Annotated in this window: 51 protein-coding genes and 2 tRNA genes (1 of these 53 only partly in view); 31 read left to right on the forward strand and 22 right to left on the reverse strand. The window is 58.9% G+C overall.

Features of this window, described 5'->3' with window-relative positions:
• Positions 1–35 precede the first annotated feature (35 nt).
• Positions 36–1,240, reverse strand: a protein-coding gene (locus ACQUTG_RS05605; RefSeq protein WP_428918472.1) for an IS3 family transposase whose coding sequence is annotated in 2 segments (ribosomal slippage) — positions 36–913 and positions 913–1,240 — 1,206 coding nt in all. Because the reading frame shifts where the segments join, the coding sequence is not laid out codon by codon here.
• 52 nt (positions 1,241–1,292) lie between these two features.
• Here ACQUTG_RS05605 and ACQUTG_RS05610 point away from each other — a divergent pair.
• The 4 genes from ACQUTG_RS05610 to ACQUTG_RS05625 all read left to right on the forward strand — a co-directional run bounded on the left by ACQUTG_RS05610 (position 1,293) and on the right by ACQUTG_RS05625 (position 3,134).
• Positions 1,293–1,580, forward strand: coding sequence for a type II toxin-antitoxin system RelE/ParE family toxin (locus ACQUTG_RS05610; protein ID WP_428918473.1), 288 nt, complete (start codon positions 1,293–1,295; stop codon positions 1,578–1,580).
• Positions 1,573–1,860 carry a helix-turn-helix domain-containing protein gene (locus tag ACQUTG_RS05615; RefSeq protein WP_012137897.1) on the forward strand — a complete coding sequence of 96 codons (288 nt, stop codon included), beginning with the start codon at positions 1,573–1,575 and terminating at the stop codon, positions 1,858–1,860. The genes ACQUTG_RS05610 and ACQUTG_RS05615 overlap by 8 nt, the downstream gene beginning before the upstream one ends.
• Before the next feature lie 384 nt (positions 1,861–2,244).
• Complete coding sequence (locus ACQUTG_RS05620) at positions 2,245–2,586, forward strand: YciI family protein (protein WP_428918474.1); 342 nt, start codon at positions 2,245–2,247, stop codon at positions 2,584–2,586.
• Between the two features lie 158 nt (positions 2,587–2,744).
• Positions 2,745–3,134: a VOC family protein gene (locus tag ACQUTG_RS05625; RefSeq protein ID WP_428918475.1), complete on the forward strand. Its 390-nt coding sequence runs from the start codon at positions 2,745–2,747 to the stop codon at positions 3,132–3,134.
• Positions 3,135–3,205: 71 nt separating this feature from the next.
• Here ACQUTG_RS05625 and ACQUTG_RS05630 read toward each other — a convergent pair whose 3' ends face one another.
• A complete protein-coding gene (locus ACQUTG_RS05630; RefSeq protein ID WP_428918476.1) occupies positions 3,206–3,523 on the reverse strand; it encodes a CcdB family protein in 318 nt (105 codons plus the stop codon).
• Entirely contained in the window at positions 3,523–3,768 is a 246-nt protein-coding gene (locus ACQUTG_RS05635; protein ID WP_428918477.1) for a type II toxin-antitoxin system CcdA family antitoxin, read from the reverse strand. The genes ACQUTG_RS05630 and ACQUTG_RS05635 overlap by 1 nt, the downstream gene beginning before the upstream one ends.
• Positions 3,769–3,959: 191 nt before the next feature.
• Here ACQUTG_RS05635 and ACQUTG_RS05640 point away from each other — a divergent pair, with 191 nt between their 5' ends.
• Positions 3,960–4,808, forward strand: a complete 849-nt coding sequence (locus ACQUTG_RS05640; RefSeq protein ID WP_428918478.1) for a sulfurtransferase — start codon at positions 3,960–3,962, stop codon at positions 4,806–4,808.
• Between the two features lie 22 nt (positions 4,809–4,830).
• Here ACQUTG_RS05640 and ACQUTG_RS05645 read toward each other — a convergent pair whose 3' ends face one another.
• Positions 4,831–5,505: a hypothetical protein gene (locus ACQUTG_RS05645; RefSeq protein ID WP_428918479.1), complete on the reverse strand. Its 675-nt coding sequence runs from the start codon at positions 5,503–5,505 to the stop codon at positions 4,831–4,833.
• Positions 5,506–5,575: 70 nt separating this feature from the next.
• Positions 5,576–6,532, reverse strand: a complete 957-nt coding sequence (locus ACQUTG_RS05650; RefSeq protein WP_428918480.1) for a 1-phosphofructokinase family hexose kinase — start codon at positions 6,530–6,532, stop codon at positions 5,576–5,578.
• Between the two features lie 245 nt (positions 6,533–6,777).
• On the opposite strand from ACQUTG_RS05650, the gene ACQUTG_RS05655 reads away from it, so the two are divergent.
• Complete coding sequence (locus tag ACQUTG_RS05655) at positions 6,778–7,893, forward strand: Glu/Leu/Phe/Val family dehydrogenase (protein ID WP_428918481.1); 1,116 nt, start codon at positions 6,778–6,780, stop codon at positions 7,891–7,893.
• A gap of 91 nt (positions 7,894–7,984) precedes the next feature.
• Complete coding sequence (gene yghU / locus ACQUTG_RS05660) at positions 7,985–8,860, forward strand: glutathione-dependent disulfide-bond oxidoreductase (protein WP_428918482.1); 876 nt, start codon at positions 7,985–7,987, stop codon at positions 8,858–8,860.
• Positions 8,861–8,934: 74 nt separating this feature from the next.
• Here yghU and ACQUTG_RS05665 read toward each other — a convergent pair whose 3' ends face one another.
• Positions 8,935–9,621 carry a DUF2202 domain-containing protein gene (locus tag ACQUTG_RS05665; protein ID WP_428918483.1) on the reverse strand — a complete coding sequence of 229 codons (687 nt, stop codon included), beginning with the start codon at positions 9,619–9,621 and terminating at the stop codon, positions 8,935–8,937.
• A gap of 300 nt (positions 9,622–9,921) precedes the next feature.
• Here ACQUTG_RS05665 and ACQUTG_RS05670 point away from each other — a divergent pair, with 300 nt between their 5' ends.
• From ACQUTG_RS05670 to ACQUTG_RS05680, 3 genes are read left to right on the forward strand one after another with little or no spacing between them, the layout of a single operon-like run.
• Positions 9,922–12,327, forward strand: coding sequence for an AAA family ATPase (locus ACQUTG_RS05670; RefSeq protein WP_428918484.1), 2,406 nt, complete (start codon positions 9,922–9,924; stop codon positions 12,325–12,327).
• Positions 12,320–13,183, forward strand: a complete 864-nt coding sequence (locus ACQUTG_RS05675) for a universal stress protein (RefSeq protein ID WP_428918485.1) — start codon at positions 12,320–12,322, stop codon at positions 13,181–13,183. The genes ACQUTG_RS05670 and ACQUTG_RS05675 overlap by 8 nt, the downstream gene beginning before the upstream one ends.
• Positions 13,184–13,215: 32 nt before the next feature.
• A complete protein-coding gene (locus ACQUTG_RS05680; protein ID WP_428918486.1) occupies positions 13,216–13,941 on the forward strand; it encodes a ZIP family metal transporter in 726 nt (241 codons plus the stop codon).
• A gap of 10 nt (positions 13,942–13,951) precedes the next feature.
• Here the strand turns inward: ACQUTG_RS05680 and ftsH are convergent, their stop codons facing one another.
• Genes ftsH through ggt form a run of 3 tightly spaced genes read right to left on the reverse strand, consistent with a single transcriptional unit; the run spans position 13,952 to position 17,854 of the window.
• Positions 13,952–15,862 carry an ATP-dependent zinc metalloprotease FtsH gene (ftsH, locus tag ACQUTG_RS05685; RefSeq protein ID WP_428918487.1) on the reverse strand — a complete coding sequence of 637 codons (1,911 nt, stop codon included), beginning with the start codon at positions 15,860–15,862 and terminating at the stop codon, positions 13,952–13,954.
• Positions 15,859–16,107, reverse strand: a complete 249-nt coding sequence (locus ACQUTG_RS05690; RefSeq protein WP_092002801.1) for a YkoF family thiamine/hydroxymethylpyrimidine-binding protein — start codon at positions 16,105–16,107, stop codon at positions 15,859–15,861. The genes ftsH and ACQUTG_RS05690 overlap by 4 nt, the downstream gene beginning before the upstream one ends.
• Positions 16,108–16,150: 43 nt before the next feature.
• A complete protein-coding gene (ggt, locus tag ACQUTG_RS05695) occupies positions 16,151–17,854 on the reverse strand; it encodes a gamma-glutamyltransferase (protein WP_428918488.1) in 1,704 nt (567 codons plus the stop codon).
• Positions 17,855–17,998: 144 nt separating this feature from the next.
• On the opposite strand from ggt, the gene purU reads away from it, so the two are divergent.
• The 12 genes from purU (at position 17,999) to pyrF (ending at position 32,293) form a co-directional block, all read left to right on the forward strand.
• Entirely contained in the window at positions 17,999–18,853 is an 855-nt protein-coding gene (purU, locus tag ACQUTG_RS05700; RefSeq protein WP_092002795.1) for a formyltetrahydrofolate deformylase, read from the forward strand.
• A gap of 126 nt (positions 18,854–18,979) precedes the next feature.
• Positions 18,980–21,547: a DNA gyrase subunit A gene (gene gyrA, locus ACQUTG_RS05705; RefSeq protein ID WP_428918489.1), complete on the forward strand. Its 2,568-nt coding sequence runs from the start codon at positions 18,980–18,982 to the stop codon at positions 21,545–21,547.
• Positions 21,544–22,626 (forward strand): 3-phosphoserine/phosphohydroxythreonine transaminase, encoded by a 1,083-nt coding sequence (gene serC / locus ACQUTG_RS05710; RefSeq protein ID WP_428918490.1) that lies wholly within the window; start codon positions 21,544–21,546, stop codon positions 22,624–22,626. The genes gyrA and serC overlap by 4 nt, the downstream gene beginning before the upstream one ends.
• A gap of 2 nt (positions 22,627–22,628) precedes the next feature.
• Positions 22,629–23,726 carry a prephenate dehydratase gene (gene pheA / locus ACQUTG_RS05715; protein WP_428918491.1) on the forward strand — a complete coding sequence of 366 codons (1,098 nt, stop codon included), beginning with the start codon at positions 22,629–22,631 and terminating at the stop codon, positions 23,724–23,726.
• A gap of 12 nt (positions 23,727–23,738) precedes the next feature.
• The gene (gene hisC, locus ACQUTG_RS05720) at positions 23,739–24,863 is read left to right on the forward strand and encodes a histidinol-phosphate transaminase (protein WP_428918492.1); all 1,125 of its coding nucleotides are present in this window, start codon (positions 23,739–23,741) and stop codon (positions 24,861–24,863) included.
• 1 nt (position 24,864) lies between these two features.
• Positions 24,865–27,093 carry a bifunctional prephenate dehydrogenase/3-phosphoshikimate 1-carboxyvinyltransferase gene (locus ACQUTG_RS05725; RefSeq protein ID WP_428918493.1) on the forward strand — a complete coding sequence of 743 codons (2,229 nt, stop codon included), beginning with the start codon at positions 24,865–24,867 and terminating at the stop codon, positions 27,091–27,093.
• Entirely contained in the window at positions 27,093–27,773 is a 681-nt protein-coding gene (cmk, locus tag ACQUTG_RS05730) for a (d)CMP kinase (RefSeq protein ID WP_428918494.1), read from the forward strand. Before ACQUTG_RS05725 ends, cmk begins: the two co-directional genes overlap by 1 nt.
• 130 nt (positions 27,774–27,903) lie before the next feature.
• A complete protein-coding gene (gene rpsA / locus ACQUTG_RS05735) occupies positions 27,904–29,595 on the forward strand; it encodes a 30S ribosomal protein S1 (protein WP_008938049.1) in 1,692 nt (563 codons plus the stop codon).
• A 130-nt stretch (positions 29,596–29,725) separates the two neighbouring features.
• Positions 29,726–30,022, forward strand: a complete 297-nt coding sequence (locus ACQUTG_RS05740; protein WP_008938050.1) for an integration host factor subunit beta — start codon at positions 29,726–29,728, stop codon at positions 30,020–30,022.
• A 57-nt stretch (positions 30,023–30,079) separates the two neighbouring features.
• A complete protein-coding gene (locus tag ACQUTG_RS05745) occupies positions 30,080–30,382 on the forward strand; it encodes a LapA family protein (protein WP_372986779.1) in 303 nt (100 codons plus the stop codon).
• Positions 30,382–31,551, forward strand: a complete 1,170-nt coding sequence (lapB, locus tag ACQUTG_RS05750) for a lipopolysaccharide assembly protein LapB (RefSeq protein WP_428918495.1) — start codon at positions 30,382–30,384, stop codon at positions 31,549–31,551. The genes ACQUTG_RS05745 and lapB overlap by 1 nt, the downstream gene beginning before the upstream one ends.
• A gap of 31 nt (positions 31,552–31,582) precedes the next feature.
• Positions 31,583–32,293, forward strand: a complete 711-nt coding sequence (pyrF, locus tag ACQUTG_RS05755) for an orotidine-5'-phosphate decarboxylase (protein ID WP_428918496.1) — start codon at positions 31,583–31,585, stop codon at positions 32,291–32,293.
• A gap of 146 nt (positions 32,294–32,439) precedes the next feature.
• Here pyrF and ACQUTG_RS05760 read toward each other — a convergent pair.
• Positions 32,440–32,515 (reverse strand) — tRNA-Asn (locus ACQUTG_RS05760).
• Positions 32,516–32,585: 70 nt separating this feature from the next.
• Positions 32,586–33,770 carry a pyridoxal phosphate-dependent aminotransferase gene (locus tag ACQUTG_RS05765; protein ID WP_428918497.1) on the reverse strand — a complete coding sequence of 395 codons (1,185 nt, stop codon included), beginning with the start codon at positions 33,768–33,770 and terminating at the stop codon, positions 32,586–32,588.
• Between the two features lie 187 nt (positions 33,771–33,957).
• Between ACQUTG_RS05765 and uvrB the strand changes: the two genes are divergently transcribed.
• Positions 33,958–36,018: an excinuclease ABC subunit UvrB gene (gene uvrB, locus ACQUTG_RS05770; RefSeq protein WP_428918498.1), complete on the forward strand. Its 2,061-nt coding sequence runs from the start codon at positions 33,958–33,960 to the stop codon at positions 36,016–36,018.
• Here uvrB and rimI read toward each other — a convergent pair whose 3' ends face one another.
• Positions 36,019–37,137, reverse strand: coding sequence for a ribosomal protein S18-alanine N-acetyltransferase (rimI, locus tag ACQUTG_RS05775; protein WP_428918499.1), 1,119 nt, complete (start codon positions 37,135–37,137; stop codon positions 36,019–36,021).
• Between the two features lie 198 nt (positions 37,138–37,335).
• Between rimI and ACQUTG_RS05780 the strand changes: the two genes are divergently transcribed.
• On the forward strand, positions 37,336–38,835 hold the full coding sequence (locus ACQUTG_RS05780; protein WP_428918500.1) for a RimK family protein: 1,500 nt from the start codon (positions 37,336–37,338) through the stop codon (positions 38,833–38,835).
• A gap of 16 nt (positions 38,836–38,851) precedes the next feature.
• Here ACQUTG_RS05780 and ACQUTG_RS05785 read toward each other — a convergent pair whose 3' ends face one another.
• On the reverse strand, positions 38,852–40,012 hold the full coding sequence (locus ACQUTG_RS05785) for a cation diffusion facilitator family transporter (RefSeq protein WP_428918501.1): 1,161 nt from the start codon (positions 40,010–40,012) through the stop codon (positions 38,852–38,854).
• Positions 40,013–40,420: 408 nt separating this feature from the next.
• On the opposite strand from ACQUTG_RS05785, the gene ACQUTG_RS05790 reads away from it, so the two are divergent.
• Positions 40,421–41,449 (forward strand): quinone-dependent dihydroorotate dehydrogenase, encoded by a 1,029-nt coding sequence (locus ACQUTG_RS05790; RefSeq protein ID WP_428918502.1) that lies wholly within the window; start codon positions 40,421–40,423, stop codon positions 41,447–41,449.
• A 161-nt stretch (positions 41,450–41,610) separates the two neighbouring features.
• Here ACQUTG_RS05790 and rmf read toward each other — a convergent pair whose 3' ends face one another.
• A complete protein-coding gene (gene rmf, locus ACQUTG_RS05795) occupies positions 41,611–41,823 on the reverse strand; it encodes a ribosome modulation factor (protein ID WP_092002744.1) in 213 nt (70 codons plus the stop codon).
• Between the two features lie 320 nt (positions 41,824–42,143).
• Between rmf and rlmKL the strand changes: the two genes are divergently transcribed.
• Positions 42,144–44,318, forward strand: coding sequence for a bifunctional 23S rRNA (guanine(2069)-N(7))-methyltransferase RlmK/23S rRNA (guanine(2445)-N(2))-methyltransferase RlmL (gene rlmKL / locus ACQUTG_RS05800; RefSeq protein ID WP_428918503.1), 2,175 nt, complete (start codon positions 42,144–42,146; stop codon positions 44,316–44,318).
• A 15-nt stretch (positions 44,319–44,333) separates the two neighbouring features.
• On the opposite strand, the gene ACQUTG_RS05805 is transcribed toward rlmKL, so the two are convergent.
• Positions 44,334–44,951 (reverse strand): outer membrane beta-barrel protein, encoded by a 618-nt coding sequence (locus ACQUTG_RS05805; RefSeq protein WP_428918504.1) that lies wholly within the window; start codon positions 44,949–44,951, stop codon positions 44,334–44,336.
• A gap of 217 nt (positions 44,952–45,168) precedes the next feature.
• Positions 45,169–45,654 (reverse strand): hypothetical protein, encoded by a 486-nt coding sequence (locus tag ACQUTG_RS05810; protein ID WP_428918505.1) that lies wholly within the window; start codon positions 45,652–45,654, stop codon positions 45,169–45,171.
• Positions 45,655–45,770: 116 nt separating this feature from the next.
• Between ACQUTG_RS05810 and ACQUTG_RS05815 the strand changes: the two genes are divergently transcribed.
• Positions 45,771–47,060 carry a M18 family aminopeptidase gene (locus tag ACQUTG_RS05815; protein ID WP_428918506.1) on the forward strand — a complete coding sequence of 430 codons (1,290 nt, stop codon included), beginning with the start codon at positions 45,771–45,773 and terminating at the stop codon, positions 47,058–47,060.
• A gap of 53 nt (positions 47,061–47,113) precedes the next feature.
• On the opposite strand, the gene ACQUTG_RS05820 is transcribed toward ACQUTG_RS05815, so the two are convergent.
• Positions 47,114–47,189: transfer RNA gene (locus ACQUTG_RS05820), tRNA-Asn, on the reverse strand.
• A 130-nt stretch (positions 47,190–47,319) separates the two neighbouring features.
• On the opposite strand from ACQUTG_RS05820, the gene ACQUTG_RS05825 reads away from it, so the two are divergent.
• Positions 47,320–48,228 (forward strand): YheT family hydrolase, encoded by a 909-nt coding sequence (locus tag ACQUTG_RS05825; protein ID WP_428918507.1) that lies wholly within the window; start codon positions 47,320–47,322, stop codon positions 48,226–48,228.
• On the opposite strand, the gene ACQUTG_RS05830 is transcribed toward ACQUTG_RS05825, so the two are convergent.
• Positions 48,223–48,879: an arylesterase gene (locus tag ACQUTG_RS05830; protein ID WP_428918508.1), complete on the reverse strand. Its 657-nt coding sequence runs from the start codon at positions 48,877–48,879 to the stop codon at positions 48,223–48,225. The two genes, ACQUTG_RS05825 and ACQUTG_RS05830, sit on opposite strands and share 6 nt — an antisense overlap.
• Before the next feature lie 63 nt (positions 48,880–48,942).
• Between ACQUTG_RS05830 and ACQUTG_RS05835 the strand changes: the two genes are divergently transcribed.
• Both ACQUTG_RS05835 and ACQUTG_RS05840 read left to right on the forward strand, forming a co-directional pair.
• Positions 48,943–49,668, forward strand: a complete 726-nt coding sequence (locus tag ACQUTG_RS05835; RefSeq protein WP_428919245.1) for an ABC transporter ATP-binding protein — start codon at positions 48,943–48,945, stop codon at positions 49,666–49,668.
• A complete protein-coding gene (locus tag ACQUTG_RS05840) occupies positions 49,668–52,154 on the forward strand; it encodes an ABC transporter permease (protein ID WP_428918509.1) in 2,487 nt (828 codons plus the stop codon). Before ACQUTG_RS05835 ends, ACQUTG_RS05840 begins: the two co-directional genes overlap by 1 nt.
• 6 nt (positions 52,155–52,160) lie before the next feature.
• Here ACQUTG_RS05840 and ACQUTG_RS05845 read toward each other — a convergent pair whose 3' ends face one another.
• The 4 genes from ACQUTG_RS05845 to ACQUTG_RS05860 all read right to left on the reverse strand — a co-directional run bounded on the left by ACQUTG_RS05845 (position 52,161) and on the right by ACQUTG_RS05860 (position 56,265).
• Positions 52,161–52,931 carry a substrate-binding periplasmic protein gene (locus ACQUTG_RS05845; RefSeq protein ID WP_428918510.1) on the reverse strand — a complete coding sequence of 257 codons (771 nt, stop codon included), beginning with the start codon at positions 52,929–52,931 and terminating at the stop codon, positions 52,161–52,163.
• A gap of 153 nt (positions 52,932–53,084) precedes the next feature.
• A complete protein-coding gene (locus ACQUTG_RS05850) occupies positions 53,085–54,272 on the reverse strand; it encodes an iron-containing alcohol dehydrogenase (protein ID WP_428918511.1) in 1,188 nt (395 codons plus the stop codon).
• A complete protein-coding gene (locus ACQUTG_RS05855; RefSeq protein WP_428918512.1) occupies positions 54,273–54,818 on the reverse strand; it encodes a hypothetical protein in 546 nt (181 codons plus the stop codon).
• 172 nt (positions 54,819–54,990) lie between these two features.
• Positions 54,991–56,265 (reverse strand): M48 family metalloprotease, encoded by a 1,275-nt coding sequence (locus tag ACQUTG_RS05860; RefSeq protein WP_428918513.1) that lies wholly within the window; start codon positions 56,263–56,265, stop codon positions 54,991–54,993.
• A gap of 165 nt (positions 56,266–56,430) precedes the next feature.
• Between ACQUTG_RS05860 and ACQUTG_RS05865 the strand changes: the two genes are divergently transcribed.
• On the forward strand, positions 56,431–56,937 hold the 5' portion of the coding sequence (locus tag ACQUTG_RS05865) for a DUF599 domain-containing protein (RefSeq protein WP_428918514.1). It continues 222 nt past the right edge of the window; 507 of the gene's 729 nt are visible here — the first part of the coding sequence; its start codon is at positions 56,431–56,433; the stop codon falls past the right edge of the window.

Here is a 56,937-nt window from a genome sequence, read left to right on the forward strand (position 1 = left end):
CTGTAGTTGCCCCCGCTAAACCGGACACCACCTCATCAATTTGATGCCAGTTCTGCCCGGTACTCCCAGGGCGATTTCATTTTCAGCCCCTTGTGCGGGTGGCTGCGGTTATAGTCCTCGATCCATTCCGGCAACCTGGCCATCACCGTGGCGGCATCAGGAAGATCGTTCAGGTACACATAGTCCCGCTTGAACGTCTTCACGAAGGCCTCAGCCATGCCATTACTCTGAGGGCTTCTGACTGGTGTGGTACACACCACAAAGCCCAGAGAGGACGCGAAGGCCCGCGTTTCTTTGGCAATGTAGCAGCTGCCATTATCCGTCAGCCATTCGAGTGGGTGCGGAACACGTTCTGACTGGCCGAAGCGGTATTCCAGGCTTTCCAGCAGTAAATCCTGGACCATCTCAGCGGTGATGCCGCCGGTGGTCGCCACGTAGCGCATCAGTTCGCGGTCACAGCAGTCCAGGCTGAACGCAACACGCACAACTTCCTTGTTCCAGCAACGGATCTCGAAGCCGTCTGAGCACCAGCGAAGGTCTGGCTTCAAGGTGATGACCTGGCCGTTATGGCAGCGCTCCTGGGGCCGTCCCGTATAACGGGGTAACAACAGTCCATCCTGCTTCATCAGTCGATACACGCGCTTGTGGTTCACTCGCTCGTCGTTTGCTGCCAGCAACCGATTCAGCCGAGCAGTGATCCTTCGATAGCCATTGGCAGCACGGGCATCGCACAGCTCTCGGATAAACGGCAAATGCCGCTCATCGTCCTGCTTGTTATATCTTGGGCTTCTGCCTTTCTGGCGACCATGAAGGCGATCCAGAAGGTTGGAGCGCGATACCTTCATTACCTCCGCAACCCGTTTCAGAGGGTATCGTCCGGTGGCAGCAACGGCATGCGCGAGATCAACTTTTTTGACTGAGCCACCTCCAGGGCTTCCCGGAGTATTTCAGCTTCCATCGTCTTGCGGCCCAACATCCGCTCCAGCTCCCGGACCTTCTTGTTCAGGGCTTTCATCTCGGATGCACTGACAACCTCATCACCAGATTCAATCGCGGACATGCCACCGTCTTTCATCAGCTTCTTCCAACGGAACAACAGACTTGCTGATATACCATGACGTCGTGCGACAAGCGATACCGACATGCCAGGCCGCTCACACTCCGCGACCATGAATGCCTTCTCCTGCGCGGAATACCGGCGACGACGCTGCACTCCAGTTATGACTTCGATTCTCTCCACCTTGGACACTCCTTTGCACTAGGTCTATGCCTAGGCCTTTGCTTCTACCAAGGTGTCCGGTTTAAATGGGGGCTACTACAAGGACGAGGAATACCGTGGGCTTCAAAGCTACCTTTTGCAGAAGCCGGATGCCGGGGATCTAATCAAAGGCTCGGGTGGCGTTCGTAAAGTTCGATGGGCACCAGCGGGTTCGGGAAAGAGCGGTGGTATCAGAGCCATTTACTACTGGAAGAAGTCTGACCACGAGATATGGATGCTCACGCTGTACAGTAAATCAGAGCGCGCCAGCATTCCTGGCCATACGCTCAAGCAGATAGCGGAGGCAATCAAAAATGGGTGACAGGAATCTTGGGGCAGAAATTCTTGATGGCATCAATGAAATCAAGCAGTTCAAGAAGGGCAAATTGGCTCTACGAACCCACGAGCTATCAGAGCCCTCACCGCCTAAAGTGATCAGGCTGAAGTTGAACATGTCGCAGTCAGCATTTGCCGGTCTTATGGGCGTGAGTGTGCGAACCCTTCAGGATTGGGAACAGGGTCGGCGAGAGCCGCAGGGGCCTGCGGTTGCGCTTCTGCGCATTGCTGAGCAACACCCGGAAGTTTTCAATCAGCTTCACTGACCAGAGTGAGGTGTAACCAGGCCATGCACTGGATGCCACAACCTCCGCTTCGCTGCGGTTTTGCCACCGGTGATGGCGGGCGTTGATATGACTCCCCACGTCCAGAGGCATGCACCAGTCCAGCCCCGTTTTTTCAGAGCTACTTTCCCGCTGTGTAAGGGCGGGTCAGGACAGACGCTGAGGCCAGTAATCGTCGACGGTTATCATGCTGATATCCGTGGGTTCTCACCACCTTACTCTTCCGTCGTGAAGAGGGGAGTCATAATGTCTAGGCCATCTGTAAACCTTTGCAAATATCTTTCAAACGGGATGTCGATTAACCGTCGCCATGATCGACTATATGCACACGACATCGAAGCGTGAAATTCTTTGTGGAAGATAATCATGGCAAAGTATCTAATTTCATTCCCCAGTGCCGCAATGAATGTACCTGACAGTGAGTTGGAGGCGGTGGATCGAGACGCTCACGATGTGATACGCAAGGCGAAGGAAGCGGGCGTCTACGTTTTCGGCGGTGGTATTGATGAAACAGTACCTCCCGTCCTAGTTTCGGAGAATGGCTCAGTTGCTGAAGGGGGCTACCCGTGGGCTCCTCCGCTCAATGGTGGATTCACTGTACTTGAGCTACCTTCAAGTAAGGAGGCCATCGCATGGGCGGCACGTTTCGCGAAAGCGTGTCGTTGTGATCAGGAGCTTCGGGTATTCGGATTTGATCCGGAATCGTGAGGTCGGAGTGTTGCTGTACACATCCTGCCAGCTAACATCCAAAAAGCCTAACAATGCCAGCGAGAGAGAAAGGGACTTAACCCGCAATTTCCCTCTGGGTTTGCCTCCCTGCTGGCGGCGTTGGGAGTCAGGAGCCGATCAAACCAAGCAGGTGAACTATGACTGAAGGCATCGCCATTACGAGGCTGCTTCCAAACATCTGCACTGACAAGATGGAAGAGACCCGCGACTTCTATAAGGAGTTGCTGGGTCTGGTCGTTGGATTCGAGCACGAGGGCTGGTATATCCAGATGGCATCGCCTGAAAAGCCGGAACTGCAAATCGGTATCATGCGCCTCGACCATGAGTTCACACCCCGGCCTTTCCAGCACCCTGCGCAGGGCGTCATCATATCGGTACAGGTCGAAGATATTGAGGCGACATACGCTGCAGTGAAGGCCCGCGGTTTCGAGTTGGCACAAGACATATGCGATGAGGAGTTCGGGATGAGGCGATTTATGGTAGCGGACCCGAACAGGTTACTTGTCAATATGTTTTCGTTTCCATGAGCGCGCCCAACAAGGCGCTGCACCCGAGCACTAATCCGCTCGCGCTCCATAGCGGCAGGTGAGCTTCGGCGTTAAATGCCGGTGACGGCCATGTCCAGGGCTCCAACAATCCGGTCTCTGAAATGGGATAGAGAGCCAACCGGGTTTTTGAGATGCTTTTCAGAAACAGAGGAAATTTGCGGGGTTAACAGTAGAAGTTCTTGGTCCGCAAAGCTGATTTCAGGCGTGACTCCCTGCAAGGCTTCGCCACCAAATGCGGAGCGTTTCCCCAAAGGGATGACGATGCGAGTTGCCAATTCGCTCAGCAGGCTGCTCTGAATATCGACAAGGTAAGGGTAGTGCGCTTTGCTGGTCTTGCTTGGGTTGGGGTAAACATCGAACTGTGCCATCAAAATTCCCTGAATTCGTCGCCAAAGCATCCATGTTGTTCGACAAAATCGTTGTAACTTTTTATCGCAGCACGGTTTTCTTCAACCCATTTTTCTGCTTCGCGTTTGGAGAGCTCTTCTCTCAGCGCTCGCTCCAGGGTAGCAGACAGGTTAATGTTCAGTTCACGGGTCTTACGCAGAAGATCGCTATTGATTGAGAGGTTCGCGGCTTTTTTCGGTGCGGCTGCGTTGTAGAGTTCGGCCATCGGAGCCTCCAAGTGGCTGTTCAATGCATCACCTTAGTTTATGCGCACGGACATGCGCATTCAAGCATTTAACCAATGGCTGTTGTCGGACGCACCTACGCTGGCACTCCGGTGCACCGCAACGCCAAAGCTACATGGACTCTGTGAGGGTTTGCGCTGGCTTATCTGTTTGTTTCAGACCGGAGAACACCATGTCTTTTCCTCTCGTGACTACCGACTGGCTTCAGGACAACCTGGATAACGAACATCTGGTACTGATCGACTCGAGTATGGCCACTGTCGTTGGCAAGGAGCCGATCGTTTATGACCGCCCGGTGTTTATCCCGGGTAGCTATAAGATCGACCTGGAAGGAACGCTCTGCGATACCGGATCTTCCCAAATCCACGCCTTCCCGACGGAAGAGCAGTTCACAGAGGAAGCGCGCCGGCTGGGCATTACGCCCGAAAGCCTGGTGGTGCTGTACGACAACCAGGGCATCTACTCGGCACCCCGGGCCTGGTGGATTTTTCGGGCTATGGGTCTCAAAAATGTGTTTGTTCTGGATGGTGGACTGCCGCAGTGGTTGGCCGAAGGGCGGGACATCGTATCTGCGCCGGTCGCAGAGGCGGCCATGCCTGGCAGCGTGGTGGGCAAGCTTGACCAGAGCCTGGTTCGGGATTCCGCCTACGTTTTCCAGCATCTGGACGACGAGCGCGTAACGGTCATCGATGCGCGATCACAGGCGCGTTTTCTGGCACAGGCGCCGGAACCCCGGCCTGGTGTGCGTGGTGGTCACATCCCCAATTCTTTTAACCTGCCGTTTACGGAGGTGCTGGAGGGTTATCGGTTCAAGCCTGCCAATCAGCTGGCGGCAATGTATGCCCGCCTCGCTCCCTCGCTTCAGGGCGGCAACGGGCACCAATTGGTGTTTTCCTGTGGTTCCGGTATCACCGCCTGCATCATCTTGCTGGCGGCCGAGCTGGCAGGGTATGGCCAGCTGTCGCTGTACGACGGTTCCTGGGCCGACTGGGGCAGCAATGAGTCACTGCCGGTGGCGTAGAGCACCCTCGGCCTCGCTGATTTCAGCCGCTGTCTGTACGAAACTGCCAGTCAAAATTGCTCCGCTTCCACATCAACGCGGTTAAACCGAAGTAAAGGGACATGTATAACGCAAAGTGCCATTCGATAACGTTTTCGGCTTGATCGGCCCAGCTAACGCCCGAGGCTTTGATAACAACGTTGGCGATGCCCAGGCACCAATAGAGCACCATTAAGATGAACTGCAGGTTCAGGTATCGCCGGATCTGTGTATCCAATTCACCGGCTTTTTGTTGAAGGCTTCGAATGCTGATCATTTGAGCCAGAACGGTGAGGGCAAAATAGAGTGTCGTACCGTAGCGGCGAAGGAATCGGTAGAAGTCGCCTTCGGTGCCGAGAAAGTCCACATAGAGGATCAGGAAGACAGCGCCGATAGCCCCGAGGATAAAGGTCGCAGGATGCGGCTTCTGCGTGATTTCTTTTAACCAGACGCTTTGTAAGTACCAGAATAAAAACAACAAAGCCGCCACAGGCATCATCAAGCCGCGAAACAGAAAGATTGCATTCCCCTCACGAGCCGCACGGCTGATTGACGTACACCCCTCAAAATAAGGCATGCATTCGTTTGCCACACCTTCCCACAACCCGAATAAGAACGACCCGTGAGCTGCAATGACAGGTATTAAGCAAACACTCCAGGCAATGTGGCGGGGGTGCATCGGAGGCTCCTGAACCTATCCGTTTTCAGTTATCCGAAATTTTATAATAAACACGAGGTGACAACGCCAGTCACAGGGATAGCGGCGTCACCCGAACCTCTCCACGCAGCCGATCGACCGTTTTCTTGTCGAACAACTCGGTCCCGGGCTGCATCACCGTCGCCGCACTGCAGGCAATTCCTTCGCGTAACGCATCCTGGTCCGACGCGCCCTGTGCCAATACTCCTGTCATACCGGCCACCATTGAATCACCCGCTCCGACCGTGGAGATCACAGGAACCTGAGGCGCTTCGCCTTTCAGGACCTTTGACGGCGTCACTAACAACGCACCCTCCGCACCCAGGGAGACACAGACCCAGCTAACGCCCAGCGTCTGCAATTGGCGGGCTTCCCGAACAATTTCCTGCTGATTTTCCAGGCGCCGTCCGACCAGGGTTTCCAGTTCGAAACGGTTAGGTTTGATCAGGAAAGGTCTGGCTCCGATCGCGTGTCGCAGCAGGTTGTCATGGGAATCGACGACGGCACGCCCCCCGGCCGCCTGGACCCGGCGCACCGCTTCAGCGTAGAGATCCTGCGGCAGGCTCCGTTGTAGCGAGCCGGTGATTACGCCCAGTCCCTTCCCCCCATGGGTCACGAACCGGTCCAGCAAATGTTGCCATTGTGCGGTGGACACTGCGGGGCCGACACCGCTGACCTCAAACTGGGCTCCGGTGACACTCTCGAGAATAGTGCCATTGACCCGGGTTTCGCCTTCCACTTCCAGATAACTGGCCTGGTCCAGCTGCGCATCGAGCTGATGGCGCAGGAAGCGACCGATTTCGCCGGCGACGACACAGAAAGTACAGGCTTGCACCCCAAGGCGTTTGAGACCGCGGCCAACATTGATGCCGTTACCACCGGGGTCGTACCGGGAATCCGAGGCATGAACCTTCTGGTCAGCAATCAGCTGAGGGATTTGATAGGTGATATCAACGGCCGGATTCAGGCTTAAAACGGACACTGGCAGTTGTCTGGATGTATCGGTCATCAAGTGCTCCCGTTTGGCGCCCTCGATCCTCCCCTGCGAGGAACTATCCTGTTATGGATATTGGTGCATGCCGGTCTAAACATCCAATTCATTATTAAATTGAGAGAATCCGAATGAGCAGGAACGCTCGGGCGCGACCTCCGCCCGCACTCTATACTGAACTACAGTTCAGAAATGTGAAGCTGTGATAAGGGCCGGGCTCCGGGGGCGTTTCCCGGGCCGGGTGAACAGGCAAAGGAGGTTGCATGACGACTGTTTTCGATCTCGCCGATGATCTGGGGCCGGCGAAAGTCCTTCATGTCCATGTCCCGAAAGTGGGGCTGAAGGGCATCCTTGTCGTGGATAATGTGGCGGCGGGGCCAGCCATCGGCGGGGTACGCATGGCACCGGATGTGTCTCTTTTCGAGTGCGCCCGCCTGGCACGCGCCATGACTCTTAAGAATGCCATGGCCGGTTTGGCCCATGGGGGCGGCAAATCCGTGATCTTTGCCGATCCGAAAATGCCGGCATCCGGGAAGGAGGAGCTGATTCGGGCTTTTGCCACGGCCATTGGGTTGGAGACCCAGTACATTGCGGGGCCGGATATGGGCACGAACGAACAATGCATGGCCTGGGTTCACGATGAGATTGGCCGATCCGTGGGCCTTCCGAGAGAGCTGGGTGGCATTCCGCTGGACCAGTTGGGGGCCACCGGCTGGGGCCTGGCTCACGCGGTCAAGGCGGCACTGCCGTTCTGTGACCTGGACCTTAAGGGCGCACGGGTTGCCGTCCAGGGGTTCGGTTCGGTGGGCTATCATGCCGCCCGGTTCCTGGCCGCTGACGGTGCGGTGATTGTTGCTGCGTCGGATTCAAGGGGAACCATTTACCGGCCCGAGGGCCTGGATCTGGAAACGCTCTCCCGGCTGAAAACCGAGGGCAAATCCGTGAGGGAATACCTCGATGGCGAGGCTGGCGGTCCGGACGAAATCGTTGATGTCGAGTGTGATATCTGGATTCCCGCTGCACGGCCGGATGTGGTGACCGAACAGAATGTGGACCGCCTGCGAACCCGCCTGGTTGCCGAGGGTGCGAATATTCCGCTGACAAGCGGAGCCGAGGAGCGCCTGCATCAACGTGGCATACTCGTGCTGCCCGATTTTGTCGCCAATGCGGGCGGGGTGATCTGTGCCGCCATGGAGTACCACGGTGCCACCCAGACAGCCGCCTTCGACGCCATTGCCGAAAAACTGACCCATAACACCACCCAGGTGTTGCAGGCTGCCACGGAGGAACGGTCACTGCCGCGCACCGCTGCGATGAAAATCGCAAAAGAGCGGGTTCGCAAGGCAATGGCTACACGCCGCTGGGGCGGTATGGTCTAGACAAAGTTTCTGTCGTAAACCTTCACCGGCAAAGTGATTTTCCGGTAAAGTCGGGAAACTCTACTCACGCATCAAACGGAGATGTCCCCAGATGAGCGATCCAACGTACACGCCTCCCAAGGTCTGGAAATGGGATCCCGGTAACGGTGGCCGGTTTGCCAATATCAACCGCCCGATTGCCGGCCCGACCCATGACAAGGAGTTGCCGGTCGGCGAGCATCCGATCCAGCTGTATTCCCTGGCCACGCCCAACGGTGTGAAAGCCACGGTGATGCTCGAGGAGTTGCTGGAGAAGGGGCACAAGGGAGCCGAGTATGATGCCTGGCTGGTGCGTATTACCGAAGGCGACCAGTTCGGCAGCGGATTTGTGGAGGTGAACCCGAATTCCAAGATCCCGGCGATGAGGGACCACAGCGTGGATCCGGCGGTCCGGGTGTTCGAGTCCGGTTCCATCCTGCTATACCTGGCGGAGAAGTTCGGTGAATTCCTGCCGCAGGACCTCACCAAGCGGACGGAGACCCTGAACTGGCTGTTCTGGCAGATGGGCAGCGCTCCATTCCTCGGTGGGGGCTTTGGTCACTTCTATGCCTACGCTCCGGAGAAGTATGAATATCCGATCAACCGCTACACCATGGAGGTGAAGCGGCAGCTGGATGTTCTGGATCGCCAGCTGGCGGACAACCAGTTCATCGCCGGTGATGAATACACCATTGCCGACATGGCTATCTGGCCCTGGTACGGCGCACTGGTGAAAAACATGGTGTACGAGGCGGCAGAGTTTCTGGAGGCCCACACCTACAAGAACGTGGTGCGCTGGACCGATGAGGTGGCGCAGCGCCCGGCGGTGAAACGTGGCCGGATGGTCAACAAGACCTGGGGGGATCTGTCATCCCAGTTGCATGAGCGCCATGATGCCAGTGATTTTGACTTGAAGACGCAGGACAAGCTGGAAGGCAAGGAAGGGTAAAAGTTCCTGCTTCGACCAAGGCCCGAACGAACAAGGGCAGCCATTTGGCTGCCCTTGTTCGTTCTGCGGCGATGTCAGTCCTCGTCGACGGAACTTTCGTCCTCAAGGATCAGCTCCACTTCCTCGGGATCGAGAACCTGTGCCTCATAGGTCAGGCCCTGGTCTTCGATTACGCTCACGAAGGCCTGCAGGTGGCTCTTGGAACCGTCGAGCAGATTGGAGTAGGCAAGGATAATCGGGCGCTCATCGGTCTGGTTGATGGCCGCCAGAATGTCCCGCATGTCCTTCTCTTCGATCAGGGCGCCGACATAGAGGGCGTTGATAAAGGAGGTCTTGCCCTTGGCAACGAGCTCGTTATAAAGCGCCTGAAGCTCCTCATTGGTGAATACACCAATGGTGTCGTTTACCACCGGGTCTTCCACGTCGAATTTGTCCAGCAGGTAGTCAACGGTGGTCGTATGGTCTTCTTCTGACAGTGCGATCTTGGCAAAGACCTGGGTTTGCTGCCCCCAGTACTGGTCCATGGTCAGATACACATCCCGGGCCAGTTTCTCTTCTTCACGCATGTATTTGAGATCATCGGTCTCAAGAGTGGTCAGATCGTTTTCGTCCACCGCAACGGTGTCGGTCGAAGAGGCTTCTGTCTCCTCGACAAAGGTCATGTCTTGCTTGCCGTAACCAGGTCCTCCGGCAGCCAGCGCAACACTGCTCGCAAACATGGAACCGATAAAGGTGGCGGTCATAAAGGGTTTCGTGTTCATAGTTAACCTCTCTTGAACAGGTAATAGGAAAACCCGAATTCACTACTTAAGACGCTGCCTTTCTGGAAAAGTTCGCTCAATGTTCTTAATTTGTTGCAATAATATGTAGGTAAAAGTATCTATCGTCGACGAAAAGTGCGTCAAATTGTCGCACCTTGATATTTTTGACCTTTATCAGTCCCTTTCTTTTTTCATTCCGATTCTGATTTCCACTCCCTGACCATCCTTTGGTCGTGGTCTATCCTTTCAGTCACCGATGATTCCTCATTTGAAAGTGCGACTTGCCTGAAGGAGTAGTTGATGACAGTACCCGCACCGCTGAACATTGATCAGGTTTATCACCGTTGCCCGCCGGAAAAACTGGATTTCGAGACCACGGAAACCCTCGAGGACCTGGAGCTGCCCTGTGGCCAGGAGCGGGTACTGCGGGCACTGGAGTTTGGTGCCAGCATGGAAGGCCGGGGGTTCAACCTCTTTGTGCTTGGGCCCTCGGGCGCCGGCAAGCACGAGTTGGTGGAGCGCTTTCTGGGCAAGCACGCCAGCGAGAAGGAGGTGCCACCGGACTGGTGCCATGTCTACAACTTCAAGAATGCCGACCGCCCGAAGGCTTTGCGCTTCCCCGCCGCTCAGGGACGGGAATTCCGCAAGGACATGAACGATTTTACGGATGAATTACGTACGGCCATCCCGGCCACGTTCGAGAGCGAGGAGTACCAGTCCCGGATCCAGGAGCTTCAGGAAGAAATGGCCAGGCGCCAGCACCAGGGGCTGTTCGATATCCAGGAAGAGGCCAACCGTAACAACATTGCCATGATCACCACACCGGCGGGCTTTACCTTTGCCCCCATGCGGGATGGTGAGGTGATCGATCCCGAGGAGTACAAGAAATTTTCCGATGAGGAAAAGGAGCTTGTCGAATCCAAGGTGGAGGAACTGCAGAAAAAACTCCAGCAGACCATCCAGCAGATCCCCAGGCTGCGCAAGGAAGTTCGCGAACGTGTCCATGCCCTCAATGAGGAAATGGTGCAGATTACCCTGGGTGGCCCTATAGGCGAACTGCGCGAGAAGTGGTCCCACTTGCCCGAAGTGGTTGCACATCTGGATGCGGTCCGGGAGGATGTGGTCGAGCATGCCGAAGCGTTCCAGGACGGCGAAAACGGCCCTCCCGCTGGCCTGCTGGTGCGCTACAAGGTCAATCTGCTGGTGGACAACGCTGAGACGCAGGGCGCTCCGGTGATCTATGAAGACCTGCCCAATCACCAGCACCTGACTGGCCAGATCGAACATCGGGCGCGCCAGGGCACACTGTATACCGATTTCACCCTGATCAAGGGTGGTGCCATGCACCGCGCCAGCGGGGGTTACCTGATTCTCGACGCCCGCCGTATCCTGACCCAGCCCATGGCCTGGGAAAGCCTCAAACGCACTCTGTTCTCCGGTGAAATCCGCATCGAATCCCTGGAGCGGCTATACGGTCTGGTGAGCACCACCAGCCTCCAGCCCGAGCCGATTCCGGTGTCGGTCAAGGTGGTGATTCTTGGTGACCGGATGCTGTATTACCTCCTGTCCCACTATGATCCGGACTTCCTTGACCTGTTCAAGGTGGAAGCGGATTTTGAAGATGACCTTGATCGGGACGACGGCTGCTACGTGCTCTATGCCAGGATGATCGCCTCCATGGCGAGAGGGGTCAAAGCGCGACCTTTGACCCGGGATGGCGTGGCCCGTCTGATCGAACACGCCAGCCGTCTGGCCAGTGACCAGCGCAAGCTCACCGCCCATGACCGGGTGTTGAGGGATCTGATGAGCGAGGCGGACCACTGGGCCAGACAGGCCGGGGCCGAGCTCATCACCGCTGACCATATCCAGCAGGCGATTGATGAGCGTGAATACCGTGCCAGCCGGGTTCGGGAACGTAGCATGGAGCAGATTATCCGTGGTGTTGTGAAGATTGCTACCGCCGGCGAGGAAGTGGGGCAGGTGAATGGCCTGTCCGTACTGCGGCTGGGGGCCTCCATGTTTGGCCAGCCCACCCGTATTACTGCCACCGCCCGCCCGGGCAAGGGCCAGGTAGTGGATATCGAACGGGAGGCCAAACTGGGTGGCCCGATCCACAGCAAGGCAGTGATGATCCTGTCCAGGTTCCTGGCCAGCCGCTATGCCGGAGAGGGAGAGTTGTCGCTTTCGGCCAGCCTGGCCTTTGAGCAATCCTATGGTGGTGTGGAAGGGGATTCCGCTTCGGTGGCCGAAACCTGTGTCCTGCTTTCCGCCATTGCCGGGGTGCCGCTGAAGCAGAGCTTTGCGGTCACCGGTTCCATGAATCAGCACGGTGAGGTCCAGGCTGTAGGCGGGGTCAACGAGAAGATCGAAGGGTTTTTCAGCGTCTGCCGGTCTGCTGGTGACCTGGGTAACCAGGGCGTCCTGTTGCCCGAGAGCAACGTAGAGCACCTGATGCTCAGGAAGGATGTCAGGGACGCCATGGGTGAGGGCCGTTTTACCATCTATCCGATATCGGACATCAACGAAGCGATCGAGTTGCTGACCGGTATGGAGCCGGGCGTTGCCGACGAAAACGGTGACTACCCGGAGGGCAGCTTCAATCGGAAGGTACAGGACCGCCTCTCGGCCTTCGCTGAAGTGGGCAAGAAGCGGGACGACGACAAGGACAACGGCAATGGCAACGGAGGCAAGGAAGACGATGACTGAGCAGCCAGAATCCGTTCCTGTCGAATCCGGTTCCGGCCGTGTGCTTGTGCTTCTGGATGGCTCCCGGCTCAGTCTGGCGGCGTTGGAAGCTGCTGCCGACATAGCTGCGCTGCGGGGGCACGACATTCTCGGCGTGTTTGTCGAGGAAGTGAACCTGCTGCGCAGTTCGGGCTTTGACTTTGCCCGGGAGATTGGCGCAAGCTCGGGCGCCACGCGCCCGTTGGACTCGGCCATGCTCGAGATGCGCATGCGCTCGCTTGCGGAACAGGCACGCCGTTCCCTGCAGCGGGCTGTGGCCAGCCGGGGGCTGCGCCAGGCACTGAAGTTATGCCGGGGCAGTGTTATTGAGGAGGTTCTCGGTCTGGCAGGCCCGGATGATCTGGTGGTGATGGGGCGTGTAGGCTGGTCAGCGGCACCCGGATCCAGGCTGGGCTCCACTGCCCGGGGGCTGATTCGCCAGGCCCCGGGGGATGTGCTGCTCTGGGCAGAGCTCCAGCGCCGTCCCGGCTACGGTGTGGTTGTCCTCCTCAATGACGACCAGGGTGCCAACCATCGGGCGCTGGTGGTGGGTATCGAGCAGGCAAGACGCCATCACCAGCCGCTGACAGTGCTGGTTCGTAGCCACGGAGAGGATGGACAGGAGGTGGTCAGGGCGATCGAGGAGCAGCTGATTGCCCGGGGTGCCGGCGCACGTGTCAGGCTTATTCCCCGCGCCAGTGCCGCCGAAGTGGCCCGGTTACTCCGCCGGGAACGCCCGGCCGAACTGGTTGTCAGCCGGCAGTGCAGTGTTTTCGATGAACAGGGTGCCGATCAGCTACTGGTTGAACTGAATCTTCCGGTGACTGTAACACCCTGATTCAAACATTCCTTTCAGACTGTTGGTTCCGGATGTTTCTGGATGTTGTCTATATCGTTGTCCTGACCGCGGTGGCGGGTGCCTGTATCCCCGCCGGTGGTCTGCTGGCGAGCTTTGAACGGATCAGGCCGAACTGGCTTGAGCAGGAGTTTCGCCACTTTTTGATCGCCTTTGGCGGCGGGATCCTGCTTGGGGCGGTTGCGGTAGTGTTGGTGCCGGAGGGGCGTGCCAGCATGCAGGGTTCTTTGTGGAGTATCCCTCTCATTCTGCTGGGAGGTTTGCTGTTTTTCGGGGTTGAGCGGGGGCTGGGTCTGAGGCGCCGGGAAGCACCACAGTTGACCGGTTTGATGCTCGATTACATTCCGGAAGCAACGGCTCTTGGCGGCCTGATCGTGGTCAACCCCGGGATGGCGGCACTGCTGGCGGCATTGATTGCTCTGCAGAACCTGCCGGAGGGTTTCAATGCTTACCGCGAGCTCTGTGATCAGCCGGACTACACCTCAAGGAAGACGCTTGGATTCATGAGTTCCCTGGTCCTGACGGGGCCCATAGCCGGCCTGCTTGGTTACTTTGTGCTGTCAGACCATCAGGCCATACTGGGCGGCATCATGCTCTTTGCGTCCGGCGGAATCCTGTATCTGATCTTTCAGGACATTGCGCCCCAGGCCCGGCTGGACCGGCATTGGGGGCCGCCCCTTGGTGCCGTGCTCGGATTCTGTCTGGCCCTGTTCAGTGAGATGCTGGTGGCACACGCCTGAGGGCCCAGCCTCAGGCGATTTTGCGAGCGTCTTCCTTGCGCAGGATTTCGTCGATTTCCTCCGCTGACAGCGTCTCTTTTTTCAGTAGTACCTTGGCCAGCGCGTCGAGGTGATTACGGTGTTCGTTCAGGAAGTCGACGGTGGATTTCTCCATCTCAAGCAGTTTGGATTGGATTTCACCGTCGATCATTTCCGCCATCTTTTCACTGAATTCCCGGGGAGCGCCCATTTCGCGACCCAGGAAAACGTGTTCCTCACCTATGCTCAGCCCCATGGGGCCGAGCTTCTCGCTCATGCCCCATTGACCAATCATCTTGCGCAATAGCTTGGTGGCTTCCTTGAGGTCGTTCTGTGCGCCGGTGCTGACTTCGCCATAGACGATCTTTTCCGCCGAGCGGCCGCCGAGCATGACCTTGATGCGGTCTTTCAGGTAGCTCTCGGTGTAGGTGTACCGGTCTTCCCTGGGGGTCTGCTCGGTCACGCCCATGGCCATGCCGTGGGGGATGATGGTGATCTTGGTGAGCGGGTCTGCCTTGGGCATGAAGTAGGCCATGATTGCGTGGCCACTTTCGTGGTAGGCCACGGCCTGTTTTTCGTCCGGAGTCAGCCGGGCATCCCGTTCTTCGCCCAGAATCAGGCGGTCCCGTGCCTCGTCGAAGCATTGGGCGTCCACCTTGTCCTTGTTCTCGCGGACCGCGGTCAGGGCAGCCTCGTTCACCAGATTCTTGAGGTCGGCACCGGAGAAACCGATAGTGCGGGCGGCGACCTCGGTCAGGTTCACGTCATCGGCCAGTGGAACCTTGCGGACATGGACGCTCAGAATGGCTTCCCGGGCATCCTTGTGGGGGCGGTCGAGGGTAATGGTGCGGTCGAACCGGCCGGGGCGGAGCAGGGCGCTGTCGAGCACGTCCGGCCGGTTGGTGGCCGCAAGCACCAGGACATTCTCGTGCTCCTCGAAGCCGTCCATTTCGGTCAGGATCTGGTTCAGGGTCTGTTCCCGCTCGTCGTGGCCACCACCCAGGCCGGTACCCCGGGAGCGGCCGACTGCGTCCAGCTCGTCGATGAAAATTAGCGCCGGCGCTTCTTTCCGGGCGGTCTGGAACATGTCACGGACCCTGGCTGCGCCCACACCGACAAACATTTCGATGAACTCGGAGGCGCTGATGCTGAAGAAAGGCACATCCGCTTCTCCTGCAATGGCCCGTGCCAGCAGGGTTTTGCCGGTACCCGGCGGGCCAACCAGCAGCACGCCCTTGGGCATCACTGCGCCCAGCCTGCGGAACCGTTCCGGGGCTTTCAGGAAGTCGATGATCTCGGTGATTTCACGCTTGGCGGACTCGATGCCGGCGACATCGTTCAGGCTGGTGTGGGAGGTTTCCGGACGCGCCCTTCGGGCTTTGGATTTGGCGTAGTCGAACAAGCCACCGCCCTGGGTCATCCGCCGCTGGGCAGCGCCCCAGAACCAGAACATCAGTGCCAGCAGCAAAATCCACGGCAGGAACGCCTGGATCAGCTGTTGCCACCAGGGCAGCTCGGAGCTGGTCGCCCGGATCGTGACGTCGTTCTGCTCAAGCAGGGGCAAAAGTTCCGGGTCCTCCATGGGCGGCCGCACCGTGTGGAAGCCTGTCGTCGGTTGCCGGGCCTGGCTTTCGGCGCTGAAGTCGGTCATGCCCTGATCGTTGAACGTGCCGACGATTGCCTCGGACTTCAGGGTGACTTCTGCGACCTGGCGTTCAGCCACGGCAGTCTTGAACTCGGAATAGGCGAGCTCCTGCTGGCGCGGCTGGTCTCCATCCTGCAACCAAAGCACCATCAGGAAGATGGCGGCGCTCAACCAGAGAAAGGCAAACTGGTTGGGGATCGCGGGTTGCTGGTTGTTGTCGCCCGGTTTCTGCTGGTCCGGTCCTTGCGGTGCTGTCATCTGGGCCTCCGATCGCCCTCCATGATTTTTGCGACGAATACGGATTTGCCATAGGTCTCGAACGACCACTTCATGGTATCCGAGAGTACCTTCATGACTTCATCGTACTCGCCAAAGATTTCTGTACTCATACGTCCGGAATACACCTCCAGCCCGGATTGTTCAAGTCGGGCAATGAGATCCCAGATCGGCTGTTTGTAGTCATCCTTGAGCGGATAGCAGCTGAGTTGTACTGAAAGATACATGGTACCTCCTCTCGGGTCAGTGACCCGGGTCAATCGGTTTCGTTCAATACCCCATGGCCGATGAGGTGCTCCGGCGCGGATCGGCACCTCCATACAGCGTACCATCCGGCGCGATCAGGATGCTCTGGATGGCACCCATGGCGGATTTGGTTACCACCGTGTGACCCATGGCCCGCAGCCGTTGAACGGTATCGGGGCTGACGCCCTGTTCAATGCGGATTTCGTCCGGCAGCCACTGATGGTGTATCCGGGGCACGCTCACCGCGGTCTGTATATTCATATTATGGTCGATCACGTTCATTACCACCTGCAAAGTGGTGGTAATGATCCTCGAGCCTCCAGGGCTGCCGGTGACCAGGAAGTTCTTGCCGTCCTTGCGAACAATGGTGGGAGACATGGAGCTGAGCATGCGCTTGCCGGGTTCCACCTTGTTGGCTTCTCCGCCAATCAGACCGTAGGCATTGGGCACGCCGGGCTTGGCGCTGAAGTCGTCCATTTCGTTGTTGAGCAGGAAACCGGCGCGGGCCACGGTGATGCCCGAGCCGTAGCTGAAGTTGATGGTGTAGGTGTTGGAGACCGCATTACCCCAGCGATCCACCACGGAAAAATGGGTGGTCTCGGGGCTTTCATAGGCGGCGGGCTCGCCGGGTCCTATCTCGCTGGCGGGGCGGGCCTGGTCCGGTTTGATGGTCTCACGCAGACCCTCCGCGTAGGCCTTGCTGGTGAGGCCGGCGAGCGGTACGTCCACGTAGTCGGTATCACCCAGGTATTGCGAGCGGTCGGCGTAGGCCAGTTTCATGGCTTCGGCCATGTGATGGATGGTGCTGGCGGAGTTGTGGCCCCATTCTGAAATGGGATAGCCCTCCAGGATATTCAGGATCTGGACGATGTGAGTACCGCCGGAGGAGGGTGGTGACATGGAAAAGATGTCGTGGCCGCGATAGGTACCATGGACCGGCTCGCGGATAGCCGGTTCATATTTCCGCAGGTCCTGTTCGGTGATCAGGCCACCGTTGCGCTTCATTTCCTCGGCGATGAGACGGGCGGTTTCACCCTCGTAGAAACCCTTGACGCCGTTATCGGCAATCCGCTGGAGCGTGGCGGCCAGTTCCGGCTGCCGGAAACGCTCACCCGGTTGCCAGGTCGAGCCGTCTTCCTTGTAGAAGGTTTCCAGGGTCGCGGGCCAGCGCTGCAGTCGTTCCTTTGCCTGCTCCAGTCCCTCGGTGAACCGGTGCGGGACGGTAAAACCGTCCCGGGCGAGCTTGATGGCTGGTGCCAGGGCATCCTTCAGACTGATGGTGCCATGGCGCTTCAGGGCCAGCGCCAGGCCGGCAACCGTTCCTGGAACGCCGGCGGCGAGGTGGGTAAACCGGCTACGGTTGGTGACTACATTACCGTTTTCGTCCTGGAACATGGTTTCGCTGGCGGCCGCAGGCGCTTTTTCCCGGTAATCGATGGCTTCGGGAGCGCTGCCGTCACCCGGTGAAAACAGCATGAAACCGCCGCCGCCAATATTGCCGGAACGGGGTTGGGTCACGGCCAGCGCAAAGCCCGCCGTAACGGCAGCATCAACAGCATTACCGCCCTCTTTGAGCACCTCCAGTGCCACCTCCGTAGCGAGAGTATGACTGGTGGCTACCATGCCATATTCGCTCTGGACCGGGTGGAAGCGCTCACCCTCGAGAATGGCCTGGGCCCAGACAGTGGGCAGGCAAGCCATCAGCACTGAAAACACAATTATCCGCATGCGTCCATTCCTCGTTTTAGGCGTTCAGATAGGCTATGATAGCCGGTCATTTTTGATGGTGCGTACCGATTGCCCGCCTTGTGTTTTTCCACCGGGGTCCCCGTCGCACCTGCTTTCCCGGATTCAAGTTAAGGAAAGGCTTTCATGGAGCATACCTATCGTCTTGTGATTTCCTGCCCGGATCGGGTCGGAATCGTTGCCAAGGTGAGTAACTTCCTGTCCACCTACAATGGCTGGATTACCGAGGCGAGCCACCATTCGGACACCCAGACCGGCTGGTTCTTCATGCGTCACGAGATCAAGGCCGAGTCTATTCCATTCGGGCTGGATCAATTCCGTGCCGCATTTGAGCCCATTGCCCGCGAGTTCAACATGAACTGGCACATCGCCGATTCCGCACGGCCAAAGCGGGTCATCCTGATGTGCAGCAAGGAATCCCACTGTCTGGCAGATCTTCTGCATCGTTGGCACAGTAAGGAACTGAATGCCGAGATCGTTGCGGTGATTTCCAACCATGACGATCTGCGCCGCATGGTGGAATGGCATGAAATCCCGTATCACCACGTACCGGTGAGCAAGGAGAACAAGGCCGAGGCCTTCGCCCACATCGAGGAACTGTTCGGGCAGTACGAGACCGATGTGGTGGTCCTGGCCCGCTACATGCAGATCCTCCCGGCCGAGCTGTGCGAGAAGTACGCGGGCAAGGTGATCAATATCCATCACAGCTTCCTGCCGTCCTTCGCCGGTGCGCGCCCCTACCATCAGGCGTACAGTCGCGGTGTGAAGCTCATCGGGGCCACCTGCCACTACGTGACCCAGGACCTCGATGAGGGCCCGATCATCGAACAGGATGTCATCCGCATCAACCACAGCGATTCCATAGAAGACATGGTCCGCCTGGGCAAGGATGTGGAGAAAAACGTGCTGGCGCGCGGCCTGCGGGCGCATGTTGAAGACCGGGTGATTACCTACGAAAACAAGACCGTGGTGTTTGGTTAAGGCTTGGCCACAAGTGCCCCGGCAAAGGGCGGACTGTGGTATGCTTGGCGGCTTGTTGAAGAATAAATACGGGGCCCGGAAACGGCTCCCGCACGACTTCCAGATAACGCAAAGGAACCTTTCTCGATGGGTGAGTTAGCCAAAGAGATCCTGCCGGTAAACATTGAAGACGAGTTGAAGCAGTCCTACCTCGATTACGCCATGAGCGTCATCGTCGGCCGGGCACTGCCGGATGTGCGTGACGGCCTCAAGCCGGTGCACCGTCGGGTGCTGTTCGCCATGTCCGAGCTGGGCAATGACTGGAACAAGGCCTATAAGAAATCTGCCCGTGTGGTGGGTGATGTTATCGGTAAATACCACCCCCACGGTGACTCTGCGGTATACGACACCATCGTTCGTATGGCCCAGCCGTTCTCCCTGCGCTACCCGCTGGTGGATGGTCAGGGTAACTTCGGTTCCATCGACGGCGATAACGCAGCCGCTATGCGTTATACCGAGATCCGCATGGAGAAGATTGCCCACTCCCTGCTGGCGGATCTGGACAAGGAAACGGTTGATTACGTCGACAACTACGACGGCACCGAGCGGATTCCCGATGTTCTGCCGACCCGGGTTCCGAACCTGCTGGTGAACGGCTCCTCCGGTATCGCCGTGGGGATGGCCACCAATATCCCGCCCCACAACCTGACCGAAGTGGTCAACGGTTGTCTGGCGCTGATTGATAACGGTGACCTGACCGTGGATGAGCTCATGGAGTTCATCCCCGGCCCGGATTTCCCGACCCAGGGCATCATCAACGGCCGTGCCGGCATCGTCGAGGCCTACCGCACCGGTCGTGGCCGCATCTATATCCGCGCCCGCCACGAGATCGAGCAGGACAAGAAAACCGGTCGCGAATCCATCATCATCACCGAGCTTCCCTACCAGCTCAACAAGGCCCGCCTGATCGAGAAGATCGCCGAGCTGGTAAAGGAAAAGCGTGTTGAGGGTATTTCCGAACTGCGGGACGAATCCAACAAGGAGGGTATCCGCGTTGTGATCGAGCTGCGCCGTGGCGAGAACGCGGACGTGGTGATCAACAACCTGTTCGCCCACACCCAGCTGGAAACCGTGTTCGGTATCAACATGGTTGCCCTGATCAACGGCGAACCCAAGACCCTGAACCTGAAGGAAATGCTGGATGCGTTCCTGCGCCACCGCCGCGAGGTGGTGACCCGCCGGACCATCTACGAACTGCGCAAGGCCCGTGAGCGCGGCCATATTCTCGAAGGCCTTACCGTTGCACTGGCCAACATCGACGAGATCATCGAGCTGATCAAGCAGTCCCCGACTGCGGCCGAGGCCAAAGAAAAGCTGATGGACAAGGGCTGGGCCCCGGGTGATGTGCTGGCCATGCTCGAGCGTGCTGGCGAAGATGCCTGCCGCCCGGACGACTTGCCGGAGATCTACGGTCTGCGCGAAGGCTTGTATCATCTCTCGCCGGAACAGGCCCAGGCCATCCTGGATCTGCGTCTGCATCGCCTGACCGGCCTGGAAACCGAGAAGCTGCAGAACGAGTACAAGGAAATCCTCGAGAAGATCGCCGATCTGCTCGACATCCTGGGCGATCCGGAGCGCCTGTTGCAGGTTATCCGTGAAGAACTGGAAGCGATCGTGAACGACTACGGTGACGAGCGTCGTACCGAGATCACCAGTTCCCGCCGTGACCTGACCATTGCGGACCTGATCGACGAAGAGGACCTGGTGGTCACCATCTCCCACGGTGGTTATGCCAAGACCCAGGCGGTAGAGGATTACCAGGCCCAGCGCCGGGGTGGCCGTGGCAAGGCAGCCACCTCCATGAAGGACGAAGACTTCATCGAGAAACTGCTGGTTGCTAACTCCCACGACACCATTCTGTGTTTCTCCAACCGTGGCAAGGTGTACTGGCTACGGGTGTTCGAGATTCCGCGTGGAAGTCGTGGCTCCCGGGGGCGGCCGATGGTCAACATCCTGCCGCTGGATGAGGGGGAGCGTATCACCACCTTCCTGCCGGTGAAGGATTATCCGGAAGACCAGTTTGTGCTGATGGCCACCTCAAACGGTGTGGTCAAGAAGACGCCGCTGCCAAACTTCTCCCGTCCGCGCAGCAACGGGCTGATCGCCCTGAACCTGGACGAGGGCGATACCCTGGTTGGCGCTGCCATCACCAAGGGTGATGCAGAAGTCATGCTGTTCTCCAGCGCCGGCAAGGCAGTGCGGTTCACCGAGGACCAGGTGCGGCCCATGAGCCGGACCGCCCGTGGTGTGCGTGGCATCCGGATGCCTGAAGGCCAGCATGTGGTGTCACTGATCATTCCGGAAGAGGGTGGTGTGATCCTGACTGCCAGCGAGCATGGCTATGGCAAGCGCACGGCGATCGACGAGTTCCCCACCTACAGCCGTGGCAGCCAGGGCGTTATCGCCATGCAGTGCTCCGAGCGTAATGGCGACCTGGTCACCGCGCTCCAGCTGTTTGATGGCGATGAAATGATGCTGATTTCGGACAAGGGTACCCTTGTCCGGACTCGCACCGATGAAGTGTCTGTCCTGAGCCGGAATACGCAGGGGGTACGCCTGATTCGCCTGTCACAGGAAGACGAGCGTCTGGTCGGTGTTGAACGGATTGCAGAATCCGATGATGAAGAGATAGAAGGCGAGGAAAGCGAAGAATGAGCAGGGCGTTCAACTTTTGCGCGGGGCCGGCTACCTTACCGGAGCCCGTGCTGAAACAGGCCCGGGACGAAATGCTGGACTGGCGTGGTACCGGCATGTCGGTGATGGAGATGAGCCACCGCAGTGACGAGTTCGTGGCCATTGCCGAAACCGCCGAAAAAGATCTGCGTGAATTGGCCGGAATTTCAGATGATTACGCCGTTCTCTTCATGCAGGGTGGAGCTTCCAGCCAGTTCTCCACCATCCCGCTAAACCTGCTCGGCGACAAGACTTCGGCGGATTACGTCAATACCGGCATCTGGTCCAAGAAGGCGATTGCCGAAGCCAGGCGATACGGTGACGTGAACGTGGTTGCCAGTTCCGAGGACAGCGGTTTTAGCACCGTACCGGAGCAGTCCGCCTGGAACACCAATGCCGATGCCGCCTACCTGCATTACACCCCGAACGAAACGATTGGCGGCCTGGAATTCGATTTCACACCGGACAGCGGTGACGTGCCCCTGGTGGCGGACATGTCCTCCACCATGCTGTCCCGGCCGGTGGATGTCTCCCGTTACGGACTGATCTACGCCGGTGCCCAGAAAAACATCGGTCCCTCCGGCCTGGTGGTCGTGATCATCCGCAAGGATCTGCTCGGCAAGGCCCGTAAGGAAACGCCGACAATGATGAACTACCAGGTCATCGCCGATAACGGTTCTATGTACAACACGCCGGCAACCTATTCCTGGTACCTGGCCGGGCTTGTATTCAAATGGCTGAAAGAGCAGGGCGGCGTGAAGGCCATGGGTGAGATCAACTATCGCAAGGCCAGGAAGTTGTATGACTTCATCGACACCAACGACTTTTACGCCAATCCGATTGATCCGCGTTTCCGTTCCTGGATGAACGTACCGTTCACGCTCGCCGATGATGCGCTGAACGCCGAGTTCCTCAAGGGTGCCGATGCTCGCGGCCTGCTGAACCTCAAGGGCCACCGTTCCGTAGGCGGCATGCGCGCCAGCATCTACAATGCCATGCCGGAGGCGGGTGTCGACGCGCTGATCCAGTACATGGCGGAATTTGCGAAGGAGCGTGGCTGATCATGACGGACGAGAAGACCCGTCTGGGCGAACTTCGGGATGAAATCGACAGCATTGATCAGCAGATCATGGACCTTATCAGTGCCCGGGCCCGCTGTGCCCAGGAAGTAGCCCATGTGAAGATGGCAGCGAATCCGGATGAGGATGTGTTCTTCTACCGTCCCGAGCGTGAAGCCCAGGTACTGCGTCGTATCAAGGAGCACAACCCGGGGCCGCTGCCGGCAGAGGAAATGGCGCGGCTGTTCCGTGAAATCATGTCCGCCTGCCTGGCACTGGAAAAGCCGATGCACATCGCTTTCCTGGGGCCGATCGGCACCTTTACGCAGGCGGCGGCGCTGAAGCATTTCGGCCATTCCGTGGTCAGCGTTCCGTTGCCGGCCATCGACGCGGTTTTCCGCGAGGTCGAGTCCGGCGCAGCCCACTATGGTGTGGTGCCCGTGGAAAACTCCACCGAGGGCATGATCAACCACACCCTGGACATGTTCATGTCCTCGCCGCTGAAGATCTGCGGTGAGGTCCAGCTGCGGATTCACCACCACCTGCTGGTGTCTCCCAAGCACAAGGACCAGGAAATTACCCGCATTTATTCCCACCAGCAGTCCTTTGCCCAGTGTCGGCAGTGGCTCGACACCCATCGCTATGGCATTGAGCGCATCACCGTGTCCAGCAATGCCGAGGCCGCCCGCCGGGCCGCCGAGGAGCCGGGTACGGCTGCAATTGCCGGGGATATGGCGGCGGAACTGTATGGCCTGGAAAAACTGGCCAACAGCATCGAGGATCGTCCGGACAACACCACCCGGTTCCTGATCATCGGCCGTGAAGAGGTTCCGGCCAGTGGTCACGACAAGTCCTCCATCCTGGTGTCCATGCGCAACAAGCCCGGCGCCCTGTATCAGTTGCTGGAGCCTTTCCACCGCCACGGCATCAGTCTGACCCGGATCGAGACCCGGCCATCGCCCAGTGGTACCTGGGCCTACGTGTTCTACATCGACTTCGAGGGGCACATGGAGGACGAGACCATCCGTAAGGCGCTGGCCGAGGTTGATGAAGAGGCAGTGGAGCTCAAGCGGCTTGGTTCCTACCCAATCGGCGTTTTGTAAAGGAGGCTTCGTATGGCAGTCGATTACCAGAGTCTTGCGGTCAAAGGTGTCCAGGCTTTGTCTCCCTACCAGCCGGGCAAGCCGATCGAGGAGCTGGCCCGGGAGCTGGGCCTGAAGCCCGCCGAGATCATCAAGCTGGCCAGCAACGAGAATCCGTTGGGACCCAGCGAAAAGGCAGTGGCTGCCGCCCGGGAAGCATTGTCCGAACTGTGTCTGTATCCGGATGGCAACGGCTTTGATCTCAAGAAGGCGCTGTCGGAGCGCTTCGGTGTGGGCATGAACCAGATCACCCTGGGCAATGGTTCGAACGATGTCCTGGAAGTGATTGCCCGCTGCTTTGCCGACACGGATTCTGAAGTGGTGTTCTCGCAGTATGCCTTTGCGGTTTACCCACTGGTGACCCAGGCCATTGGCGCTAAAGGGGTATCGGTGCCGGCGAAGGATTGGGGCCATGATCTCGATGCCATGGCTGATGCCGTGACCGAGCGTACCCGCCTGGTATTCGTGGCCAACCCGAATAACCCGACCGGTACCGTGCACACCGCTGATGCGATCGAGAGCTTCCTGGCAAAGATTCCCGAAGACGTTCTGGTGGTTCTGGATGAAGCCTATTGTGAATACCTGACCGGCATCGAGTACCCCGACGGCCTTGAACTGCTGGAGCGTTTCCCCAACCTGATCGTCTGCCGCACCTTTTCCAAGGCCTGGGGGCTGGCGGCATTGCGGGTGGGATACAGCATCAGTTCGCCTGCGATTGCGGATATCCTCAATCGCGTGCGTCAGCCGTTCAACGTGGATACGGTCGCGCTGGCTGCGGCAACTGCAGTCCTGGGGGACGAGGATTATCTCAACCGTTCCCGCGAAGTGAACGCCGAAGGGCTGAAACAGCTGGCGGACGGTTTCGACCGCATGGGGCTGCCCTATATACCTTCCGCAGGGAACTTTATCGCGGTGGAAGTCGGAGAGCAGGCCCTGGCGATCTATCACGCGTTGCTGGAACACGGCGTTATTGTGCGGCCGATTGCCGGATACGGCATGCCGGAACATCTTCGGGTTTCTGTCGGCCTTGCCAAAGAAAACGAGCGATTCCTCGACGCACTGGCCGAGGCCCTGAGCGCTGCCGGGGAGGGTGGCTGAAGTGGGCGACGGCGAGCCACTCTTCAAGCGCGTTGCCATCATCGGTCTTGGGCTCATCGGCGGGTCCCTGGCCAGTGCCATCAGACAGAACGGGCTGGCCGGCCAGGTGGTCGGTTATGACCGACGGGCCGAAGAGCTTGCCCTCGGCGAAGAGCTGGGTGTTATCGATGTGGCGGCCGATTCCCTGGAGCAGGCGGTTCGCGGCAGTGATCTTGTGGTGCTTGCGGTTCCGGTACGCGCGACCCGTACGGTGCTTGCAGAGCTCAAGCCGTTTCTGGGCAATAACACGGTGCTGTCGGATGTCGGCAGTACCAAATCCAGTTTTGTGGCAGACGTCGAAGCCGTGTTCGGCGAGCTTTCTCCCCACATCGTTCCCGGTCACCCGATTGCCGGTTCCGAAAAAAGTGGAATCCGGGCCGCTAACCCGAAGCTGTTTGCCAATCATAAGGTCATCCTGACACCGGCGGACAACGCTTATCAGCCAGATGTTGAACGGCTCAGAGCACTTTGGGAAGGGTGTGGCGCCACCGTATTGACCATGTCCGTGGCCTACCACGACGAAGTGCTGGCCGCCACCAGCCACCTGCCACATCTTATTGCCTTCTCCCTCGTGGACACCCTGGCGGGGGAAGACGAGAATATGGATATTTTCCGGTATGCCGCCGGTGGCTTTCGGGATTTCACCCGGATCGCCGCCAGCGACCCGGTGATGTGGCACGACATCTTTCTGTCAAACCGGGATGCGGTACTCCGGGTTATTGACCACTTTACCCATGATCTGGACCAGCTTCGGTCTGCCATTGCCGCTGGCGATGGCGCAATGCTGCTCCGGGTCTTCAGTCGCGCCAAGGCGGCGCGGGAACACTTCACCAAGATGCTTTCAGGACAGGCGTACGTGACTAACAACAGCGAAAAGCAGGTAACCTTCCGGCTCCAGCCCGGCGGCTCCATCCAGGGTGATATCCGGGTTCCGGGTGACAAATCCATGTCCCACCGTTCCATCATGCTGGGCGCTTTGGCGGAGGGAATTACCGAGGTAAAGGGCTTCCTCGAAGGTGAAGACAGCCTGGCGACCCTGCAGGCATTCCGTGACATGGGCGTGACCATCGAAGGCCCGGAAGACGGTTTCGTTCGCATCCATGGCGTCGGCATGCGCGGACTGCAGGCGCCGCGGGGCCCGCTCTATCTGGGGAACTCCGGAACGGCCATGCGCCTGTTTGCGGGCCTGTTGGCCGCCCAGCCGTTCGATTCCGAGCTGACCGGTGACGCCAGCCTGTCCAAGCGCCCCATGGGACGTGTTGCCGATCCGCTCCGCGCCATGGGTGCGGTGATCGACACCGCCGAGGGTGGTCGTCCGCCATTGAAAATCCGGGGCGGCCATAAACTGACCGGTATCCACTACGAAATGCCGGTGGCCAGCGCCCAGGTCAAATCCTGCCTGCTGCTGGCGGGCCTCTACGCCGAGGGGGTTACCTCGGTGACCGAGCCTGCGCCGACACGGGACCATACCGAGCGTATGCTGGAAGGCTTCGGCTATCACGTTCATCGTGATGGCGCGACGGCCAGTGTGACCGGCGGCGGCAAGCTGACCGCCTGCGCCATCGATGTGCCCGCGGACATTTCCTCTGCCGCCTTCTTCCTGGTGGCCGGGAGCATTGCCCCGGATTCCGAACTGGTGCTGCGCCATGTCGGCATGAACCCGACCCGGGTCGGCGTCATCAATATCCTGCGCCAGATGGGTGCCGATATTGAAGTGCTCGAGGAGCGGGAAATCGGTGGCGAGCCGGTTGCCGACCTGCGTGTACGCTCTGCCGAACTCAAGGGAATCGACATTCCCGAAGAACAGGTGCCTCTGGCCATCGACGAGTTTCCCGTGCTCTTCATCGCGGCCACCTGCGCACAGGGCCGTACTGTGCTCCGCGGCGCCGAGGAACTGCGTGTAAAGGAAAGCGACCGGATCCAGGTGATGGCAGATGGTCTGGCAGCCCTTGGGGTAGAGGCGACTGTTACCCCTGATGGCATTATTATCGATGGCGGCCAGGAAATCGGCGGTGGAACCGTGAACAGCCACGGGGATCACCGGATTGCCATGTCGTTTGCAGTGGCATCCCTGCGGGCAACTGGCCCGATCGAGATCACGGACTGCGCCAACGTGGCCACTTCCTTCCCGAGCTTCGTGGAACTCGCGCAGCAGACCGGTATCCAGATCCGTACAGAAGGTGGTGAGTAATGGCAGACAGCAAGGCACCGGTCATCGCGGTGGATGGCCCCGGCGGCTCGGGAAAGGGCACCATCACCCAGATGCTGGCGCAGAAGCTGGGCTGGCACCTGCTGGACAGTGGCGCCCTGTACCGTCTGACCGCACTGGCGGCGACACGCCAGGGTGTTTCCTTTGATGATGAAGAAGGACTGGTCAGGGTGGCGTCCTCCCTGGACGTGACCTTCGAACCGACCCCCGCCGGTCAGCCTGCGAAAGTACTGCTGGCAGGCGAGGATGTTACCTCCGAGATCCGGACCGAATCCTGTGGAGATAACGCTTCCCGGGTGGCGGTCATGCAGCCGGTCCGGGATGCTCTCTTGCAGCGACAGCGGGACTTCCGGCAGGCCCCGGGTCTGGTCGCTGATGGCCGCGACATGGGCACCGTGGTGTTTCCGGATGCACCGGTGAAAATCTTCCTGACGGCCAGCGCCGAGGAACGGGCCCGGCGACGTTTTAACCAGTTGAAGGACGCAGGTGTCGATGTTAATATTGATGCCCTTTTAGAGGAGATACGGGTTCGTGACGAACGGGATATGAACCGTTCCGCAGCCCCCCTCAGGCCCGCAGATGATGCGCAAGTCATTGATTCTACGGGGTTGAGTATAGAAGAGGTGTTGGACAGGTGTATGGCCGCAGCAGGTCAGGCCTGACTACACCTTTTTGTCGTTGAAATGCCGGAAGCAGCGTTATTTGCCAGCCGCTGGCTGATTCCGGAAATCGTTAACAGACCGTGTTGCTGGCGGCACGGAGTACACTTGCGTTGATCACATAGGACACATAATGAGCGAGAGCTTTGCGGATCTTTTTGAAGAAAGCCTGAAAGAAATTGACATGCAACCGGGTTCCATCGTCCAGGGAACCGTAGTTGACGTCGACAACGACTGGGTCACCGTTAACGCCGGACTGAAGTCCGAGGGCGTTATCCCCGCCTCCCAGTTCCTCAACGAAAAAGGCGAGTTGGAAGTAGCTGTCGGCGATGTTGTCGATGTGGCTCTCGATGCTGTTGAAGATGGCTTTGGTGAAACCCGTCTTTCCCGTGAAAAGGCCAAGCGTGCCGAAGCGTGGAAAGTACTGGAGAAGTCCTTCGAGGCTGAAGAAGTTGTTAAAGGCGTGATCAATGGCAAGGTCAAGGGCGGTTTCACCGTCGACCTGTCTGGCATTCGTGCCTTCCTGCCGGGTTCCCTGGTAGACGTTCGTCCGGTTCGCGATACTGCGCACCTGGAGAACAAGGAACTGGAATTCAAGGTTATCAAGCTGGACCAGAAGCGTAACAACGTGGTTGTTTCCCGTCGCGCCGTTCTGGAAGCTGAAAACAGCGAGCAGCGTGAAGCCCTGCTCGAGACCCTGACCGAGGGTATGGAAATCAAGGGTATCGTCAAGAACCTGACCGACTACGGCGCGTTCGTGGATCTGGGTGGCGTTGACGGCCTGCTGCACATCACCGACATGGCCTGGAAGCGCATCAAGCATCCGAGCGAAATCGTGAATGTTGGCGACGAAATCAACGTCAAGGTTCTGAAGTTCGACCGCGAGCGCAACCGCGTTTCTCTGGGTCTGAAGCAGCTGGGCGAAGATCCCTGGGTGGATATCAAGGGCCGTTACCCGGAAGGTTCCAAGGTTACTGCACGCGTAACCAACCTGACCGACTACGGCTGCTTTGCCGAGCTGGAAGAGGGTGTTGAAGGTCTGGTACACGTGTCCGAAATGGACTGGACCAACAAGAACATCCATCCGTCCAAGGTTGTGCAGGTCGGTGACGAAGTAGAAGTCATGATTCTGGATATCGACGAAGAGCGTCGTCGTATCTCCCTGGGTATCAAGCAGTGTGTATCCAACCCGTGGGAAGACTTCTCCAGCAAGTTCAACAAGGGCGACCGCATCTCCGGTAAGATCAAGTCCATCACTGACTTCGGTATCTTCATCGGTCTGGAAGGCGGCATCGACGGACTGGTTCACCTGTCCGACATCAGCTGGAACGAGACTGGCGAAGAAGCCGTTCGTGAGTACAAGAAGGGCGACGAAGTCGAGACCGTTATCCTGTCTGTTGATCCCGAGCGTGAGCGTATCTCCCTGGGCATCAAGCAGCTGGAAAGCGATCCGTTCGCCGAGTTTGTACAGCTGAACGACAAGGGCTCCATCGTCAAGGGCACTGTATCTGCTGTTGACGCCAAAGGCGCAACCGTTGCCCTGAACGACGAGGTTGAGGCGGTACTGAAGGCCTCTGAAATCAGCCGTGACCGTGTGGAAGATGCACGCAACGCGCTGAAGGAAGGCGAAGAAGTCGAAGCGAAGATCATCAGCATCGACCGCAAGAACCGCGTCATCAACCTGTCCATCAAGTCCAAGGACGTTGAAGACGACAAGCAGGCGCTGGAAAGCGTACGCAGCAAGGCCGCTGAATCTTCTGGTGCGACCACCATCGGTGATCTCATCAAGGAACAGATGCAGCAGCAGAACGCCAACAAGGAATAAGTTTCCTTCTGGTGTGAAAAAAACGGGCTCTAAGAGCCCGTTTTTTTTGTGTTTTTTTCTGGTTTGACTAAACTAGGACAAGAAATCACGGTAACTGACTACCGAATAATAAAGAAGAGGGAAGCGCCTCATGACGAAGTCCGAACTGGTCGAACTGATTGCTTCCAAGCAGACCCAGTTGTCTGTAAAGGATGTCGAACTTGCAGTGAAAACTATCATCGAGCACATGTCCCAGTCGCTCGCCGATGGTCAGAGAATCGAAATTCGGGGATTTGGCAGCTTTTCCCTCCATCACCGGGCGGCCCGAGTCGGGCGTAACCCCAAGACCGGTGAGGCAGTAAACCTGCCGGCGAAGTATGTGCCCCATTTCAAGCCCGGGAAGGAACTCCGGGAACAGGTTAATGACAGCCTGAAAAAAGGTTTCTAGGGTCTCGCAGAGAATATGAAAGTTCGGGCCTGTTGAGCCCTACGGAGTGCTTACGCTATGGCAGGATTGCAGAAAATCCTCATTATTCTGTTGGTACTGGTCCTGATTTTATTGGCACTCGTATTTTCGCTGAATAACCAGATGGCGGTCTCCCTCAATTTCCTGCTGTTCGAGACCCAGCCCCACGGCGTGGCCGTCTGGATTATCATGGCGTTTGTTATTGGTGCGCTTTTCGGTGTGCTGATGACCATGCTGGCGACCGTCCGGACATCGGTCTCGCGGCGAACCCTCAAGAAACGACTTGATCGTGCCGAGCAGGCATTGGAGAAATCCAGGGCTCAGAACGACCGGACTCTTTAATGGATATCGTGCTTCAATGGCTGCTGCTGACCGCGGCAGTCGCGGCCGGCTGGATGGCTGGTCGGCTTGGCAGCAATGACCGCAGTTCCGGAACCGCCATCTCTGACGAAGACTCGGTCCGCGATCGCCTTCAATTCCTCTTTACCAATTATTCGGATCAGGCGGTCGAGAACTTCGTGCAGTCTCTGGCCGTCAACAAAGACACCGTCAGCCTGCACCTTTCCATCGGCAATCACTTCCGCAATAAGGGCGAGACAGATCGCGCCATTCTGATTCACCAGAACCTGCTGGCCCGCCCGGAACTGCCCGGTCGCTTTTCGCCACAGGTGACGATGGAACTTGCACTGGACTACTTGAATGCCGGCCTGCTGGACCGTGCCGAAGCGCTCCTGCACCAGATCATGGGGGACCGGGAATACGGCCGCGATGCTGCGCTTCAGCTGATCGAGCTGTATCAGCAGGAACGCGAGTGGGCCAAGGCCGCCGACGTGGCCCGCACCCTGGCCAAGGGCGACTCCGATGTAGCGCTGTTCAAGACTCTGGCCTATATCACTTGTGAGCTTTCCGAGAAGGCGCTGAAACACGACGATCGATGGACGGCCCAGAAGTTGGCCAAGGAAGCCCTGGAATACGACCGCTCCTGCGTCCGCGCCACGCTGATCCTGATGAGTCTCCTGATTCGACAGGGCAGCTTCCGGGAAGCTGGAAAGGAAAGCCTCAAGGTATTCGACCAGAACCCGGAGTTCGGGCCGGAAGCGATTGACCGCCTCATGAAGCTTGAACGGGAGCATGGCGACGTCGGCCGCCTGGTAAAGAAGCTTCGCAAACTCTACGAGAAATATCCCAGCACGAGTTTGCTGCTGGCTCTGGTAGAATCCGTCGAACGCTCTTCCGGGCGACCTGCATCGATTGACCTGCTGCGCCAGGAGCTGGAAAGCCGTCCGTCCGTGCGGGGACTTTTGAGACTGGTTGAAATGGCCGGTTACGAAAAGGGCATGACCACGGATGAAGGCCGTCTGGTTAGCCGGATCGGCCACCTGCTCCTGTCCAATCGCCCGGTTTATCGCTGCGTAAACTGCGGTTTCTCCGGCCAGCAGTTACACTGGCTCTGCCCGAGCTGCAAACAGTGGGAAACCATCCGCCCGATCCAGGGCGTGGAAGCCGAATAATCCCGTTACGATTTACCCCAGGAACCGAACCGTGCAAAACCCCTCTGACCCCAAAATCATTGTTGCCCTCGACTTCCCCTCCCGGGACCCGGCACTGGCCCTGGTCGACCAGCTGGACCCGGCCAAATGCCGCCTGAAAGTCGGCAAGGAACTGTTCACCCGCTCCGGTCCGCAGCTGGTGGAGTCGCTGCAGGGCAGGGGGTTCGATGTATTCCTGGACCTGAAATTCCACGACATTCCCAACACCACTTCCGCAGCTGTTGCTGCAGCCGCGGATCTTGGCGTCTGGATGGTGAACGTTCACGCCTCCGGCGGTGAGAAGATGATGGTCGCCTGCCGCGAACGCCTGGAATCCTTCGGTGCCGATAAGCCCCTGCTGATCGCTGTCACGGTTCTCACCAGCATGGGGGCCGAAGACCTGGCTGGCATCGGCATTACCGACTCCCCGGAGGCCCAGGTCTCACGCCTGGCAACCCTGACCAGAAACTGCGGCCTCGACGGCGTCGTCTGCTCCGCGCAGGAAGCTCCAAAGCTCAAAGCCGAGCAGGGCGCCGACTTCAAACTGGTCACCCCGGGTATCCGGCCGCTGAGCGCCGACAAAGGCGATCAGCAACGCATCATGACTCCCACGGATGCCCTCAAAGCCGGTTCCGATTACCTCGTGATTGGCCGTCCGATTACCCAGGCGCCTGATCCTTTGGCTGCTCTGGAGGCTATTCATTCTGAGGTGGTTGGCCTCTAAGATTGTCCTGGTTTCTGATCCTGCCTCAGCCTTCCAGTGATGGGGGGCTGGGACTGCTGGCAGGGCTAAAACAACAAAGCACTGAAAAAAACGAACAAACACAAAAAAGCCCGCTAACTCAGAGAATTAGCGGGCTTTCGAAATATTGGCTCCCCGAGCTGGGCTCGAACCAGCGACAAACGGATTAACAGTCCGTTGCTCTACCAACTGAGCTATCGGGGAACGTCGTCGTATGACGAGGCGCGTATATTAAGGTGGCGATACCGCCCCGTCAACCCCTGACAAAAACTTTTTAGCCAAGCGCCTTTTGCAGACGCTCAACCGCTTTTTCCAAGTTTTCCATGCTGGTGGCAAAGCTCAAGCGCATGTGACCCGGAGCCCCGAAGGCAGAGCCCGGCACGATCGCCACGCCCGCGTCGGTCAGGAGTTTTTCGGCGAACTCCACGTCGGTGCTGACGCTGTCATCGGCATCGATGGCACCCTGGAAGCTCGGGAACACGTAGAACGTGCCGTCGCCAGTCAGGCATTCAACACCCGGCAGCTTGTTCAGGGCATCTACCAGCCAGTCGTGGCGTTCCTTGAACGCCTTGACCATCTCGCCCACGCACGCCTGGTCACCATCCAGGGCTGCGGTGGCGGCGGCCTGGGAGATGGAGCAGGGGTTGGAGGTGCTTTGGGACTGGATCTTTTTCATGGCGCCGATGATCTTGGCCGGGCCGGCGGCATAGCCGATACGCCAGCCGGTCATGGAATAGGCCTTGGAGACACCGTTCAGCACGAAGGTACGCTCGTACAGTTCCGGGCAGGCGTTCACGATGTTGCAGAACGGCTTGCCGGTCCACAGGATCGGCTCGTACATGTCGTCGGTGGCGATCATGATGTTCGGGTGCTTCTTCAGCACCTCACCGATCGCTTTCAGCTCTTCCATGGAGTAGGCCATGCCACTCGGGTTGGACGGGCTGTTGATCACGAACAGGCGGGTACGCTCGGTGATGGCGTTCTCCAGCTGCTCCGGAGTAATCTTGAAGCGGGTGTCGGCGCTGGTCTCGATGATGACCGGCTTGCCTTCGGCAACCAGCACCATGTCCGGGTAGGAAACCCAGTAGGGGGCCGGGATGATGGCTTCGTCACCCTTGTTCAGTGTGGCAAGTGCCAGGTTGAAAAAGCTCTGTTTGCCACCACTGCTTACCAGTATCTGGTTGGCTTCGTATTCCAGGCCGTTGTCCCGTTTGAACTTCGCAATAATCGCTTTTTTCAGGGCCGGCGTACCATCCACGGCGGTGTATTTGGTCTGGCCGTTGTTGATGGCTTCAATGGCTGCCTGTTTGATGTGCTCGGGGGTGTCGAAGTCCGGCTCGCCTGCACCCAGGCCAATGATGTCCTGGCCGGCTGCGCGGAGTTCCGCGGCCTTGTTGGTGACTGCGAGGGTGGGAGAGGGCTTGATAGCCTGTACTCGGCTGGAAAGTTGAAGGTCCAAACTTGAGCTCCTTAAAGCTGCGTCCTATTGGGCTGCGATCGGCCGGGGAGGAGCCAGTCCTGGCTGAATTTCGCCCAGCCGTCGATCGCACTGATGGTATCATGAAGCCAGCGTAACGCTAAATTTCTCGATGGTATAAGTCCGCCTGTGGCGGGCGCCGCGCAAATCCGGAGGTTATCCGCCAGTTATGGCAAAGCAAGAAACCAGTACATCCCATAGCGGGGCGTTCAGTGTCGATTCTCCCTACCAGCCGGCCGGTGATCAGCCCAAGGCGATCGAAGGGCTGGTGGATGGCATCCAGTCCGGTCTGGCGCACCAGACCCTGCTCGGGGTGACCGGTTCGGGGAAAACCTTCACCGTCGCCAATGTGATCGAGCAGGTACAGCGGCCCACTATCATCATGGCCCATAACAAAACCCTGGCGGCGCAGCTCTATGGCGAGTTCCGCGAGTTCTTTCCGGACAACGCGGTGGAGTACTTCGTTTCCTACTACGACTACTACCAGCCGGAAGCCTATGTGCCGTCCTCGGACACCTTCATCGAGAAAGACGCTTCCATCAACGAGCATATCGAGCAGATGCGTCTGTCCGCCACCAAGGCGCTGCTGGAGCGGCCGGACGCCATCATCGTGGCCACTGTATCGTCCATCTACGGTCTGGGTGACCCCCAGTCCTACCTGAAGATGATGTTGCACCTGGACCGGGGCGACCAGATTGACCAGCGCTTCATCCTGCGACGGCTGGCCGAGCTGCAATACACCCGTAACGACGTGGAATTCCATCGGGCCAATTACCGGGTCCGGGGCGATGTCATCGATGTGTTCCCGGCGGAATCGGAGAAAGAAGCCATCCGGATCGAGCTGTTCGATGATGAGGTGGAGAATCTCAGCTATTTCGATCCGCTCACCGGCGAAGTCCTGCGTCGGGTGCCCCGCGTGACCATCTACCCGAAATCCCACTACGTCACTCCGCGCCAGACGGTGCTGGATGCGGTGGAACATATCAAAGTGGAGCTGGATGAACGCTTGCAGCAGTTGCGGGACAACAACCGGCTGGTGGAAGCGCAGCGTCTGGAAGAGCGTACCCGGTATGACATCGAGATGATGCTGGAGCTCGGCTACTGCAACGGCATCGAGAACTATTCCCGCTATCTGTCCGGGCGCCGGCCAGGGGAAGCGCCGCCGACCCTTTTTGATTACCTGCCGCCCAATGCCCTGCTGGTGGTGGACGAGTCCCACGTGACCATTCCGCAGATCGGCGCGATGTACAAGGGCGACCGGTCCCGAAAGGAAACCCTGGTGGAATACGGGTTCCGGCTGCCCTCGGCGCTGGATAACCGCCCGATGCGCTTTGAGGAATGGGAGCGCATTGCGCCACAGATGATTTTTGTCTCGGCGACCCCGGGGAACTATGAGGCCGAGCACGCCGGCCAGGTGGTGGAGCAGGTGGTTCGTCCCACCGGCCTGCTCGATCCGGAAATCGAGGTGCGGCCGGCTTCCACCCAGGTGGATGATCTGCTGTCCGAGATTCACGCCCGGGTGAAGGTGCAGGAGCGGGTTCTGGTGACCACCCTGACCAAGCGCATGGCGGAAGACCTGACCGACTTTTTGATGGAACATGACATCAAGGTTCGGTACCTGCACTCGGATATCGACACTGTGGAGCGGGTGGAGATCATCCGGGACCTGCGCCGAGGCGAGTTTGATGTGCTGGTGGGGATCAACCTGCTGCGGGAAGGTCTGGACATGCCGGAGGTCTCGCTGGTAGCGATTCTGGATGCGGACAAGGAAGGCTTTCTGCGCAGTGAACGTTCCCTCATTCAGACCATCGGTCGGGCTGCCCGTAACGTGCACGGCAAGGCGATCCTCTACGGCGATAAGATCACCGGCTCCATGCAGCGGGCCATCGATGAGACTCAGCGTCGCCGGGAAAAACAGACGGCCTTCAACGAAGAGCATGGCATCACGCCCACCGGCCTGAACAAGAAGATCGCCGACATCATGGAAGGTGCGGCCGGTGGCGGCGGCCGTGGCCGTCGTAAAGCCGAGCGTCCGGGTCAGAAGGCGGCCGAGGAAGCGGAGCAGTACCGGGCGAAGGCCGGCAACCGGTCGCCGGAGGAAGTCCTCAAGGAAGTGGCCCGGCTGGAGGACGAAATGTACAAGGCGGCCTCCGACCTGGATTTCGAGACCGCCGCGCGCCTGCGGGACGAGATTTCCGAACTCAAGGAGGCGGCGCTGCGAACCGGCTGATTACCCGGTTTTCTTAGGCCCCACGATCACCGCCGCCTGCAAGGGCTGGTTGCGGCCGTAGCTGGACATCCGGGTGAAGACCCGTTTGTCCACCGGCAGGTACTGTTTGTCTGCGACGGCCTCGCCTGCGTTCACGTCGATTTCCGGATCGTGCAGGTAAACAAATTCCTCGTCGATGGCGCAGACGGTGACCCAGTGCGGTACCCGGCTCCGGTTCAGTTGCCAGGTGCTGATCAGGATGACCGGTATGCGTCCCTCGTGCAGGGCGCTCTCCATACCCTCAAGGGTTAAAGGGTCGTGGTGGAGCTCGATGCCGGTGGCACCGATGTCGTGCAGGAATCCCTCATGCACCAGCTCCAGCACTCGCTTCTTGTCTTCGTTGCGGACGGTGTCCTTGAATAGCGCGCCTTCCTGGCTGATCCAGGCACTGGCTTCGAAGCCCCGGTTCCAGCTGGCCAGGGCCAGACCGTGAGGGCCGCAGCCGCCGTGGCCGGCGAGCATGAAGATGGTGGTGGCCTCGCGCCAGATTTTCAGCTCTTCCAGGGTGGTGACCGGCTGCTTCTCATCCAGCGCTGCCATGGCCATGATCAGGGCTGAGGGGCCGCAAGTAAACTCGGTGGTCTGGGGGTAATAGGGAACCGGCAGAAACTCCCGGTTTGGTTCGTAATACAGGATCCTGCGCTCAAATCTGAGCGCATTGCCGTGGTCCTCATAATAATCCCGGTAGGTACCAAATTGTCGGTAGCCCAGGCGCTTGTAGAGATGGATGGCGCCGGGATTATCCTCACGCACTTCCAGGCGCATGACGATGCGGTCGGCCTCGGACGCTTCTTTCTCGGCCTCGCGGATCAGTCGTTCACCGATACCCCGGCCACGCACAGCCGGCGAGACTGCAATGGAGTAGATCCGCGCCAGACGGGTAGCGGCGTTCATCAGCACCAGGCAATAGCCGACCAGATCGCCGTCCTGCTCGGCCACAATCAGGCGGTCCCGGGGTACTTCCAGGAAACGGCGGAAACTCCGCCGGGAAAGCCGGTCGTCGCTGAAACAGCGGTGCTCCAGCTGCACCAGGTTGTCCAGGTCCGTATTGACGGCGTGGCGAAGCGTTACATCAGACATGGTTTTACGGGTCCTGGTCGGTGGGAAGTGCATGCTCGCGGGCTTCCCTGTTGCGGCTATTATGGTAGAGAGTGGCTGGTACGCAAGCCCCGCCGGCATGCGTAAAAGCACGCACGCCGAGGTGATTGTGCAATATCGGGGCCGGGCGTATTGTTGCGCACATCCAGGCGGCTGAACCTTCAGGGAGGAATGCCACAGATGTCCCGTTTGCTCATAGTTGTCGACCGCGCCAAAGACTGGGCACCCTATTACCCCAGCGAAGATGTGCTGACCTTTGACCAGTACCTGCAGTATTCCTCGCCATCCACTGGTCGAGTGCGGGTCATCAACCTGTGCCAGAGCGCCAAATACCTGAGCAAGGGCTATTACTGTTCATTGCTGGCGGAAGCCCGTGGCCACCACGTGGTGCCTTCGGTGATGACCCTCAACGATCTTGGCCGCAAGGGCCTGTTCTCGCTTGAGCTGGAAGAGCTGGACCCCAGTGTACTCCGCTGGCTGGACGCCGCCGGTGCGGAAATCGAACCTACTCGCCAGGAAAAGGACGCAACCCATGAGGTTCGGATCCGCACCTACTTTGGCCAGGCCGAGCACCCGGACCTGAAACCGGTTGCCCGGGCCCTGTTCGAGAGCTTTCCGTGTCCCATCCTGGAAGTGGTCTTCAAGCGCCGCAAGAAGTGGCAGATTGCCTCCATGCGGCCCTCGGCGCCGGCGGATCTGTCCGAGCAGGAGCAGGATTTGTTTGCGGCAGCCCTGGACCGGTTCAGCACCATGGTCTGGCGCAAGCCCCGGACACGCCGTCGATACCGTTTTGATCTGGCCATGCTGGTGAATCCGGAAGAGCCCATGCCGCCGAGCGATGAGGATGCGCTCAAGCGTTTCGAGAAAGCAGGCCGGAAACTGGGCATCAATGTCGAGCGGATCAGCCGTCGGGACTACATGCGTCTGCCGGAGTACGATGGCCTGTTCATCCGTGAGACCACCGCCATTGACCATCACACCTATCGCTTTGCCCGCAAGGCGGAGTCCGAGGGGATGGTGGTCATCGATGACCCCGTTTCCATCCTTCGCTGCACCAACAAAGTGTTCCTGGCGGATCTGCTCAGGAATAACAAGGTGCCGACACCCAAGACCCTGATCCTGTCCCGGGACCAGAAAGATGCTGTTGAACAGGTAGTCACTGCCCTGGGCTTTCCGGTAGTCATCAAGATTCCGGACGGAGCTTTCTCTCGAGGGGTGACCAAGGCCCGGGATGAAAAGGAATTACGGGCGGGTCTTCGGGAGCTGTTCCGGCAGTCAGCCCTGGTGTTGGCACAGGAATATCTGTACACGGACTATGACTGGCGGATCGGAGTGTTGGGCGGGCGTGCGATCTATGCCTGCAAGTACATGATGGTCAAGGGCCACTGGCAGATCTACCAGCATGGAGAGTCCAACGTGGAGAGCGGTGGCTTCGAGACCATGCCCACCTATGAAGTGCCCAGAGGCGTGATCCAGGCGGCACTGAATTCCACCCGGCTGATCGGTAACGGCCTCTATGGGGTCGATATCAAGCAGTCGGGCAACCGGGTGGCAGTGATTGAAGTGAACGACAACCCCAGTGTCGATTCCGGTGTCGAGGACAAGTTCCTCGGTGGCGAGCTCTACACCCTGATCATGCAGGAATTCCTGTCCCGGATGGAGGCCAAGCGCCGGGGCTGAGCGGGCAGGGCGGCTGTTACGGCTCGCCCAGCCAGATCCTCACGCTGCCGAACCAGGGATAATGGCCGAGGGCTTCACGCACTTTCTCGCTGGTGATATCGCCGGACTTGTCCGGCGCGTCGAAGAACAGTTCCAGATGTACCTTGTTTTTCAGGTAATGGAGTCTGAGCCGGCCGTTGGCTGGCAATTCGCCGATTTGCTCATAAAGTGCATGGCGTATTTCCTCCCGGGAGGGAAGTCGCTCCGAGGTGGGGGACTGGTCCTCGTCATTCTCGGCATCGATATGGAAGTTGATATCCCGGATGTTTTCCAGGGCGTCCCTCATGCCTGACACCACCTGCATGCCGATCTGGTGGCCCTCGGAGACGCTGATATCCGGCCTTACCACCAGGTGCACATCGAGCAGGATGTCATGACCCATACGGCGGCTGCGCAGTTCATGGACATTGCGAACGCCGTCGGTCTCCCGTGCGATGCTTTTCAGCTTCTGGGTGTCTTCCTGGGAGAGCCCGGTGTCCACCAGTTCTTTGACGCTGTCCCAGGTGAACTTCCAGCCAATGTGGATGATGATCAGCGCGATGACCACCGCAGCCAGCACGTCCAGCCATTCCCAGCCCATCATGGCGCCGATTGTAGAGAGCAGCACAACAACAGAGGAGAAGGCATCGGTGCGGCTGTGCCAGGCGTTGGCGATGATCAGGTCCGACCGGATCGCCTTGCCCACATGACGGGTGTAGTGGTAGATCCACTCCTTGCCGGCAACCGAGAAGGCAGCCGCAACCAGAACCGGCCAGCCGGGCACCTGGCTGATTCCGCCCTCGATGAGACGCAGGATGTTTTCCCACGCCAGGGCGGCGCCCACGGCTATGAGAATGCTGCCGAGCAGCAAAGTACCAAAGGTTTCGATGCGCTGGTGGCCGTAAGGGTGATTCTCGTCCGGTTCCTGCCGGGATACACGCATTACTGCCAGTACGACGAAGTCAGAAGCGACATCGGTAAAGGAGTGGATGCCGTCAACAAACAGCGCCTGGGAGTTGAAAAGTGCACCGCCGATGACTTTTATCACACCCAGTATCGCATCAAGAATCATTCCGATTATGGTGACCCGCGAGGCCGCTTTCATTTCCTTGTTCAGGGCATCCTGGGTGCTGGACGTTGTGGAAACGGGGTCTTGCATTCGGAATGGCTCCGGCGGTTGAGTGTCCCGGAAAGTATAACGTTAAACTCCGTTCCTGTGGGGACGGGCGTTACACGCCTGATCGAGCGATTTATGCACATGGTTGCAATTCGGTGACGATGTAAAGAACCTTGACTATGTGTAGCCATGGGTGCCCATAGAATTATAAGTCATTGAAAAACATAATAAAATAAACTGGTTAAAAAATGATCAATTTGTAGGCTGGCGCAGTTATCAAGGGGTCTGAAAGTTTGCCCCGTGATTTTCAACAGGGTTATCCACAGATTCCGTGGAAAAGCTCACGAGGTGTTACAAAGACAAGCAGTTACAGGGGATTGGACAAGCGGACAGGATGCTGTGGAAAACTTCCGGTATACTCCCGCCCACTGACATTCAGGGAGTTATCTGATGTACGGCGTTATTCGCAATCTGTTATTCCGTTTTCCACCCGAACAGGCCCACAATATGGCGTTGGGCAGCCTTGATGTCGCCCAGAAGCTGGGCTTGTTGGGCGCTTTTTCGCCAAAAATAGATGCATTGCCAGTCAATGTTATGGGGCTGGATTTCCCCAACCCCGTGGGGCTGGCGGCGGGCCTGGACAAGAATGCCGATCATCTGGACGCCCTGGGCGCTCTGGGCTTCGGATTCATCGAGGTGGGGACGGTCACACCTTGGGCTCAGCCGGGTAATCCCAGGCCCCGGATGTTCCGTCTGCCCGAGCACCAGGCCATCATCAACCGCATGGGCTTCAACAACGAGGGCCTGGAGCACCTGATAGAGCGGGTGGATCACCGGCATTACCGCGGCATTCTCGGGATCAATGTCGGCAAGAACAAGGACACGCCGAACGAGGAGTCCGAGGCTGACTATCGCAAGGGAATCGCGGCGGTTTACTCTCGCGCTGACTACATCACGGTGAATGTATCCTCGCCGAATACCCCGGGTCTTCGGGACCTGCAGTTCGGGGATTCCCTGAAAGGTCTGCTGGAGGCTATCAAGGACGAGCAGCGCCGTTGTGAGCAGGAGACCGGAAAGTACGTTCCGATTGCGGTAAAGATTGCACCGGATATGGACGATACCGGCATCCGGTTTGTTGCCAACGCCCTGCTGGACACCGGCCTTGATGGTGTCATCGCTACCAACACCACCATCAGTCGCGATGCCGTGGCCGGCCACCCCCACGCGGAAGAGGCGGGTGGCCTCAGTGGTGCCCCGGTCCGTGAGGCGTCCCTGAGGGTTATCCAGGGACTGTATGGAGAACTCGGGGAACGTTTGCCCATTATCGGCGTTGGTGGCATTACCGACGGCGAGAGTGCCGCAGAGAAGGTCAGGGCGGGTGCAAAACTGGTGCAGATCTACACGGGTTTCATTTATAAGGGGCCGGCGTTGATCAAAGAGGCGGTGGAGGCCATTCGGCGGGAAACGTCAGGAGGCTGAAAAAAGATGGGCCCGCTTAGCGGGCCCGTGCGGGGAATAAACCCCGTTGCGCTTCTTCGCATGGTACGGGGCGGGAGACCCCGTTTGGGTTGCTCTTGGTACTGCGTCAAATTGTGTAGAAAAAGATCAGATCAAGATTCGGGGTTGCTGGTGAATGTCCGTCACGCTGATGTGACATTGGCAAGTTTGTGAATACCGGAGACGCCGGTCATGCCCTCCCAGTTATCTGTGCGACCTTCGCGCCACCCGTTCAGCCATTCCTGGCGGACTTCCGGTTGTTCGATCGGGCAGCTGTCTTTCGGTTTTCCGGACACTCCGGCTAGATAACCCCTTTTATATGCACGGGCGTACATGTCTCTTTTCTGTCTTTTCATGCCGTTCCTCACTAATGGATTAACAGAACAAGCGTGTACACATCTGCACTGGTCATGGCGATCCGGGTTTCCCTCCGGGACAACCCCCTATTGCCAGCTTTGACCAGAGCAGTCAGGATCCTGTTAACGGAGGCTTTTCAGACCTCCGGAACGACGCGTCAAGTACAAGGTAGAACGAACCTTGAGCGCGTGTACACTAATTATTTCATCTATGTGACCGTTTTCTTATAGTTTTATGAACTAAAAATGACGCAGTAAAATTGGAATTACTGCGAAAAACGGAAACTTACCCGGATAGTATTTTTGCCCAGGAGCTCGCTTTGTCTAAACGTGTATTTTTCGTAACCTGCCCGAAAGGTGTTGAGTACCTGCTGGGAGATGAGCTTCGGACCTTCGGCCTGGAGACGGTCCGTAACGCACCGGCGGGGGTGTGGGTTGAAGGGGAGCTGGAAGCGGGATACCGGGCCTGTCTGTGGTCGCGACTGGCCAACCGAGTGATCCTCAATATCGCCGAGGTGGATGCCGGGAACGGGGACGCCATGTACGAAGGCGTGCTTGGTGTGGACTGGGCACAACACATTCCTGAAAAAGGCAGCTTCCGGGTAACCTTCCTTGGTCAGAACCAGGCCATCCGCAATACTCAGTTCGGTGCCCAACGGGTCAAGGATGGCATTGTCGATGGTTTCCGTGCCCAGGGTGCGGCACGGCCGGCGGTGGATGCCAAGAACCCGGACGTGACGATTTCCGCCCGCCTCAATCGTAACCGGCTTTCCATTGGTGTGGATCTCAGCGGTCACAGCCTGCACATGCGCGGCTACCGTACTGACAAGGGCATAGCGCCGCTGAAGGAAAACCTGTCGGCAGCGCTGCTGATGCGCTCCGGCTGGCCCGAGATTGCAGAGCAGGGTGGTGATTTTGTGGACCCTATGTGTGGTTCCGGAACTTTGGTGATCGAGGCTGCCATGATGGCCCTGGATATCGCTCCCGGGCGCCGGCAGGAACGGTTCGGTTTCGAGAAGTGGCCGGGCCATGATGCTGAGGTCTGGCTCGCGCTCCGACAGGAAGCGGAACGCCGGGCCCATGAAGGCAAGCAGGGAAAGATTCCCAGATTTGCCGGATTTGATCAGGATTCCCGGGTTATCGCGACGGCCTGGAAGAACATTCAGCGTGCCGGCCTGGAGGGTGTGGTGCACGTGGAGGCCCGGCCAGTGCAGGAGTTCAGCCTGGAGGGACCGTGGGCGGAGCGTGGTCTGGTGCTGACCAACCCGCCTTATGGCGAACGCCTGAGCGAGCGCAAGGAATTGGCGGGTCTCTATCAGGCTCTCGGTGACGCCGTGAAACAGGCGGTACCGGGGTGGCGCCTGGGGGTGTTCACCGGCGCGCCGGAGTTTGGCAAATCCATCGGGCTGCGCAGCTTCAAGCAGTACAAGCTGTTCAATGGCAAATTGCCCGCCCAGCTGTTGCTGTTCGAGGTGGCCGAGGAGAACACAATGACCCCGCGGGAACCGGATGTTCCCGGGGAAATTCGCCCGCGCATCGCTAACGAAGAGCGAGCGGCGATGTTGCGAAACCGCCTGAAGAAAAACCTGAAGACCATCGGCCAGTGGGCCCGGAAGCAGGGCATCGGGTGTTACCGGTTGTACGATGCGGATATGCCGGAATATGCCCTGGCCATTGATATCTACGAGGGCCGGGTGCACGTGCAGGAGTATGCTGCTCCGAAGTCTGTGGACGAGCGTGCGGCCCGGGAGCGGCTAGCCGAAGCTCTGGCGGTGATTCCCGAAGTGCTCGGGATCGAACGCTCAGAGCTGGTGTGCAAACAGCGCCAGCGCCAGACCGGCACCCAGCAGTACGAGAAGCAGGCGGCCAGTGGCGAATTCTTTACCGTGCACGAGTACGGCTGCCTGTTGAAGGTGAACTTGAAGGATTACCTGGATACCGGCCTGTTCCTTGATCATCGGCCGGTGCGGCACTGGATCCAGCAACATGCCCGGGGCCAGCGTTTCCTCAACCTGTTCTGTTATACCGGCGCGGCTTCGGTGCATGCGGTCGTGGGTGGGGCCAGCCGCTCCCTGAGCCTGGATATGTCGAAGACCTACGTCAACTGGGCCCGGGAAAACCTGGCGCTCAACGATGCCGATCCGAAAAAACACATGGTGGAACAGGCAGACTGCCTGGCCTGGCTGGCGGAGAAGCCGGCGGCGGATCAGCGTTTTGACCTGATCTTCATGGACCCGCCGACGTTCTCCAATTCAGCCCGTATGGCCGGAGTGCTGGATGTCCAGCGCGATCACGCCACACTGGTCCGCCAGGCGATGGCACGGCTGACCTCGGACGGCTTGCTGATCTTTTCCAACAACTTCAGAAGATTCCGGCTTGATGAGGCGCTGGAGGAGGAGTTTGCGGTGGAGGAAGTCTCACGCAGCACCCTGGATAAGGATTTCCAGCGCAACCCGAGGATTCACCGCTGCTGGCACATCCGTCACAAAATCTGAAAAACGGCCCCGATACTAGAATTCGTATCTCAGGCCGCCCGAGAACTGGAAGCTGTTCACTTCACTGCCGGTGTCTTCGAACAGCTTCCCGCCCTCGAACACCAGGAAGGTGTCCTCCATGACCTCGAAATCCAGGCCAGCCACCCAGCTGGTGCTGAAACCACTGTCCGGGAATTCCTCGCCAAAGCTGCGGTAGAAGACGTTACGGTCGGCATCCGGGTTCTCGAGGGTGGCCTCGCCATGAATGTAGGAAAACCCGAACTGGCCATAGATATTGGCGTATTCGCCGAGCGGGTAGTGCATCCCGATGTACCAGCTGGCGAAATAATCCACCGCCAGGGTGAAGTCACTGTCCGGGACCTCGGCATCCTTGTAGCCGCCACCGGCACGCAACTCCGCGTGGAACAGGTCTGTGATGTGCCCGCCAACCACGAGGGTGGCCGCGCTTCCCCAGGCGCGCTCGGCGGCCGGACCGATGGTGCGGTGGTTGATGGCCGTGGCCATCAGGCCGATGTAGTGTTTGTCCGCCCGCGGGGTGGTTTCCTGGCTGAGTGCCTGTTGAGAGGCCAGGAGGGCGCAGAGGTAGAACGGTGCCAGGGTGGATCGAAGGGCAGTGGGTACAACCTTTGTCATTGTTATCGGGCTTCCTGACGGGTGAGCGGTTGGCCCGATTCTGCCTTGTGTAACGGTTTGTTACGTCGACCCGTGTCACAGTTCCCTGTGTTCAAAACGGGGAGGGGAGGTCTAACAAGGGGTCAGAAGAAGGGTTTCTTCAGACCCCGACTTCAAACTCCGGGGTCAGATGAACGCTTTCATCTGACCCCATCTTCACGAGGTTATCCCTCAGGCCTCAGTCTTCGTCCAGGTAGCCCTCTTCCCGCGCCAGTAACAGCAACGCATACACCCCATTCTCCGGCAGCAGCGGCTCCAGCCCTTCCTCGATCATCAGCTGATGGCGACGATCCTCCAGAGTTTCCACATCCAGGCCGGTGATCAGGTCACTGATCGGCGCAATCTCGAACGGTGGCTCGTGGCCCACGGCACTGAAGATGAGGTCCACCAGGATCTCGTCCGGATCCAGGCCGTCGACGTACACAGTCTGGTCAGGCAGGTCCTCGTGCAACTCCCGGACCAGCTCGATGAGCGGAACGCCCTGTTCCATGAGGTAGCGGATATCAGTGTCTCCCGGGTCGCCGTCGTCGGGCAGCCAGCTCTCATCCGGGGCAATGACTACGGCTTTCATCTGCCCATCGGCCAAAGACCACGCAATGGCCGTCGGGAACAGGATATCGTCGGTCTGGCAGTATTCGATATCGAGAAATCTGGGTAGGGACAAGTTAGTCTCCGTTCCGCCGTATGGGTGGATATAAGGAATGTCACTATGGCCTGTAGGAGCTGTTATCGCTTCATGCCATACTGTTACCACGCAATTATCAATCAATCAGGAACATCATGGAACACGTTGAATTTAACAAAGATTTGATTGAATTTCTGAACAGCTCACCGACTCCGTGGCATGCGGTGTCGACCATGAAAAGCCAACTGGATGCCGCCGGATTCGAGCAGCTGGATGAGCGTGATGACTGGTCACTGGATCGTAACCGGGGATATTACGTCATTCGCAACGGCTCCTCCATTGTGGCCTTCCGAACCGGCAGTAAAGACGTTTCCACCAGTGGTATCCGTATGGTTGGTGCCCACACGGACAGCCCGTGCCTGAAGGTCAAACCCAACCCGGAGCTGCGCCGCAAAGGCTACTTCCAGCTTGGTGTCGAAGTCTACGGAGGCGTGTTGCTCAATCCGTGGTTTGACCGGGACCTGTCCCTGGCCGGTCGCGTCACCCTGCTGGACGAAGCGGGTGAGGTGCAGGATGTCCTGGTGGATTTCCGCAAGCCGGTTGCGTTTATTCCGAGCCTGGCGATCCACCTTGACCGGGAAGCCAACAGCAATCGCTCGATCAATGCCCAGACCGATCTTCCGCCGGTGCTCATGCAGGTTCCGGAGGACGACAACACCAGTTTCGCTGATCTGCTGAGCCAGCAGGTCGCCGCGGAAAGCGGTATCAAGGCCCGCAAGATCCTGGGTTACGAGCTGAGCTTGTACGACGCTCAAAATGCGGAGTTCGTGGGGCTCCGGAATGAGTTTGTCGCCTCTGCCCGGATGGACAACCTGCTGAGCTGCTACATCGGCCTGCAGTCGCTGATCCACACCTCCGGTGACGAGGCCGCGCTGCTGGTCTGCAACGATCACGAAGAGGTGGGCAGCATGTCCGCAGAGGGCGCGCAGGGGCCATTCCTGACTGCGGTCCTGGACCGGTGGTGCGGTGCTGGCAAGGCCCGGGCCATCGCCCATTCCATGATGATCTCCGCGGACAATGCCCACGGGGTGCATCCGAACTATCTGGACAGACACGACGAGAACCACGGCCCGATCCTGAACCAGGGGCCGGTGATCAAGGTCAACCACAACCAGCGCTATGCGACCAACAGCCGTTCCGCGGCGCTGTACCGGCACATCAGCGATGAGCTGGGCCTGCCGCACCAGACTTTTGTGGTGCGCAGCGATATGGGCTGTGGCAGTACCATCGGACCGCTGACCGCCGGAAACCTGGGCGTGACTACGCTGGATATCGGCGTCCCCCAGTTCGGCATGCACTCGATTCGCGAGCTGATCGGGGCAGAGGATGGCTTTACCCTGTTCCGCGTCCTGGCGGAGTTTATGCAGCGGAGAAAAGTATTCTAGGATAAAAAAAGAAAAAGGCCGCTGATCGGAAATCAGCGGCCTTTCGGAATAAGTGGCTCCCCGAGCTGGGCTCGAACCAGCGACAAACGGATTAACAGTCCGTTGCTCTACCAACTGAGCTATCGGGGAACAATGTCGAAGTGGCGCGAATATTAAGCGCTTTGATTTGAGTCGTCAACCCCCTGAAATGAAAGGTTAAAAATTGTACGGAAGCAAGACGTTACGGTACCGGCCGCCGGTGTGGCTGAGGAATGGCCATGTGCAATCGGTGTGGCCAAGCCTGTTCCGGACCGTGCCGATGCAGGAGCCGGTCCGGGAGGTATTGCCCACGATGGATGACGACGAGCTGCAACTGGACTGGTACCGCCAGGGCAGTGATCGTCTGGCGGTCATCTCCCATGGCCTGGAAGGGCACAGCCGCAGACCCTACGTGCTTGGCCTGGCCCGGGCCCTGCTGGCCGAGGGGTGGGACGTGCTGGCATGGAACTACCGTTCCTGTGGTGGTGTGATGAACCTTCAGCCCCGTTTCTACCACAGTGGCGCCACCGGGGATCTGACCCACGTGGTCAATCACGCCCTCGCAGGCCATTACAAATCCCTGTTCCTGTCCGGCTTCAGTATGGGCGGTAACCTGACACTGCTTTACCTTGGGCAGCAGGGTGAGATGGTGGACAGTCGGATCTGCGGCGCCGTGACCTATTCCGTGCCGTGCGACCTGGCCGGAAGCGCGGAGGTGCTCGCACTCCCCAGTCGTCGGATATACATGCAGAGGTTTTTGAGGGACCTGCACGTAAAAATGCAGGAAAAATCGAGAAAGTTCCCAGATCTTATTGATACAGCAGGGTTTGAGTCGATCCGGAATTTCAGGGAATTCGATGACCGTTACACAGCGCCCCTGCACGGGTTCCGGGATGCCGAGGACTACTGGACCCAGTGTTCGGCTTTGCCGCGTCTTCGGGATATCCGGGTACCCGCGCTGATGATCAATGCCACGGATGATCCGTTCCTGTCCGCAAAATGCTTCCCGGAGTCACGAAAACTGTTGGGCGACTACGTGCGCCTTGAAGCACCCCGGTGGGGTGGGCATGTCGGCTTTGTTGAGCACGCCCGGGACGGTTTCTACTGGTCGGAACGGCGTGCCCTCGGCTTCCTCAACCACCTGTCATGAACCGGTGGCGGCCGTACGCGCCTCCTCCAGCATGGGTTCGAGCACCGGCCAGACCTTGTCCAGGAGCTTCGGTTGCGCCTGTTCGCTCGGGTGAATACCGTCTGGCTGCATCATCTCCTCAAGGTTGTAGATACCGTCCAGGAAGAAGGGAACCAGTTCGGTGTTGTACCGGTCCGACAGAGTCGGGTACAGCTCCGCAAACATCTGCGTGTAGCGGGGTCCGTAATTGGGCGGCATCTGCATACCGACCAGCAATGCCTTCGCGCCGGACTGCAGGGTATCCTCGATCATGGACGCCAGGTTGGATTCGATCACGTTGGGCGGGAAACCCCGTAGCCCGTCATTGCCACCCAACTCGATGATCACGACCTCGGGGCCGTGCTTCTCGATCAGCTCCGGCAGTCGTCTCGCGCCGCCATCGGTGGTTTCGCCACTGATACTGGCATTGACCACCTGCCAGTGGCTCAGACCATTCTCATCCAGGCGCTGGCGCAGCAGTTGGACCCAGGCGGTTTCGGAGGGCACGCCATAGGCGGCACTGAGGCTGTCACCCATGATCAGGATGGTGTTCTGGCTGGCCAGTGCAGGAGCGGCCAGAGTGGTGAACAGCACCAGAAGGATTGATCTGGTGTGCAGCAATAGCGTATCCATAGACAATTCGTTTACCTTGATAAAACGTTTTAAACCATTGACCCGGGAGTACCCGTGAACCAGATGACCAATCCGACGCCTGAAAGCCAGCCACCGATGTTGCGAGCGAAAGACCTGACTCATCGGGTTCGCCTGGAAACCGATACGTTGACGATCTTGCAAGGGGTCAACCTGGAAATCAATCGTGGAGAATCAGTAGCCATTGTCGGCCGGTCCGGTTCCGGAAAGACTACCCTGCTGGGTCTGCTCGCGGGGCTGGATACACCAACCGAGGGTTTGGTGGAACTTGACGGCGCCATCATCAGCCAGCTGAACGAAGACCAACGGGCGCAATTGCGGGCAAGCCGGGTCGGCTTCGTTTTCCAGTCTTTCCAGCTGCTGCCGGCGCTGACCGCTCTTGAAAACGTCATGCTACCGCTGGAGCTGGCTGGCATCGAGGATCCGGAGAAGCGCGCCCGGGAATTGCTCGAGCGGGTCGGCCTCGGTGAACGCCTGACCCACACGCCGCGGCAGTTGTCCGGTGGCGAGCAGCAACGGGTGGCGATCGCCCGGGCCTTCGCCTCTGAGCCCGTGGTCCTGTTTGCCGACGAGCCTACCGGCAATCTGGATAACCGCACCGGCCAGGCGGTCTCGGACCTGCTGATGGCACTCAACCGGGAGCAGGGCACCACTCTGGTGATGGTTACCCATGATGAGCACCTGGCGGCGCGGTGCTCAAGGCAGTTCCACATCGAAGCGGGACAACTGACTGAGCCTGAGTCCAATGAGCTCGGGGAGCCGGTGTCCTGATGGCGGCCGAACAGAAACTCATGTCTGTGCGCCGGGACTGGCGCGAACGGGATGTGCGGGTCGTTCTCGCGGCCCTGGTGATTGCGGTCGCCACGGTGGCGACCATTGCGCTGTTTGCCAGCCAGCTGCAACGGACCCTGGTTACCTCCGCCAGCTCTTTCCTGGCGGCGGATCGTCAACTTGAAGCCGAAAATGGCCGGCCGATCCCGGATTCGTGGTTGCAGGAAGCCGATGCCCGGGGCCTTGAGACAGGGCAGATGGTTGAATTCTCAACCATGGTGTTCGGCGGCGGTGGCTTCCAGCTGGTGTCCGTCAAGGCGGTCAGCAATGAATACCCCCTGCGGGGCGAGATCGAAATCCAGACCGGGCCGGACAGCCCCCGGGAATTGGTACAGTCCGGGCCGAAAGCCGGAGAGGTCTGGATCAATCCCCGATTGCTGCGCCTGCTTGAATTGCAGATTGGCGATTCGCTGGAAGTGGGGAACCGCCAATTGACGGTCTCCGGCCTGCTGATCCGGGAGCCTGACGGCGGTTTCCGCCTGTCTGCGCTGGCTCCGAGGGTGATGATGCACAAGGACGACGTGCCATCCACGGGCGTGGTGCAGGAAGGCAGCCGGGTGGAATACGTGTACCTGTTTGCAGGTGAGGAAGCCGCTCTGGAAGGTTATTACGAGTGGCTGCAACCCAGGCTGGAACCCAGCCATGAATGGGAGGGTGTGCGGGACGGTGAGACTTTCTCCCGCTCCCTGCAGAGGGCCGAGCGTTTCCTCCTGCTCGGTGGCAGTCTGGCGGTATTGCTGGCCGCCGTGGCGGTCGCTGTGGCCAGCCGGCAATATGCGTTGTCCCAGCGGGATACAGTGGCGCTGCTGAAAACCCTGGGGCTCAATGGCGCCGGCATCGGCCGGCTGTACCTTAGAAGATTGCTCCTGTGGGGCATTACCGGCATCGTCGGAGGCCTGCTGGTGGCCCTGCCGCTGTTCTGGCTGCTGGCGTCCATGCTCAGTGATGTGCTGGAACGCCCGGTGGACATCTCCCTGGATCCAGCCGCACTCGCCCCCGCGCTTCTGACCGCCCTGGTGTCCCTGTTCGCCTTCGCCTTCCCGCCGATCCGGCGCCTGCGCAATGTCCCGGCCATGCGGGTACTGCGCAGTCAGCCCGGAGAGCGCGGCCGCGAGGCCTGGCCGGATATGCTGGTGGCAGTTGTCGCTATTTTCGGACTGGTCTGGCTCTACGCCGGTGAACTGGCCCTGGTAGTGTCACTGCTCGGTGGCCTGGCGCTGCTGCTTGCGGCCCTGGGGCTGCTCGGGTGGGGGATGGTGATGGTATTGCGCCGGGTTCGCGGTGGCGGCAATGCCTGGCGCCTGGCTCTGGTCGGCCTGTACCGGCACCGCAACGCCAGCCTTTCCCAGATTGCCGTCTTCGCCATGACGCTCATGCTGGCAGCCACCCTGGTGCTGGTCCGCACCTCGCTGCTGAATGACTGGCAGGCGCAGCTGCCGGACGATGCGCCCAACCATTTCCTGATCAACATCGCCCCGGATACCGTGGATGAAGTGGCCGGTTTCTGGGACGACCAGGGTCAGCCACTGGAAGAACTCTATCCCATGGTCCGGGGCCGGCTCACCGAGCTGAACGGCCAGCCGGTCAAGGAAGCAGTGAGCAAGGACGAAACTATTGGTGCGCTCAATCGCGAACTCAATCTGACCTGGATGGATTCTCTGCCGGAAGACAACGAGATCATCGAAGGCAAGTGGTTTGCCGATGGCGACCAGGAAGGCGTTTCGGTGGAAGCAGAACTGGCCGGAAGGCTGGGCCTGCAACTGGGAGACGAGCTGACCTTCACCATCGGCGCGCAGCAGGTGACTGCGGCCGTGACGAGCATTCGTACCGTCCAGTGGGACAGCATGAAACCGAACTTCTACATGGCCTTCCCCCCGGGCGGTGGCCTGGAAGGACTGCCCGCCACCTGGATCACCAGTTTCTATCTCCCGCCAGAGAAGAAGACGGCGCTTAACGCCTTCTCACGCCAGTTCCCGACCGTATCGGTGCTGGAGATCGACCATATCATCAGCCGGATACAGGAAATCGTACAGCAGGTGACCCGGGCCATTGAGGCTATTTTGGCCCTGATCCTGGCGGCTGCGCTGGTAGTGATGGCCGCCGTGGTCAGTGCCACACTCCGGGATCGTCAGCGGGAAGGCGCGTTGCTCCGGACCCTGGGCGGGCGCCAGTCGCTGTTGGTGCGCAGTACCATGCTGGAGTTTGCAGTGCTGGGTGGTTTTGCCGGCCTGCTGGGTGTGGTTGCCGCAGAGGCAGCGGTTTATGCCTTGCAGTTCCGAATGTTCGAGGGCAGCTTCAGCTGGCACTGGCAGGTCATCATTCCGATCCCTCTGATCAGTGCCGTCGTGCTTTCCGTGTTCGGACGCTGGCAGTTGCGGCCAGTGCTGAGCGTCTCGCCCATGCTGCTGTTGCGGCGGCTTGAGTGAACCGGGTCAGCGGTAATTCGCGAGAATGGCGTCCAGCTCGCCATTCTCGCGTATCCTGGCCAGTTCGCGATTGAATGCTTTGGCGAAGTCCTGACAGTCCTTGCGCAGCATGATCCTGAACCCGAAGGTGCTGATGCTTTTCGCGGACGTGCGGAAGCCGTCCCTCAGACCTTCGTTTCTCAGGAACCATTTGCCCACCAGCCGGTCGGCAATGGCGGCGTCGAACCGGTCTCCGTGCAGCACATACAGGAACATGTCCCTATCCCGGGCCACATCAAAGCGCTGGATTTTGCCGGATTCGAAATGCGGTTCCAGTGCCGGGTAGATGTAGCCCAAATGGGTCACGATGGTCCGTGAGAACAGGTCCTCCGGGGTTCGGTACGCCAGTTCCGAATTCTTAGGAATGAAGAAGACTTCCTCGATGGCCACCACCGGATCAGTGAACAGGAACTTTTCCGGCTCATCGGTCCATTCCCGGGCCCGGGGTGTGGCATCGATAAAACCCTCAAGCAGCATCTGATCTACCCGTTTACGGGGCACCTTCTCGGCGATCAGTTCATAGCCAAGTCGATCCGAAATCAGTGACATCACATCCCACATGATGCCCGAAGGCGTCTGGTTCTCGACGATGAGGTAGGGTGGATAACCGTTCGGAGAAACGTTGAAACGTACGGTCTGTTTTTCGGAGGCTACGCTGGCTTTTATCGGGAAAAGCAGGGCTGCGGACAGAAGACACAGGAAGGGCAGGGCCAGGAGGGAGGGCTTTCGGTCATTCATTTTCGGACTCTGAGGGCGTCGTGAACTTTTTTCAGGGTAATCCGGCTACCTCCCTGCCAGCTTGCGGTGCAATTGTTACTGTATTGCGGGCCGATTTCAATTATTTCGGTTCTTTCTTTTGCCGTGGATCAAACGGGCCCGAAGGCCCGTTGCTCAGGCCCAGGCCCGGCGCAATACTGCACGCGCGTCCTCGAGAGTGACTTCCTTAGGGTTGAACATGATCGAACCATCATCGAGGGCCATCTCGGCAATATGGTCCAGCTGGCTTTCCAGCACCTTGCCGGTTTCCTTCAGGGTCCGGGGCAGCTGACAGCGCTTGTAGAGCTGGTCCCGCAGCTTGCGGATGGCAGAAATGGTCGCTTCCGCACGGCGGGCGGCCGGTGTCGCCGAGTAGACTTCCGGGCCCTCTAGATACAGCAGCAACTCACCCAGGGGCTCCCGAATTGATTCCAGGTTGTACTCCAGCACGTATGGCAGGTAGAGGCTCATGCACAGGCCATGGGGCAGGTGGCAGATCGCTCCGGTGGCGTGGCCGAGGGAGTGTACCAGCCCAACCATGGAGTTGGAGAAGGCAATGCCAGCCATGGTCGAGGCCTGGGCCAGCTCCAGTCGCCCTTCGGTATCCTTCGGGTTATCCATTACATTCAGCAGCGACTGGCTGATCTTCTTGATGGCGGCCGTGGCATAGGCGTCGCTCAGCGGATTCTTCGCCATGCAGGTGAACGCCTCGGTGGCGTGGGTCATCGCATCCATGGCGGTCGCCGCGGTAATGTGCGGTGGCAGTGTCAGGGTCATCCGCGGGTCGATGATGGCGGCATTGGGCAGCAGGAAAGAGGAGGTGAACGGCAGCTTCACGCCCTTTTTCTCGTCAGTAATCACCGCCACGGCGGTGACCTCGGAGCCGGTGCCGGCGGTGGTCGGTACCACAAAGAACGGCTTGAGCGGGTGTTTGAGAATGCCGGCGCCGCTGTATTTGGCAATGTCGTCACCGCCTTCGGACACCAGGATGTTTACGGCTTTGCCGGTATCGATAGCCGACCCGCCGCCCACCGCGATGATGGCATCGCACTTTTCCTGCCGGTAAATACCGGCGATATCACGGACGACGGAAGTGGAGGAGTCCGGCGGCACGTCGTCATAGATGCTGACGATCTCCAGCCCGCTCTCCTCGCAGGCGGCAATCACCGGGTCCAGCAGGCCGGCCGCGCGCACGCCCTTGTCGGTGACGATCATGGGCCGCTTGGCCGCCAGGCCGGTCAGTTCGTAAGGGATATGCTCAAGCGCAGCCTTGCCGGCAATGACTTTGACCGGGCAGAAGAACTCGTAATATTTTTGGCTCATTTAGGGTCTCACTGTCTCGACAAAATTGGTGGCAACCTTCAGGTAGATCCGGGCGGCACTGATCAGTTTTTCCGGCAGATGCAGGTTGGCGGGGTACTCCTTTACCGCCCGCTCGGCAATCAGTTTGGGCAGGATAAAGGTCTCCAGCCTGTTCAGCACACGGGTCATTCGTACCGCATAGCTGACGTCACCATCCACCAGCATCCGGTCATTGGCAAACGCCTCCGAGGTCTTTTCCTGGAAGGACAGCACCAGGAAAGCATGGGCGATGTGCTTGAACTGGATCGACAGGTCCACCGGCCGCGGGGCGGACTGGCCGTGGTAGTGGAAATGGCCGTCCCCGGTGTGCTCCACGATCAGGCGAGGGCCCTCGGGCATGACCATCATTTCGAACAGCAGCCCTTCCGGAAGTGCCCGGGCCTCATTCTGCACGGTCTCGTCCACTTCACTGACTGCCTGCAAGGCCCGCCCCATCACCTGGAACATTATGTCCACGTAGAGTCGGCGCGCCTGGAACATCATCGGCTGGATACGTTTGAGCAACATGGCCGTCGTCCATAGTCTGTTGTTGATACCAGTGATTTTTAGAGTTAATGCTCTAAAAGTCAATGCAGGCAGTGACGAAGTTTTGCCGTCGCTGGGGCAACTGGAGATTGAACAATAAAAAAGCCGGGTCGCTGTCGCGGTTCCCGGCTTTGTTTGAGGCGAGCAGAGGGCACTACTGGGTAATCGCGGCCAGCTTGCGCTCGGCTTCCTCGCCCACATCGCCTCCGGCTTTGGCAGCCTGGCTGTAATAGGCCACCGCTTCGTCACGGCGTTTCTGCTTGACGGCAACATCGCCCATACGCAGATAGCCTATGGATGTGGGTACCACTTCATTGGCCTTGGTCAGGTGTTTCCTTGCCTTGTCGACCTTGTTCAGGGCCAGGGCATTCAGACCGCTGCGCAGCTGATACTCGAACATCTCCGGGTACAGCGAGACGGCCTTGTCGAAATCGGCTTCGGCCTTGGCCATTTCCTTCTGCTGCTGGTAGAGACGCCCTCTCAGGGAATAGAACATGGCCTCCCGGGGCAGGATACGGATCGCCTCGTTGATCTTGGTGAGGGCAGCCTCATAGTCCTTGTTCGAGGCCAGTTTCAGGGCCTCGTCATGGGCGTCGTATGCTGGCTGCAGCTCCCTCAGCCTGGCCAGCTTGCGCTGATAGACATCCGCGCCCCGATACCCGCCGGCGCCGATCTTGCTGACCAGTTCCCGGTTCTCCGCCACACGCCTGGCCGAAGGCGGGTGCGTGGCGAACAGGCCCTGGATAAAGCCCTGGTTACGGCCTTCACTCAGTTCCAGGAACAGCTGCTGCAGCTCCACTGCCGCCTGGGGGTCGTAGCCGGCCTTCTTCATGTAATTGATGCCGTAGTGGTCAGACTCCAGCTCATCCCCCTGGCTGTACTGGGCCAGGGCGAGTTGTGCACCGAGGGCTGCACCGCCCATGACCAGGCCGGCCCACTCGTTATCGGACACCGCAAACCCGAGCCCGGCCACGCCGAGGCTGATCAGCTGGGCCTGTTGCATGCGCTGGACGCTGTGCCGGGCGGCGGCGTGAACAATCTCGTGGCCCAGCACTGACGCCAGCTGAGCCTCATCGTCCAGCTTGGTGAGCAGGCCCCTGTTAATGGCGATCTTGCCCCCGGGCAGCGCCCAGGCGTTGGGCACGCTGTTGTTTAACACCACGAATTCATAGGGCAGGTCGGGGCGGTCGCTCACCTGTGCCAGCTTCTGGCCCACTTCACTCACGTAGAGGTTCAGTTCCGGGTCGATATAGAACCGACCACCCTGGGTCTGCTGGGTCGGCACATACTGTTCGGCTCCGATGGCCAGCTCCTGGCTTTCGGGGATCAGCGACAGCTGTTTCTCGCCGGTGACAGGGTTAACAGAGCACCCCGCAATGAACGCAAGGGCAAGAAACACCAGCCCGAATCGGGATTTGGAACGAAGCACGGTTACCTCCTGTAGTACCTGGGTGCCTGGTGGATGTTGGTTCTATACATAATTACACGGTTGGGTGAGCCTGAAAACGCCCGTTTTCTGGAGAGGCGCCTTGTCTTGACGTATTATGGGTAACCGATTCCTTTCCCCGTTATGAATTCCTGACTAAGGCCTTCCATGAACAATCTGCTCGAGCTTGCCTCGCTGCTCTGGTTCTTCATCTGCTGGGTTGGCTACACCCAGTACTCGAAACGCCGGGCTGCTGACAGGCCCTGCCTGTCGAACACTCTGGATCTCTATCGGGAAGACTGGATGCGGGTGATGCTCAGGCGGGGAAATCGCATGTCCGATACCTCGGTGGTGGGTAACCTCGAACGCAACGGCGCCTTTTTCGCTTCCAGTTGTCTGCTGATCCTGGCGGGTATCATCACTGCACTGGGTTACACCAGCGAGGCCATGGAGGTGTTCGCTGCTATGCCCTTCAGCGCGGTGCCGACCCGGGAGATCTGGGAATTGCGGCTGGTGGTGCTGCTGGTGGTGTTTGTCTATGCCTTTTTCAAATTCACCTGGTCCATGCGAATGTACAACTTCGTCGCGGTGATGGTTGGCAGTGCACCCCTGGCCGAGGACACCAAGACCAGTCCGGCAGCCCGGGAGGCCTTCGCCCGCAGTGCCGGCAACATC

The organism is Marinobacter sp. DUT-1 (assembly GCF_050379415.1).
Lineage (GTDB): Bacteria > Pseudomonadota > Gammaproteobacteria > Pseudomonadales > Oleiphilaceae > Marinobacter.

What these genes read in the sequence shown, in the direction of transcription:
- ACQUTG_RS05665 (WP_428918483.1), bottom strand. Translation starts at nt 9,621, where the DNA reads ATGAACACGAAACCCTTTATGACCGCCACCTTTATCGGTTCCATGTTT.
- ACQUTG_RS05675 (WP_428918485.1), top strand. Translation starts at nt 12,320, where the DNA reads ATGACTGAGCAGCCAGAATCCGTTCCTGTCGAATCCGGTTCCGGCCGT.
- ACQUTG_RS05805 (WP_428918504.1), bottom strand. Translation starts at nt 44,951, where the DNA reads ATGACAAAGGTTGTACCCACTGCCCTTCGATCCACCCTGGCACCGTTC.
- ACQUTG_RS05655 (WP_428918481.1), top strand. Translation starts at nt 6,778, where the DNA reads ATGACGACTGTTTTCGATCTCGCCGATGATCTGGGGCCGGCGAAAGTC.
- ACQUTG_RS05630 (WP_428918476.1), bottom strand. Translation starts at nt 3,523, where the DNA reads ATGGCACAGTTCGATGTTTACCCCAACCCAAGCAAGACCAGCAAAGCG.
- ACQUTG_RS05635 (WP_428918477.1), bottom strand. Translation starts at nt 3,768, where the DNA reads ATGGCCGAACTCTACAACGCAGCCGCACCGAAAAAAGCCGCGAACCTC.
- ACQUTG_RS05845 (WP_428918510.1), bottom strand. Translation starts at nt 52,931, where the DNA reads ATGAATGACCGAAAGCCCTCCCTCCTGGCCCTGCCCTTCCTGTGTCTT.
- serC (WP_428918490.1), top strand. Translation starts at nt 21,544, where the DNA reads ATGAGCAGGGCGTTCAACTTTTGCGCGGGGCCGGCTACCTTACCGGAG.
- ACQUTG_RS05615 (WP_012137897.1), top strand. Translation starts at nt 1,573, where the DNA reads ATGGGTGACAGGAATCTTGGGGCAGAAATTCTTGATGGCATCAATGAA.
- ACQUTG_RS05625 (WP_428918475.1), top strand. Translation starts at nt 2,745, where the DNA reads ATGACTGAAGGCATCGCCATTACGAGGCTGCTTCCAAACATCTGCACT.
- rmf (WP_092002744.1), bottom strand. Translation starts at nt 41,823, where the DNA reads ATGAAAAGACAGAAAAGAGACATGTACGCCCGTGCATATAAAAGGGGT.
- lapB (WP_428918495.1), top strand. Translation starts at nt 30,382, where the DNA reads ATGGATATCGTGCTTCAATGGCTGCTGCTGACCGCGGCAGTCGCGGCC.
- ACQUTG_RS05645 (WP_428918479.1), bottom strand. Translation starts at nt 5,505, where the DNA reads ATGCACCCCCGCCACATTGCCTGGAGTGTTTGCTTAATACCTGTCATT.
- ACQUTG_RS05855 (WP_428918512.1), bottom strand. Translation starts at nt 54,818, where the DNA reads ATGTTGCTCAAACGTATCCAGCCGATGATGTTCCAGGCGCGCCGACTC.
- rpsA (WP_008938049.1), top strand. Translation starts at nt 27,904, where the DNA reads ATGAGCGAGAGCTTTGCGGATCTTTTTGAAGAAAGCCTGAAAGAAATT.
- ACQUTG_RS05745 (WP_372986779.1), top strand. Translation starts at nt 30,080, where the DNA reads ATGGCAGGATTGCAGAAAATCCTCATTATTCTGTTGGTACTGGTCCTG.
- gyrA (WP_428918489.1), top strand. Translation starts at nt 18,980, where the DNA reads ATGGGTGAGTTAGCCAAAGAGATCCTGCCGGTAAACATTGAAGACGAG.
- hisC (WP_428918492.1), top strand. Translation starts at nt 23,739, where the DNA reads ATGGCAGTCGATTACCAGAGTCTTGCGGTCAAAGGTGTCCAGGCTTTG.
- cmk (WP_428918494.1), top strand. Translation starts at nt 27,093, where the DNA reads ATGGCAGACAGCAAGGCACCGGTCATCGCGGTGGATGGCCCCGGCGGC.
- ggt (WP_428918488.1), bottom strand. Translation starts at nt 17,854, where the DNA reads ATGCGGATAATTGTGTTTTCAGTGCTGATGGCTTGCCTGCCCACTGTC.
- ACQUTG_RS05740 (WP_008938050.1), top strand. Translation starts at nt 29,726, where the DNA reads ATGACGAAGTCCGAACTGGTCGAACTGATTGCTTCCAAGCAGACCCAG.
- ACQUTG_RS05830 (WP_428918508.1), bottom strand. Translation starts at nt 48,879, where the DNA reads ATGGATACGCTATTGCTGCACACCAGATCAATCCTTCTGGTGCTGTTC.
- ACQUTG_RS05790 (WP_428918502.1), top strand. Translation starts at nt 40,421, where the DNA reads ATGTACGGCGTTATTCGCAATCTGTTATTCCGTTTTCCACCCGAACAG.
- ACQUTG_RS05780 (WP_428918500.1), top strand. Translation starts at nt 37,336, where the DNA reads ATGTCCCGTTTGCTCATAGTTGTCGACCGCGCCAAAGACTGGGCACCC.
- uvrB (WP_428918498.1), top strand. Translation starts at nt 33,958, where the DNA reads ATGGCAAAGCAAGAAACCAGTACATCCCATAGCGGGGCGTTCAGTGTC.
- ACQUTG_RS05785 (WP_428918501.1), bottom strand. Translation starts at nt 40,012, where the DNA reads ATGCAAGACCCCGTTTCCACAACGTCCAGCACCCAGGATGCCCTGAAC.
- ACQUTG_RS05620 (WP_428918474.1), top strand. Translation starts at nt 2,245, where the DNA reads ATGGCAAAGTATCTAATTTCATTCCCCAGTGCCGCAATGAATGTACCT.
- ACQUTG_RS05840 (WP_428918509.1), top strand. Translation starts at nt 49,668, where the DNA reads ATGGCGGCCGAACAGAAACTCATGTCTGTGCGCCGGGACTGGCGCGAA.
- ACQUTG_RS05850 (WP_428918511.1), bottom strand. Translation starts at nt 54,272, where the DNA reads ATGAGCCAAAAATATTACGAGTTCTTCTGCCCGGTCAAAGTCATTGCC.
- ACQUTG_RS05815 (WP_428918506.1), top strand. Translation starts at nt 45,771, where the DNA reads ATGGAACACGTTGAATTTAACAAAGATTTGATTGAATTTCTGAACAGC.
- ACQUTG_RS05680 (WP_428918486.1), top strand. Translation starts at nt 13,216, where the DNA reads ATGTTTCTGGATGTTGTCTATATCGTTGTCCTGACCGCGGTGGCGGGT.
- ACQUTG_RS05640 (WP_428918478.1), top strand. Translation starts at nt 3,960, where the DNA reads ATGTCTTTTCCTCTCGTGACTACCGACTGGCTTCAGGACAACCTGGAT.
- purU (WP_092002795.1), top strand. Translation starts at nt 17,999, where the DNA reads ATGGAGCATACCTATCGTCTTGTGATTTCCTGCCCGGATCGGGTCGGA.
- ACQUTG_RS05670 (WP_428918484.1), top strand. Translation starts at nt 9,922, where the DNA reads ATGACAGTACCCGCACCGCTGAACATTGATCAGGTTTATCACCGTTGC.
- ACQUTG_RS05650 (WP_428918480.1), bottom strand. Translation starts at nt 6,532, where the DNA reads ATGACCGATACATCCAGACAACTGCCAGTGTCCGTTTTAAGCCTGAAT.
- rimI (WP_428918499.1), bottom strand. Translation starts at nt 37,137, where the DNA reads ATGTCTGATGTAACGCTTCGCCACGCCGTCAATACGGACCTGGACAAC.
- ACQUTG_RS05690 (WP_092002801.1), bottom strand. Translation starts at nt 16,107, where the DNA reads ATGTATCTTTCAGTACAACTCAGCTGCTATCCGCTCAAGGATGACTAC.
- yghU (WP_428918482.1), top strand. Translation starts at nt 7,985, where the DNA reads ATGAGCGATCCAACGTACACGCCTCCCAAGGTCTGGAAATGGGATCCC.
- ACQUTG_RS05835 (WP_428919245.1), top strand. Translation starts at nt 48,943, where the DNA reads ATGACCAATCCGACGCCTGAAAGCCAGCCACCGATGTTGCGAGCGAAA.
- pheA (WP_428918491.1), top strand. Translation starts at nt 22,629, where the DNA reads ATGACGGACGAGAAGACCCGTCTGGGCGAACTTCGGGATGAAATCGAC.
- ftsH (WP_428918487.1), bottom strand. Translation starts at nt 15,862, where the DNA reads ATGACAGCACCGCAAGGACCGGACCAGCAGAAACCGGGCGACAACAAC.